Consider the following 57,671-nt stretch of genomic DNA (forward strand, 5'->3'; position numbering starts at 1 on the left):
TTTGGCTGTAGTAAAGAATAAGCTTGAAAACCTTAATGCTAAAAAAGCAGAATTAGAAGAGCAATTGGTAAATACTAATTCTAGACTTAAAGACATTGATGAAAAAATCAAGGCACTTGCTTTATCTCAAAATGGTCAAAGCGAAACTGAAATAGAAGAGCAAGTCGCTGAATTAAGTAAAAAGAAAAAGCAGATGCAACAAGCTTTAGCTGAAATAAACCAAGATTTAGGTAAATTTGATGCTCAGATAAATAATCTTGACCAAGTAGCAACCAGAAATTATAACTTACGTAAAAACACAGCTGCCGAACAGGAAGAATATTCTGCAAAACTTGGAGAATTAAAATCTCAAATTAATCAAAAACTTGGTACTTTGAGTGAGGAATATTCTTTGACTTTTGAAGCTGCGTTGCAATTGTCTAAAGGACAAAATACAGCAGAGTTGCGTAAAAAGTTAGAACGTGAGGTTCATTTGCATAAGATGTCTTTAGCAGATATTGGCGAAGTAAATCTGAATGCGATTGAAGAATACGAAGATGTTAAAACTCGTTATGATTTCTTAAATGGCCAGCAGACTGATTTACTAAAGGCTAGAAAAGATATTGAAGAGTCTATGTCTAAACTTGACGACGAAGTAAAGAACCGCTTTAGTACAACCTTCCATCAAATAGAAAAGAGTTTTGCAAAGATCTTTCCAATTATGTTTGACGGAGGACATGCAAGATTAGAGCTAACTGATCCCAAGAACTTGCTTGAAACGGGAATTGAGATTATTGCCCAGCCGCCTGGCAAAAAGTCTCAAAAATTAACGCTTTTGTCTGGTGGCGAAAGAGCTTTAACTGCAATTACCTTGCTATTCGCAATGCTACAAGTTAATCCCGTACCATTCTGTATTTTAGATGAGGTAGAAGCAGCTTTAGATGAAACTAATGTTGATCGCTTTGCTCAGTTCTTGAATCACTATGACATGAAGACTCAGTTTATTGTAATTACTCACCGTCGCGGTACAATGCAAAAAGCAGATAATTTATATGGAATTGTAATGCAGGAATCTGGTATTTCCAAGGTTTTATCGGTATCGTTAAACGAAATTAAGAAAGAAGTGAATTAGCAGTGGGGTTATTTGATAAGATCAAAAAATCTCTTTTTGGTCATAAAGATGAAGATCAAGAAGAAAAAGAAGAACATAAAGTAGATGAGGAAACGACTGAAGAAGCTCAAGATTCTGAAGTGAATACTGAGGCTGAAGAACCTGAAAACGAGTCAGACCTAGCTTTAAAAGAAACTGACAAACATGATGAAGAAACCGAAGACTCTGACGAAACTCCTGGCTGGAGTGATGCTGGTAGTGCCTTTGAAGAAAGTCAAAACGAAGTAGAAGAAAAGACAACTAAAGCTGAAGATACTTCCTCAGAAGGATCAAAATCTGAGGAATATGAAGATAAGATTTCAGAGCCTGAGTCAGAGATTGAAGTAGCTGAAAATACTGAAGAAGAATCAGCTGAAAAAGAAGATGAACAAGAGCGATATGATAAAGGATTGGAAAAGACAAATCATTCCTTTGGTGCTCGTCTGAATGCATTTTTTGCTAAGTTTAGAACAGTTGATGAAGACTTCTTTGATGACCTTGAAGACTTATTAATTGAATCAGATGTCGGTTTTGAAACTGCTGAAGAATTAACCGATTCTTTAAGGGATGAAGCAAAACTTCAAAATGCCAAAAGTCACGACGACTTAAAACAAGTCATTGTCGAAAAATTAGTTGATATTTATGACAAAGGCGGCGAAGGCAAAGATTCAAAACTAGCTGATGATCCAGAAGCAAAGCCAAATGTATATTTGTTTGTTGGTGTTAATGGAGCTGGTAAAACAACGACGATTGGTAAATTGGCCAAGAGAATCAAAGATTCAGGCAAGTCTGTCATGATGGTAGCAGCTGATACTTTTAGAGCTGGAGCTGTAGAGCAATTAGTTGAATGGGGACGACGTGATGGCGTTGAAGTAGTCACTGGACCTGAAAAAGCTGATCCTGCTTCTGTAGTTTATGATGGTGTTAAAAAAGCTAAGGACAGAGGAATAGATTTCCTATTAGTTGATACGGCTGGTCGTCTTCAAAATAAAGTAAACTTAATGAGTGAGCTGGATAAAATCAAGCGAACAATAAAGAAAATCTTACCTGATCAACCTAATGAAGTTCTTTTAGTTCTTGATGGTTCAACTGGCCAAAACGCATTGCTTCAAGCAAAAGATTTTGATAAGACTACAAAACTTACAGGTTTAGTTTTAACCAAGCTTGATGGCTCATCTAAGGGTGGAGTAGTTTTAGCAATTAGAAATGAAATGGATTTACCAGTTAAATTAGTTGGTTTGGGAGAAAAGGTTGATGATTTAGCAAACTTTGACGCAGAAAAATTTGCAATCGGTCTCTTCCAAGGATTAATCTAATCATAGATGAAGCTATAAGTAATATAAAAGGAGTAAATAATGAAGCATTTAAGTGCATGTACAACTATCTTAGTTGGTAAAAAAGCCTCAATTGATGGCTCAGTGATGATTTCACGTAATGATGATACAGCAGGTGCAATTACACCACAAAAGTTTATTATTGAACCAGCTGCTCATGGTGAAAAGGGACGTAAAATTAAGTCTTGGCTTAATAAATTTGAAATGGATCTTCCAGAAGATGCTCAAAGAGTACCAGCTGTTCCAAACGTTGACTATAAAAAATTAGGTTACTATGACGAAAGCGGTATTAATCAAAAGAATGTTGCAATGTCATGTACTGAATCAACCTATGGTAATGAAAGAACTTTGGCATTTGATCCATTAGTTGAAGATGGCTTAGATGAAGATTGTATGCAAACTGTAGTTTTACCATACATTGACTCCGCTAGAGCTGGTGTTAAGCGTCTGGGTTCATTGATCAAGAAGTATGGATCTCCTGCTGGAAACTCAGTTTTATTTGGTGATAAAGATGAAGTTTGGTACATGGAAATTGTTACTGGTCACCACTGGGTTGCTCAACGTATTCCAGATGATTGTTATGCAGCAACAGGTAACCGTGTAGCTATCCAACAGGTTAATTTTGATGATCCTGATAACTTTATGTGGAGTGAAGGAATTCAAGAATTTGTTGAAAAGAACCATTTAAATCCTGATCACGAAGGTTGGAATTTCCGTCATATTTTTGGAACTTATACTGAACAAGACCGTCACTACAATACTAGTCGTCAATGGTATATTCAAAAACTTTTCAACCCAGAAATTGAACAAGATCCTGAAGATCCAGATATTCCATTCATTAGAAAAGCTTCTAAGAAATTAGCTAAAGAAGATATTGAATTTGCACTAGGTTCTCATTATCAAGATACGCCATTTGATCCATTTGGCCATGGAACGGAAGAGGAAAAACACCGCTACCGTCCAATTGGATTGAACAGAACTCAAAACTCACATATCTTGCAAATTAGAAGTGATGTTCCTGAAGAAATGGCTGGTATTATGTGGTTATGTATTGGTGGTCCAACATTTACTCCATATATTCCATTCTTTGCTAATATGAATGAAACTGATCCATCATTTAACAACACTTCAATGACTTACAACAAAGAAGATGCTTGGTGGTATTACAAGTCCCTTGCTGCTTTGGTTGAAAGTCACTATCCTCAATTTGTTCAACTTGATACTAAGTACCTTGAAGAACTTAACCGCTATTACCGTGGTAGAGTTGAAGAAATTATTGAAAATGCTAAAGATTTGAGTGGCGAAGAATTAACTAACTACTTGACTCGTGAAAATCAAAAGACTGTTACTCATACTAAGAAAGACAGTGAAGAATTGATGGGTCAAATGTTCACGGATGCCATTAAGATGTCTAAGTTAACATTTAAGATGGATCCAAATCTATAATTAAAAGCTTTAATAGAAAGAAGGTTAAGCGTTCAGTTGCTTAACCTTCTTTTTGATAAACTAAAAAGTTGATTTAAAAGTATATGGCTATTATTTTAGAAAAACGTTTTTTTTGCTATACTGGTTCAAGGTGAGACAAATGGATGAACTAGAAAAAAATGAAAGACTAGGTGACTTGTTTGCCTATTATGGTCCACTCTTAACCAAGGGGCAGCAAGATTATTTTGAAGATTATTATTATAATGACCTGTCTTTAGGTGAAATTGCTGATAATCACCACGTATCTCGTCAAGCTGTTTATGATAATTTAAAACGAAGCAGTAAGGCTTTAGAAAAGTATGAAGATAAACTTCATATGAAGCGTGATTATATAAGAATAGAAGAAAAAATAACTGAAGCAGTTTATGCCCTTGAACATGGCAAAATTAATCGTGCTCAGATTGAACTTTTAAAATTATTGAAACAAATGGGAGTAGAATAGCATGGCTTTTGAAAATTTAAGTGAAAGACTTCAAAAAGCATTAAAAAATTTAACAGGTAAAGGAAAAATTTCTGAAGCTGATATTAACGATGCAAGTCGTGAAATTCGGTTAGCTTTACTAGAAGCTGATGTTAACTTTAAAGTTGTAAAAGACTTTATTAAGAAGATTAAGAAAGAAGCCTTAGGTAAAGAAGTTCAAGAGAGCTTAAATCCAGGACAACAAATTATCAAAATCGTTGATGACGAGTTAACTAAGATGATGGGAGAAGAGGCTGTTTCTATTAATAAGTCTCAACATATTCCCACCATTATTATGATGGTCGGTTTGCAAGGTACTGGTAAAACTACTACCGTTGGTAAACTTGCAAATTATCTAATGAAAAATGAAAAAGCACGACCTTTATTAATTGCAGGCGATATTTATCGTCCAGCTGCGATTGATCAGTTAAAGCAAATTGGTCAGCAGTTAAATGTACCAGTTTATAGTGAAGACAATCAAGATGTAGCAGAGATTGTAAAGCATGGTCTTGAAGAAGCAGATAAGAATAAAAATGATTATGTTTTAATCGATACAGCTGGTCGTCTTGAAATTGATGAACAGTTAATGGATGAATTAAAACGTGTAACAGCTGTTGCTCATCCAGACAATACTTTGCTTGTTGTTGATGCAATGACCGGTCAAGCAGCTACTCAAGTTGCTGAAGGATTTAATAATGATTTAGATTTAACGGGTATTATCTTAACTAAGCTTGATGGTGATACTCGTGGTGGTGCAGCTCTTTCAATTCGTGCTGTTACTGGTCTGCCAATTATCTTTACTGGACAAGGTGAAAAATTAACTGATCTTTCAACTTTCCATCCTGATCGAATGGCGTCACGTATCTTAGGTATGGGCGATATGTTGACCTTAATTGAAAAGGCTCAACAAGATTATGACGCTAAAGAAGCCGAAAAAATGGCTGAGAAGATGCGTGAAAATACATTTGATTTTAATGACTTCATTGATCAAATGGATCAAGTACAAAAGATGGGACCGTTGGATCAAATTATAAAAATGATTCCTGGTTTAGGAAATAACCCTGCTTTAAAGAATATCCAAATTCCAGAAAAACAAATTTCTCATATCAAAGCTATCGTTTACTCAATGACACCTGAAGAGCGTGAAAATCCTGATATTCTTAATCCATCAAGAAGACGCAGAATTGCTGCTGGTTCTGGTAGATCAATTGCCGAAGTCAATCGCATGATTAAACAATTTAAGCAATCAAAAGAAATGATGCAAAAGATGACTAAGGGAGATATGGGCGAATTCGCCAATCTGCCAGGTATGAATTCACCAATGGGTAAGATGGCGATGAGATCAATGAATAAGCGCTTCAAGAAAAATAAAAAGAAGCGCATGAAGAAGATTAAACGATATCGCTCAAAATAATTTTTAACTGTTAAGGAAAAGCACTTTACACACATTTAGCTTTATGCTATATTATTTAAGTCAAGAAATTTAGGAGGAATTAATTAATGTCTGTTAAGATTCGTATGCGCCGTATGGGCTCAAAGAGAAAACCTTTTTATCGTATCGTAGTTGCTGACTCACGTATGCCACGTGATGGTCGTTTTATCGAAGAAGTTGGTTACTACAACCCACTTACTAACCCTGATGAAGTTAAGCTTGAAGAAGATAAGATTTTTGAATGGCTTGAAAAGGGTGCTCAACCATCAGATACTGTGAGAAGCTTGCTTTCAAAAGCTGGTTTGATGACTAGATACCACGACGCAAAGTACGGTAAGTAATTTACTATTGCAATTAGAAGTTTGGGAAAGCTTTTCCCAAACTTTTTTTATTAGAAAGAATAAGTATAATGACTGAGTATTTTGAAGTTGGAAAGATATTATCTCCTCATGGTTTGACGGGGGAAGTTAAGGTAAATGCAACTACTGATTTTCCTGAGGAAAGATTAGCTAATGGAAGCAGATTATTCATTAAGAATAGTGATCAGTACCAAGAATTAATTGTAGAAGCTACACGTCGTCATAAACAATTCTACTTGGTTAAATTTGAAGGAATAGATGATATTGATCAAGCTGAAAAAGTTCGTGGTAAAGAATTATATGTAGCAGAAGCAGATCAGCAAGAATTACCTGAGGGCAGCTACTATTTCAAAGATATTTTGAATTGCCCAGTCTATGATGCTAAAACTGGTGAAAAACTTGGAGTTTTGGCAAATATTGAAACTCCTGGTGCTAACGATATTTGGGAGATAAAACCAGAGCATGGCAAAAGTTTCTGGATTCCAAATATTGAATCAGTCGTTAACAACGTTGATCTAGCTAATAAGAGAATAGAAGTAACTTTACTTGAAGGATTACGAGATGAAAATTAATGTTTTAACCCTATTTCCAGATATGTTTACCCCTTTACAAGTATCAATGTTAGGAAGAGGATTAGAAGATAAAAAATGGGAGTTAAATTTAGTTAATTTCCGTGATTTTACTACAGATGTCCACCATCATGTTGATGACACTCCATATGGAGGAGGAGCTGGCATGGTGTTACAAATTATGCCGATAAAAAAAGCTTTGGATTCTTTAACTAATAAAGGAAAGGTAATTATTACAGCCCCTCAAGGAAAGACTTTTAATGAAAAGATGGCGCAAAATTGGGCTAAAGAAGAAAATTTGACCTTTATTTGTGGCCACTATGAGGGATTCGATCAAAGAGTCTATGATTTAGCGGATGAAACAGTTTCAATCGGTGATTATGTCCTTACGGGTGGAGAATTGCCGACGATGAGTATGATTGATGCAACTGTACGTTTATTGCCTGGAATTTTAGGAAATGCTGCTTCTCCAGTTGAGGAAAGTTTTTCTCATGGACTTTTAGAATATCCTCAATATACTCGTCCAGCTGATTTTGAAGGAGAAAAGGTACCTGAAGTATTAACATCTGGAAATCATCAAAAAATTGCCGAATGGCGCCACAAAGAAGCGTTGCGAACAACTTATCTTCATCGCCCAGATATGTTAGCTGAACGAGAACTAACAAATGAAGAAAAGAAGATGCTTGAAGAAATTAAACTTGAAAAAGAAAATTAGTATTTACAAGCTTTTTTCTATTTGGTAAACTAGTCGTTGTGGCATAAGCCACTTATTTATGGGTATTCCGCTGGCACTAAGTGTTGATGAATGCCGTAGAAGGAGAGAAAATAATGGATCCATTAATTCAAGAATTAACTAAAGAACAATTACGTGATGACATGCCTGACTTCCGTGCAGGTGATACTGTTCGTGTTCACGTACGTGTTGTTGAAGGTACTCACGAACGTATCCAGATGTTCGAAGGTGTTGTAATCAAGCGTAAGGGTGCTGGTATTAGCGCAACTTACACTGTACGTAAGATGTCATCTGGTATTGGTGTTGAACGTACTTTCCCAGTAAACGACCCACGTGTTGCTAAGGTTGAAGTTCTTCGTCACGGTCGTGTACGTCGTGCTAAGCTTTACTACTTACGTGACCGTCATGGTAAGGCAGCTAGAATTGCTGAAAAGCGTCGCGGTTAATTCAATTAATCAAGACAATATTAGAAGCTATCTCGAAAGAGATAGCTTTTTTTATACAAAAAATAAGAGTTTCAAAAGCGAAACTCTTAATTATTAATAAAATGTAATATGATTTAATGGCCAGTATCTCATTTTTACCACGCCAACAATTTTACTTCGTGGAATTGTTCCAATGTAACGACTATCCTTTGAAACACTTCTATGATCTCCCATTACAAAGTAGGTATTAGCGGGAACTTTGTTAGTTTTCTGCATTTCTTTTAGTTGCGTAGCAGTGTAGAATTGGCGGTAATTTTGTGTTTTAGCTAAAGAACTTAAAGTAAAGTTTTGAGTATTGGTATATTTAGTACCAGAAACACCATCTTCACCATTGTCAATTAACTTTTGACCAGCCTTCAACCAAGGCTGATTAATTTTTTTACCATTGATATAGATCTGATTATTTTTACTTACAACGGTATCACCTGGTAGCCCAATAACTCTTTTAATATAAAGAGCTCCAGGCTCATCAGGAGCATCAACAATTACAATATCGCCTTGTTTAATCTTTGCATGGCGAAGTGCAATAACACGATCATTATTTTCAAAAGTTGGCTGCATTGAAATTCCAGATACTGTTAAATTAGCAAAAACAAATTTATTTAGTACAAAGAATATACCAAAAAATATCGCTACTAAAATTAGTACTTGGAGAATCCACTGTCCCCAGCTTTCAGTTTGTTCTTGTTTTTTCAATTTCTTCACCTTATTTAATCTATTTCATCATAAAGTGTAACCTTAAATTTGAATTTTGTCGATTAAACTAAAAATAAGAGAGAAAAATAGAAAAGTAACAAATCTCAAAAAGGTTTAAAATGATAATTTAGCTTATAATGAAGTAAACTGTAAATTAAGAGGAGGGCGCATAATGAAGACAGTGCATGAGTATTCAGCGGGCAGTATCATTTATAGAATTAATAAAAATGAAATAGAGTTTTTATTAGTTCAAAATATGCTTAATCGTACATGGGGTTTTCCTAAAGGACATCTTGAAGCTGGAGAAAATAATGTACAAGCGGCAAAAAGAGAAGTTTACGAAGAAGTGGGATTAAGACCAAACTATGATTTTAATTTTAAAGAAAGTCTCACTTATAAAATTACTCGTGATCGTTTGAAGACAGTAACTTTGTTTTTAAGTGAATTCATTCCAACTCAAAAAATTAAATTACAAAAAAGTGAAATTGGCGCTTCTAAATGGGTGAATTTAGAAGAGGCCAGTAAATGCTTGCATTATGAAGAATTGAATGAGCTCTTAAAAAAGGCACAGGACTACATTAAAAATGAGATATCCAGATAAGTTATTAGTTGAAGTTAAGGAAAGATCAAGAGGGATGAAATTAGAAGGGATCAATTTTGGAGCTGGTCCAGTTCATCCTAAACTAATGATTATTGGCGAAGCACCAGGAAGAGAAGAAATAGAGTCGCTGATTCCTTTTCATGGTGCTTCAGGAAAAGAATTGATGAAGTCATTAGCTTCAATTGGCTTAAAGCGAGAAGATGTTTACATTACAAGCGCAGTAAGAAGTCGACCTTATAGTGTTAAGAGGGTATTTAGTAAAAAAGAAAATAAAGAAGTAATAAAATACCCTAACCGAAAACCAACTAAAAAAGAAATTCTAGCGCATGCTCCTTTGTTAGATTTCGAGCTTCAATATGCTCAACCTAAAATTATCGTAACTGTGGGCACGACTGCTTTGAGCCGCTTACTTGATCATAAATATGAGATTAGTAAAGTGCATGGTAAGATTATTAAAAATACCTCGATTTTGGAATTAAATAGTAAAAAAGATGGCTACGTTTGGTCTAAAGAAAAATATACGGTAATACCACAATATCACCCAGCCGCGGTTTTTTATAACCGAAAACTGACAGATACAATTGCTCAAGATTGGTTAAATATAAAACCTTTAATTAAATTAGTGAAAAAATAAAAACTGGTAGGAATTAATTTCCTAACCAGTTTTTTAATCAATGTTATTACGGTATAGACCGACAACTTTGCCTAAAATTTGAACCACAGGTAAAATAATTGGATCCATAGTATCATTCTCAGGTTGTAAACGATAATATCCATCTTCTTTAAAGAATCTCTTAACTGTTGCTTCATTGTCTTCAGTCATTGCAACAACGATCTCGCCATTATTTGCACTAGATTGTTTGCGCACAATCACGTGATCACCGTTTAAAATTCCAGCATTAATCATTGATTCACCATGAACGCGTAACATGAAAAGTTCGCCAGCATCATTTTCAAGATCAGGTGGAAGAGGAAAGTATTCATCGATATCCTGAACCGCTAAAATTGGTTGACCAGCAGTCACTACACCAACAATTGGAATATCTTTAGGCTTAATTCCTAAAGCTTCTCGTCCTTTTTCAGTTACTTCAATTGCTCTTGGCTTAGTGGCATCTTTTAAAATATACCCTTTCTTTTCAAGTCGAGCTAAGTGACCATGAACGGTTGAAGTTGATGAAAGGTCAACTGCACTACAGATTTCTCTAACTGTAGGTGGAAAAGCTCGTTCTTCAACGGTATCGTAAATAAAACGTAAAATTTCTAATTGTTTATTTGCATGTGGTTCAGTCATAATTTTTTCTCCATCTAGTTACTTACTAGTATTTTAACAAAAAAACTTTATCTCAGCAAACAGGCGTTCTTAGTAGATGAGTCTTTTTTTATTGCTATAATTAGGGTAAACTAACATTGTTTAGTGAGGTGTTTACTTATGGATAAAAAAGAAGAAGAAAAGCTAATTAAAAGAATTAATGAGCTAACTAAAATTAGTAGAGAACGCGAATTAACTCCCGATGAAGTTGAAGAACGCAAGAAATTAAGATCCGCTTTTCTAGAAAACTTCCGTGCAGGCTTTAGGCAGCAATTAGAAGATACTGTAGTTATTGATGAAAATGGTAAAGAAGTAACTTCAGAAAAAGCAAAAGAGGCACAACGTCGTAAAGGATTAAGAAAAGATTAATCTTTTACTTTAAAAATAGCTGTTTTTTTGGTATGCTGAAAAAGTACATTAATTTTCGGAGGTTTTTGGGAAATGAATTTAGGTTTAGCAATTTTTCTTATTATTATCGCATTATTAATCGGTCTTGTCGGCGGATTTTACGGTGCTCGTGCATACATGAAGAAGTATTTCCAAGACAATCCTCCTATTAGTGAAGATATGATTGCAGCTATGATGGCGCAAATGGGACAAAAACCATCCGCTAAGAAGCTTAATCAAGTTATGAATATGATGAAGCATCAACAACAAAAGTAGTAGCTTACTTTACTAATATTTGGTAATAGACAGAGGACCGGATTCCTCTGTCTATTTGTATATTGTGAGGTGAAAAAATGAATATTTTCAGCAAATTGGGCTGGTTTTTCAAGCAAGAAAAAAAGAGATATATTATTGGAATTAGTTTTCTGGTTTTAACTTCGATTGCAAATTTAGTACCTCCTAGAATTTTAGGATTGATGGCTGATCAATTAGATAAGGGATCAATTAGTTGGAGTGAATATGCAGCTTTGATTTTAGCGGTTGTTGCTGCTGCGATTGTTTTGTATTTATTACGCTACTTTTGGCGTAAGCAGATTTGGGGTGGTGCGGCTGAATTAGAAAGACAAATGCGGTCACGCTTGTTTAAGCACTTTATGGTAATGGATCGCACTTTTTATCAAAGACACCGGACTGGTGACTTAATGGCGCATGCAACAAACGACATCAATTCTATTCAAAATGTTGCGGGAGACGGCGTTTTAACTTTAGTAGACTCATTAGTCACTGGTGGAACAACGATGATAGCAATGATTATCTTTACAGACTTTCGCTTAACTGTTATTGCACTTTTGCCACTTCCGTTTTTGGCTTTAGGGGCCTGGAAATTAGGAGATAAACTTCATTATAGCTTTGATAAGTCACAAGCGGCATTTTCTCGTTTAAATAATAAAACTCAAGAATCTGTTTCTGGAATTAAAGTATTAAAGGCTTTTGGCGAAAGCAAGCAAGATTCTGCTGCCTTTAATAAAATGGTAGATGAAACTATTCAGATTAATAAGAAGGTTTTTAAGTGGGATTCAATGTTTGATCCACTAGGAACTTTAATTATTGGTGCTACTTATGTAATCACAATTATTTATGGTGGTTTATTAGTAACAAATCATACTTTGTCAGTAGGGCAATTAGTTTCATTTATTGCTTATATTTCTAATATGGTCTGGCCAATGTTTGCGATTGGTTATTTATTTAATATTTTAGAAAGAGGATCAGCTTCTTATGATCGTGTTGAGTGTCTTTTATATGAAAGACCACAAATTACAGATGAGAATGCTGATCAAAGTTTAACAGTTAAAGATATTCAAGGTGATCTGAAATATGATATTGGATCTTTTGCTTACCCTGATGAAAAGGAAATTCCGGTTTTACAAAATATTGAGTTCACGTTAAAGCCAGGACAAACATTAGGTTTAGTTGGAAAAGTTGGAGCTGGAAAAACTACAATTATTGAGCTTTTACTTAGAGAATTTGATCACTATCAAGGCAAAATAACTTTAGGCGGACATGATATTCGAAATATTCCGTTAAAACTACTTTTAAATGAAATTTCCTATGTACCGCAGAATAACTTTTTGTTCTCTACTTCAATTGAGAAGAATATTGCATTTTCTGATCAAGATGCAACTAAGAATAAAATAGAATCTGCAGCTCAAAAGAGTGATTTACATGATGATATTATGCAGATGCCAGCGGGCTATCAAACTTTAGTTGGAGAAAATGGTGTTTCATTGTCTGGTGGACAAAAGCAACGATTATCAATTGCTAGAGCATTATTAAAAGAAAGTCCGATTTTAATTTTAGACGATGCTCTTTCAGCAGTTGATGCAAAGACAGAAACTGCTATTTTGAATTCGCTTCGATCTGAAAGAAAAGGCAAAAAGACGCTGATTGCCGCACACCGTTTAACCTCGGTAATGGATGCTGATTTAATTCTAGTTTTGAAAAATGGAAAGATTGTTGAAAGAGGAAAACATGCTGACTTATTGGCGCAAGATGGTTGGTATGCTGAAATGTGGCGTAAACAAGAACTACAAGCAAAGGTGGGTGAAATAGATGGACAATAATGAAGAAACTAAATCAGTTTGGTCAAAGGCAATCCCGCTTAAAGAACAAATCCATATTTTTAAACGTGTTTTAAAATATGTTAAGCCTTTTAAAGTAGAGATGGGGATCGCCGTTTTTGGAGCTTTCTTAGTAAGTGTAATCAACATGCTTTTGCCGAGAGGACTGCAATTTTTCTTAGATAATTATTTGATTAAACAAAAAGCAACAGTTCAAATTATTATCTGGGCTGGCTTGTTGTATGGGCTGGGAACGATTATTAAGGCAGTTCTTCAGTTTGTTTACCAGTATTTATATGCACTTGGTGCTGAAAAAACGCTTGAGAGTGTCAGAAAGGATTTGTATCGTAAGCTTCATAGTTTGGGGATGCGATATTTTGATCAGACTCCAGCTGGTTCAATTGTTTCAAGAGTTACTAATGATACGATGACTTTGAGCGATTTCTTGGGAGTACTTTGTCAGGTAGTTATTGGAGTTTTCTCATTAGTAACTGCTTTTGTAGCAATGTATGTGACCAATAAAGTTGCTGCTTTAATTGTGCTATTATTTTTGCCAATTTTAGGTTTTGTCTTTTGGATTTATACGCAGAAAAGTTCAAAATTGTATCGTGGTTTTCGTGAACGTCTAAGTAGGATTAATACAAATTTAAATGAGTCAATAGAAGGTGTTTCCTTAATTCAGCAATTTAAGCAAGAAAAGAGAATGACTAATCATTTTGAAAATGAAAATGGCACATTGATGAAGACTCGCTTTAATATGATTAGGGTCAACTCATTGCTTTTATCTCCGATGACTAGTTTGCTTTATTCTTTAGCATTAGCCTTAGTTTTGATGTATTTTGGCTTTCCGCTTCAAAAGACATTTGTTCCAGCAGGGATTGTTTATGCATTTTCTCAATATGTACAGCAGTTCTTTAATCCAATTTCTACTATGATGGATCGAATGACTTTCTTTCAAGATGGAATTGTAGCTGGAAAACGTATCTTTCGAATTATGGATGAAACAGAATATGAGCCTAAGCAAGAAGATGATAAAAATGCAGTAATCTCTAAAGGAAAAATTGAATTTAAGAATGTTAGTTTTTCTTATGATGGCAAACATGAGATTCTTCATAATGTATCTTTTGTAGTCAACCCTGGTGAGACTCTAGGAATTGTTGGTCATACTGGATCAGGAAAAAGCTCAATTATCAACGTGATGATGAGATTTTATGAATTTGGTAGTGGAGAAGTCCTAATTGATGATATTGATATTAGAAAGTTTTCGAAAAAAGAGTTACGTAAGAAATTAGGCTTGGTTTTACAGGAACCATTCATGTTTTATGGTGACATTTCTTCAAATATTCGTTTATATAATAATCAAATTACTGATCAACAAATTAAAAAAGCTGCTCAAGCAGTACAGGCTGATTCTTTTATCGAAAAGATGCCTGGTAAGTATCATGCTAAAGTGATCGAAGGCGGATCAGAACTTAGCCAAGGCCAAAGACAGTTAATTTCTTTTGCTAGAACCTTAGTAACAGATCCTAAAATTTTAGTTTTGGATGAGGCAACAGCGAATGTTGATACTGAAACAGAAAACTTGATTCAAGAAGGGTTGAAGAAGCTTCGTCAAGGTAGAACAACACTAGCAATTGCTCACCGTCTTTCTACAATTGCTGATGCTGATCAAATTATTGTTTTAGATAAAGGACGAATTGTTGAACGAGGAACACATACAGAATTATTAGAAAAGAAAGGTTACTACTACAATCTTTACAAGCTCCAACAAAATAGCGATAAATAAAATGCTCGGTCAGTCGACCGAGCATTTTTACTGCTTAAATTATTTTTAAGTTATTATCTATCGTTTAACATGTACTGACGAGTCATTGGCAAGCTTTTACCTGATGGACCTTTGGTTAATAGATATTGAATAACGTCAATGTTTCCTGATTCAAAAGATGCTGCACAGGCTTGGAGGTACATATCCCACATTCTTGCAAATCGTTCCCCCATCATGCCTTCAACTTCTGAGCGATGGTCATTAAAGTTCTTATCCCAGATTTCAAGAGTTCTTTGATAGTGACGACGAAGCATTTCCATATCAGCGATTTGCAAGTCAGCTTCTTCAATTCTTGAAACAATTTCTACTAAACCAGGAATGTAGCCACCGGGGAAGATATATTTATTAATCCAAGCATTAGTAGCGCCGCCTTGTTGACGAGTAATTCCATGAATTAAAGCAATACCGTGTGGCTTTAAATATTTAGCAACATCCTTGAAATATTCACCTAGATTTTCAGAACCAACGTGTTCGAACATTCCTACGGAAGTTACATAGTCAAAGTCACGATTACCTAATTCGCGATAATCTTCAAGTAAAACCTCTGCTTGATCTTCGAGCCCCATATCTTTAATTTTTTTGTTAACTAAATCAAATTGTTCTTGACTCAAGGTAACACCAGTAACTTTTAATCCATATTCTTTAGCTGCGGTTAACATTAGTGTCCCCCAACCACAGCCAATATCTAACAAGGTTTTACCTGGCTTTGGATCTAGCTTTTGAAGAATATGATGCACTTTTGCAATTTGAGCTGCTTCAAGATCATCTGTATTTCCGTTAGTGAAGTAGGCACATGAATAAGTCATAGTTGGATCAAGCCATAATTTGTAGAAGTCATTTCCGATATCATAGTGACTCTGAATATCTTCTTGACTTTGTTTTTCAGTATGCTTTTGCTTAGGTAAAAATTTTCTGAATTTTGAAGCACGCATGAAAGATTGGCTACTTTCATAAGCTGCTTCGATTAACTGTTGAATACTTCCCTTGATTTCAAGGTCCTTATTCATATATGCTTCACCTAAAGCTAAAGATGCATTACTTGTAATATCTTTAAAAGGAATCTTTTTGTTAAAAATAACCTCCACTTCCGGTGTGCCATTTCCATAAACTTCTGATTTTCCATCCCAGTAGGTAACTTTTACTGGAATATTGAATGAATGACTAAGCATCATTTTATATAAAGGTTTTTCTAACATTACTGATTCTCCTTTTCTACATTAGACTATGTTATTCTAACACTAAAAAACTAAAATACTAAAAAATTATTTTGCAATATAGTGGAGACTAGGGTTCTGTTCCTTATCTAGTTTATCCCATGCCTCTTCTAATTGATGGTACAAGGCGGGCGTAGTTTCTTTGTTGACTTTTTCTTTGCGCGGAATATAAATAGGGTCGCCAAAACAAACCTCTAATGGTTGTCTCTTAAGTAATCCTTTAAAAGTAAGAGGCCCTTGATAGACAACAGGAACTAAAGGCTTATTGGCCATTTTAGCGATTACAAAGGCGCCACTTTTAAGTTCTTCAGAATGACGAGTTCCAGATGGAAAAATAATTAAAGAGAGGTCACTCTTTCGTAATCCTTTAACTGGAATTTTAATTGCAGAAGGTCCAGGATTATCTCTATCTACTGAAAAAGCATGTGCATGCACTAAAATAAAGCGCAGTACAGGGTTTTTAAAAAGTTCTTTTTTTGCCATAAACATAAATTCCATTGGGCTAGCGGCTAAGGCAAAAAGAATTGGCTCCCACCAAGTTCTGTGCGGTGCTACTAAAATATAGTTTCCCTTTGGAATCCGATCTTTGTGATGAACATGCAGATGTCCATTAAGTACCCATACAATAAAACGTGCAATTGGGCGAATAATTTTATAAAACATATTGTTTCCTCCAATTTTATGTATAGTATTATACAATACAGCAAAGAATTTTTAGAAGGGTATAGAAAATGGATCTATTAAAACCTAATGAACGAATTGACTATATGTATAATGATGATTTACGCATTATTCAAGAAAAAGATGCTTTTTCTTTTTCTTTAGATACACTTCTTCTCGGCTACTTTGCACAGATAAAAATACATGATAACTATAAAGTTGTAGATTTATGTAGTGGAAACGCCGCAGCTAGTATTTATATGTCATATTTTAATCGAGCTCATTATGATGCTGTCGAAATCCAAGCAGATATGGCTGATCAAGCAAGACGTAGCATTGAACTAAACAAGTTGGAAAATCGAATCGAAGTACACTGCTTAAATGCTTTAGAGGCACCCAAGAAGTTAGGCAAAGATAAATATGACATGGTTATTGTCAACCCACCTTATTTTAAAGTTCCAAAGGGACATGTTATTAACCCAGATGAAAAAAAGGCTTTAGCAAGACATGAATTAGCAATTAATCTTGAACAAATAATAAAAGTTTCAAGCGATATGTTAAAGATGAAAGGAAAAATGTTTATGGTTCATCGCCCAGAACGTTTGGGCGAGATCATGCATTATTGTTTAGAAAACCATTTAAGTGTGAAATGGGTACAGCCATTTGTTTCAAAGAGAAACGCAGATGCAAATTTAGTGGTGGTTGAGGCAATTAGAAATACAGCTAGCGATGGCTTAACTTTAAGGGATGCAATTGTGGTTCACAACCCAGATGGATCATTTACACCTGAGATAGAGCAAATTATTTCTGAAAATAAAAAGCAAGGGAAAGAATCTAAGAAAGAAAGCTACTACTTTTATTGTTTATTATGTAATGATGGAAGTTTTTATGGCGGTTTTACAAACGATTTAAAACATCGATTAAAAATGCATAATGAAGGAAAGGGAGCTAAGTATACGAAGTCACGGCGACCAGTAAAGATGATCTATCATGAAGAGTTTGATGATAAAAGGCTGGCTTTAAAAAGAGAGTATTGGTTTAAACATCACTCAAGAAAATGGAAAGAAGATTTTCTAAAAGAACATAATGTGAAATTTTAATTGCATTTAAGAACTTTATTCGTTACAATATTTGAGTATGCATTTTGCATATTTAATTTATATCACATCAAGAGCGATTAAATTCCTAGGTGCCAATTTTTGGTCAGAATTTAATACGACCTCTTGAGAGGAATTAACCAGGAGGAATTTTTTATGACAGTTGTTACTATGAAGCAATTGCTTGAAGCAGGTGTCCACTTTGGTCACCAAACTAGAAGATGGGATCCAAAGATGGCTCCTTACATTTTTACTCAAAGAAACGGAATCTACATCATTGATTTACAAAAGACTATCAAGATGTTAGATGATGCTTACAACTATGTTAAGGCAGTTGCTCAAGACGGTGGTGTATTCTTGTTTGTTGGTACTAAGAAACAAGCACAAGACGCCGTTAAAGAAGAAGCTACACGTGCAGGTCAATACTATGTTAACCAACGTTGGTTAGGTGGTACTTTGACTAACTGGACTACTATCCAAAGCCGTGTTAAGAGATTAAAGCAATTAAAAGAAATGTCAGAAGACGGCACTTTCGATGTATTACCAAAGAAGGAAGTTGCACTTTTGACTAAGGAAATGGAAAAACTTGAAAGATTCTTAGGTGGTATCGAAGATATGCCTAGAATTCCAGATGTTATGTTTGTTGTTGATCCTAAGAAAGAAAAGATCGCTGTTCACGAAGCAAACATTTTAGGTATTCCTGTAGTAGCTATGGTTGATACTAACACTGATCCAGATCCAATCGACGTTGTTATTCCAGCAAACGACGATGCAATTCGTGCAATTCGTTTAATTTCAGGTGCTATGGCTGACGCAATTATCGAAGGTAAGCAAGGTCAAGACGATAGCGAAGACGTTGAAAAGGAAATGGCTGATAAAGCTGCAGCTGAAAACGGTGACGAAGAATCTATCGAAGAAGTTGTAGAAAAATCAGAAGACTAATTTGTTTTTACTGTTAGTTCTGTAGGAGGACATATTAATGGCAAAAATTACTGCTCAATTAGTTAAAGAATTACGTGAACGTACTGGTGCTGGCGTTATGGACGCTAAGAAAGCATTAGTAGAAGTTGACGGTGACATGGACAAGGCAGTTCAATATCTTCGTGATAAGGGTATGGCTAAGGCTGCTAAGAAAGCTGATCGTGTTGCAGCTGAAGGTTTAACTGGTGTTTACGTTGATGGTAATGTTGCAGCTATTACTGAGGTTAACTCAGAAACTGACTTCGTTTCTTCAAACGATAAGTTTGTTAAATTGGTAAATGCAGCTACTAAGACTATTGCTGAAGGTAAACCTGCCAACATGGAAGCAGCTGAAGAATTAAAGATGGCTGATGGTACTACCTTAGCTCAATCTTTTGTAGACGCAACTGCTACAATTGGTGAAAAGATTGTTTTGCGTCGTTTCGCTTTGGAAGAAAAGACTGATGACCAAGAATTTGGTGCTTACCAACATAATGGTGGTCAAATTGGAGTTATCACTGTTTTAGAAGGTGCTGACGCTGCTACTGCTAAACATTTAGCAATGCATATTGCGGCTATGAGTCCTAAGGTTATTTCACCTGAAGAATTAGATGACGAATTCATTACTGATCAATTAGCTGTGATGAACCACAAGATTGATCAAGATAATGAAAGTCGTGCTTTGGTAAACAAAAAACCATTGCCACACCTTGTTTATGGTTCAGAAAAGCAATTAAGTGATGAGATTTTAGCTAAGGCTAAGGAAGATATTAAGGCTGAACTTAAAGAAGAAGGTAAGCCTGAAAAGATTTGGGATAAGATTATTCCTGGTAAGATGCAACGCTTTATTGACGATAATACTCAAGTTGATAAGCAATTCGCAGTCTTATCACAAAACTACATTATGGACGACAGCAAGACTGTTGGTGAATTCTTGAAGGAAAAGGGAGCTAAGTTAGTTGCTTTCCAACGTTATGAAGTTGGCGAAGGTATTGAAAAGAAGCAAGAAGACTTTGCTGCTGAAGTACGTGAACAAATGAAGTAATTATTTACTTAAAAGGGAGTAACGCTAAAGCGCTGCTCCCTTTTTTTCTGTATAATATATTACAGTGATTTTATGGTAAAATGATAAAAGCATATGAGGAGGTAAATTTATGAGTCAAATTAAGTACAAACGTATCATTTTAAAAGTTTCAGGAGAAGCTCTTGCTGGTGAAAAAGGTACTGGTATTAATCCAGAAGTTATTAAGCACTTAGCTGAGGAAATAAAGTCTGTACATGATATGGGCGTTGAAATCGGAATTGTTTGTGGCGGTGGAAACATGTGGCGTGGTGAAACTGGTGCAAACTTAGGGATGGAAAGAGCTCAAGCTGACTATATGGGTACGCTAGCTACAATTATGAACGGATTAGCTTTGCAAGATGGTTTAGAAAATTTAGGTGTTCCAACTCGTGTTCAAACATCAATTGAAATGCGCCAAATTGCAGAGCCTTATATTCGTCGTAAAGCTATGCGCCACTTGGAAAAAGGACGTGTAGTTATTTTCGGTGGTGGTACTGGTAATCCTTACTTCTCAACTGATACTACTGCTGCCTTGAGAGCAGCCGAAATTGACGCTGACGTTATTTTAATGGCTAAAAATGGAGTTGACGGAGTTTACTCAGCTGATCCTAAGGTCGATCCAAAAGCTAAAAAGTATTCTGAATTAACTCAACTTGATTTGATTTCAAAGAATTTAAAGGTAATGGATAGTACAGCCAGTTCGCTATCTATGGATAATAATATTCCTTTAGTTGTCTTTAATGTTAATAAGCCTGGTAACATTAAGAAAGTTGTTATGGGCGAAAATATTGGTACTGTAATTAAGGGTGATAAATAATGGCTAATGAAGTAATTGAAAAAGCAAAAGATAATATGAAAAAGTCTATCGCTGTCTTTCAAAAAGAATTAGGCGGTATTCGTGCCGGCGTTGCAAATGCAAGCCTACTAGAAGGAATTAAGGTTGATTACTATGGTGTACCAACACCTCTTACACAAATGTCTAGTGTAAGTATTCCAGAAGCACGTGTATTAATGGTAACTCCTTATGACAAGTCAAGTTTAGATGATATTGAACATGCTATTTTGGCTTCTGATCTTGGTATTACACCAGCTAACGATGGAACTGTAATTAGAATTGTTATTCCACAATTGACTGGTGAACGTCGTCAAGAAATTGCTAAGCAAGTAGGTAAACTTGCTGAAAAAGGAAAGATTGCAGTACGTAATGTTCGTCGTGATGCAATGGATACTTTAAAGCGTCAAGAAAAAAATGGCGACATTACTGAAGACGAACAACGTAATTTAGAAAAACAGGTTCAAAAGGTAACTGATGATGCTACTAAAGAAATTGACAAATTAGCAGATCAAAAGAGTCAAGAAATTACTCAAGGTTAATCTAGGACTTGATAAACTATGTCAGAATCGAAAAAATCACTTAATCATTTAGCCATAATTATGGACGGAAATGGCAGATGGGCAAAAAAAAGACATTTACCTCGTTTTGTTGGTCATCGACATGGAATGGACAATATACGAAATATTGCGCTTGCGGCAAATGAGATGGGGATCAAAGTTTTAACGCTCTATGCCTTTTCAACTGAAAACTGGGCAAGACCTACGGATGAAGTAAATTATTTGATGCGTTTGCCAATTGACTTTTTTGATAAGTTTATGCCTGAATTAATGGAAAATAATGTCCGGGTAAATATCATGGGATTTTTAGATGAATTACCTGAGAAGACTTATTTGGTAACACAAAAGGCAATGTCAGATACGGCTAATAATACCGGAATGATCTTAAATTTTGCCTTTAATTATGGATCTCGCCGAGAGATAACTGCTGGTGTTCAAAAAATTGCTCATCAGGTAAAAGCAGGAGAAATAAATCCTAATGATATTGATGAAAAGATGGTTTCTGATCATTTATTAACTCATTCTTTAACTCCATATGATGATCCCGATTTATTGATTAGAACCTCAGGAGAAGAACGCCTATCAAATTTCTTGTTGTGGCAGATGGCCTATACTGAATTTAGTTTTTCAAATAAATTATGGCCAGATTTTGATAAAAATGATTTAGAAAAATTAGTTAAAGATTACTACGGACGTAATCGTCGATTTGGAAAATTGTAAAATTATTAGAACTGTAGATTTTTAAATGAAACAACGTGTAATAACAGCTATTGTAGCTTTAATTTTATTTATTCCGATTGTTTTAATGGGAGGCATCTGGATTGATGTCCTTGCTTGTGCCTTTGCAGCAGTTGGAATTAGCGAAATTTTTATCATGAAGAAACAGATTATTGTTTCTTGGGATTTTATCTTGGCATTATTGGCCACTTTGACTATGGCAGTGCCTGACTCATTCTTTAAGTTTTTACCAGCTTTTTTGAATAAGTATGATGTTTTTTATATTTTTGTAATGTTAATGCTGGTAAGAACAGTTTTATCTAAGAATAGAGTAACTTTTGATGACGCTGGCGTTTATACTATTGCAGCATTATATATTGGTACTGGATTCCACTTTATGGCAGCTATTAGAAATGCTCATCTTGGATTAGCAATCTTAGGTTATGTTTTTGCTGTAGTTTGGTCCACAGATATTGCGGCTTATATGGTCGGTCGTAAGATCGGAAAACATAAGTTATGGCCAGTAATTAGTCCAAATAAAACTTGGGAAGGCTCTATTGGCGCAGTTATCTGTGCAGTAATTGTTGCAGCAGTTTATGTTGCGTTAGTTCCTACTGGTAGAAATAATGTTTTAATGATTATTTTAGCCTTTTTCTTGTCAATTATTGGACAAATGGGAGATTTAGTTGAGTCTGCTTACAAGCGCTTTTATGGTGTAAAAGACTCAGGAAAAATCTTACCTGGTCATGGCGGAATCTTAGATCGTTTTGATAGCATGCTTTTCGTTTTACCTGTTGTTGCATTTATGGGTATTTTATAGGAGAACTGCTAAATGAAAGGTATTTTAATCTTTCTAGTTGTTTTTGGGATACTTGTTTTTGTTCATGAATTTGGACATTTTATTGTTGCAAAAAAATGCGGTATTCTGGTTCGTGAATTTTCAATTGGTATGGGACCAAAACTATTTCAAAAAATGCGCGCCAAGACCACTTATACGATAAGATGGCTTCCATTAGGAGGTTATGTGCGTTTAGCTGGTCCTGATGATGCTGCTAAGATTGATCCAGGTACTACTGTAGTTTTGCAGTTAGATAAGCAAAATAAGGTAAAGCGAATCGATGCTTCTGGATCTCAAATGCCAATTGAAGGTATTCCTGTGCAGGTTAATTTAGCGGATTTGGTAGATGGTCTAATTATTCAAGGCTATGAAAATGGAAATGAAGATCAGCTTAAAACATATGCCGTTGATCATGATGTAACGATTATCGAACAAAATGGAACTGAATTATTAATTGCGCCACGTGATACACAATTTCAAGAAGCAAGTGTTGGAAAAAAACTAGCAACTAATTTTGCTGGCCCTTTTATGAATATTTTATTGGGTTTTATTGTATTTATTATTTGGTCTTTAGCAGCTCCTGGTGCTCCGACTACAACAGTAGGAAGTACAATTGCTAATCAACCAGCTCAGGTTGCTGGTATTAAAGCTAATGATCAAATTATTGCAATTAATGACAAGAAGATTAGTAATTTCAATCAAATTGCTTCTGAACTTGCAAAAAGCAAGGGAAAGACTGTTGAAGTGACAGTAAAGAGAGAAAACAAAGTTAAAGATTTCTCAGTAAAACCCAAAGCTAGAAAAATAGACGGTCAAAGAATTTATCAATTAGGATTTTATGGCAAACCTGACAATAGCCTTGGAGCTAAGCTAAAACGGGGCTGGGATACAAGTATTAGTACTACTGGTTTAATATTTAATGCAGTCGGAAATTTATTTAGACATTTTAGTTTGAATAAGCTTTCTGGCCCAGTTGGTATTTACTCGCAAACAGTTCAAGTTTCAAATATGGGCTTTACGTATTTGCTAGCTTTTTTAGCAATGATTTCTATCAATTTAGGAATTGTAAACTTAATCCCAATTCCAGGATTAGATGGTGGTAAGTTGTTACTTAACCTAATTCAGCTAATTATTGGAAAGCCAATTCCTGAAGATAAGGAAGCTATTGTAGATGTAATTGGTTTTGTCATTCTATTACTATTAATCGTTGCTGTAACTGGAAACGATATTTATCGATATTTTATTAAGTAAATTTTTGGAGGAATAAATGCGTCAATCAAAATTTTTTATGCCAACATTAAAAGAGGCACCTTCTGATGCTGTAGCAAAAAGTCATCAATTAATGCTTAGAGGTGGTTATATTCGTCAGGTAACCGCTGGAGTATATGCATACTTACCATTAGGTTATCGCGTATTACGTAAGGCAGAAAATATTATTGAAGAAGAAATGAACAATATTAATGTGCCTGAAATGATTATGCCTCATCTATTGCCTGCTACTCTTTGGCAGGAATCTGGTCGTTATAAAAAATATGGCGCAGAAATGTTTAAACTTCAAGATCGTCATGGCCGTGAAAGTTTGCTTGGACCTACACATGAAGAAACTTTTACTGAAATTGTTGCCAAGAATTTGAAGAGCTATAAGCAAATGCCACTTGCTTTGTATCAAATTCAGACAAAATTCCGTGATGAAAATCGTCCTCGCTTTGGTCTTCTTCGCGGCAGAGAATTCGTTATGCTTGATGGATATAGTTTTGCTGCAACTCGTGAACAACTAGATGAACAGTTTGATGATCAAAAGGGTGCATATTTAAAGATCTTTAATCGTGCTGGTGTGACTGTTCACCCAGTTATTGCTGACTCTGGTACAATGGGCGGAAAGAACTCAACTGAGTTTCAAGCTCCAGCTGCAATTGGTGAAGATACAATTGCTACAAATGAAAAGGGAACTTATGCTGCAAACCTTGAAATGGCTAAAAGTATTGATACCTTTAAGCAGGAACCAGAAGACGCAAAGAAATTAACTAAAGTAGCTACTCCAGGTATGGACACAATTGATAAATTGGCTGAGTTTCTTAAAGTACCAGCTACTAGAATTGTTAAAAGTGTTTTATATATTGCCGATGATCAAAAAGTCTTAGTTTTGATTCGTGGTGATAAAGAAATTAACGAAGTTAAATTAGGTCATGTCTTAGATGCTGACGAAGTAAGAACTGCCAATGCTGATGAACTAGTAGAAATTACTGGTTCGGAAAAAGGCGGTGTAGGACCAATTGGTGCCGACTGGGCTGACAAGATTGTTGCTGATGAAACGGTTAAAGACCTTTATAATGTAGTTGTTGGTGCAAATGAAACTGATTATCAATATCAAAACGCTAATCTAAATCGTGACTTTAAAGTTGATGAATTTGCTGATATTCGTACAGCAAATGAAGGCGAACCAGATCCAGTTGATCATTTACCTTTGAAATTTACTACTAGTATTGAAGTAGGTCATATTTTTAAATTAGGTACTTACTATACAAAGACGATGGGTGCTGATTTCTTAGATAACAATGGTAAGGCAAAGCCTGTAATCATGGGCTCTTACGGAATTGGTGTTACAAGAATGCTTTCCGCAGCAGTTGAACAGCATTTAACTAAGAACGGAATTGCTTGGCCAAAAGAAATTGCTCCGTTTGCGATTCATTTAATTCAAATGAAGATGAAAGATGAAACTCAAACAGAATTGGCTGAAAAACTTGAAAAAGAACTTTCAACTAAGTATGATGTTTTATACGATGATAGAAATGAACGTCCAGGTGTTAAGTTTAATGATGCAGATTTAGTCGGTGCACCATTAAGAATTACAATTGGTCGAAAAGCAAAAGATGGAATTGTAGAAGTTAAGCGTCCAACTGATGAAAAGGCTACGGAAATTAGCATTTCTGATTTGGATGCAATGATTACCAAAGAGTTAGGATAATTTTTGTGGCAAATAAAAACGAACTTTTCAAAAAACTATTAGATCAAATCAAGTTTCCTGATAAGTTTGAAGATAACGATATTGTCCAAAATGGTGAAATTGAAAACGTGGATGTATACGCTAATGAAAGAAAGTGGCAAATCCACGTTTTTTTTGATACACCACTAGATTTTGAAACTTATCGTTCTCTTAATGAACTTATTCATCAAACATTTGAACCGTTTGTAAATGTTGAATTATTAGTCCGGACCAAGGATGGAAATAGTAAAAATTTACCTGAATACTGGACATATGCAATTCACAATTCAACTAATTTGAAACCTGCGGTTCGAGAATTTTTACAAGGACAAGCCCCACATTTAGAAAAAGAAAAATGGTTGATTCCAACCCAAAATAATGTTGTAAACGGGCTTCTTTCTGAACAAGTTTTAGCAGAACTTAATAGCGAATTTAGAAGATATGGCTTTTTTAATATTAAGTTTACTACCAAGGTTGATGAAACTAATATTGATGAGAATCTAAAAAGTTTAGAACAAGTGCAGGCTCAACATGAATCTGCAATGCAGGAATTCTATGAAAAGCAACCAGCTGAACCTAAGAAAAAGATGCCCATTAAAAGTACGAGAATGGGCAGTAATAAGGTTGATAAAAAGGCTAAATTTATTCAGATTCAAGATTTGGAAGATGGAAGCGGTAATGTAGCTATCGAAGGTCACATTTTTAATACCGATATTCATGAATTAAAATCTGGAAGCGTAATTTTTACTGGTGAAATAACTGACTATACTGATTCAATTAGTTTTAAGAAATTCGTTTCTGATAAGGATCAAATTGATTATCTAAAAGGAATTAAGCCTGGTGTTTGGGCTCGTATGCAAGGTTATGCAGCTGACGATCAATATCAGCATGATGTTGTTTTCAATATTCGAAACTTGGAATTAATTGAACATAAGGGTCGAGAAGAAAAGTATGAGGGAGAAGAAAAACGAGTTGAACTGCACCTTCATACAAATATGAGTCAGTTAGATGCAACTAGTACTGCTAGCGATTTTATCAAAACTGCCAAAAAGTTTGGTCAAAAAGCAATCGCAATTACTGACCACGCTGACGTTCAAGCATTCCCAGAAGCATATCATACTGGTGCGAGTGAGAAGATGAAGATCCTGTATGGATATGAAGCTAATATGATTGATGACCATGCTTTGCTCGTGCTTAATCCTACTGAAATGGATTATCGTGATCGTGAATATGTGATTTTTGACGTTGAAACAACAGGTCTTTCTTCAGTGTATGATACTATTATCGAAATTGGTGCTGTTAAGATGAAAAATGGTGAGGTGCTTGAAAGATTTGATGAATTTATTAATCCTCATCATCCTTTAAGTGATACTACTATTAATTTGACATCAATTACTGATGAAATGGTTGGAGCAGCTGATGATGAAAAGGATGTAATTAAGAAATTTAAAGATTTCTATGGAGATCGTCCTTTATGTGGACATAATGTTCAGTTTGATGTAGGTTTTGTAAACGCTGCTTTACGTCGTGCGGGCTTAGATGAAATTTCTCAACCTGTTGTTGATACTCTTGAAGTTTCAAGATTGCTGCATCCTGAACAGACTCGACATACTCTTGATTCGCTAGCCAAAAAATATAATGTTGTTTTGGAGCATCACCACCGAGCTAACCAAGATGCTGAAGCTACAGGATATTTAATGTTTAAGCTACTTGATGCTTTTAATGCTCGTTTCCATGAAGCTGATTTAGGTAAGATGAATGACTATGCAAAGTATGGTCAAGTATATAAAAGAGCTAAGCCTAGCCATATGAGTGTTCTTGCTTTAAACCAAGAGGGCTTAAAGAATATGTACAAGCTTGTTTCACTAGCAAGCACTAAATACTTCTATCGGATACCTAGAACGCCTAAGTCCGAACTAAGAAAATATCATAAGGGTTTATTGTTTGGTAGTGGTTGCTGGCAAGGTGATGTGTTCATTTCAATGATGCAAAAGGGATATGATGAGGCGCGCGAAAAGGCTCGCTTTTACGACTATCTTGAGGTACAACCACCTGCATCTTACCAGACGCTAATTGACGATGATTTAATTAAAGATGAAGCTGAATTGCATGAAATTATTCAAAATATCTACAAATTAGGTAAAGAATTGAATAAACCAGTTGTTGCAACTGGTGACTCGCATTATGTTGAGCCCCATGAAGCTATTTATCGCAAAATTTTATTAGCTGCCCAAAAATCAAATCCTAATCGTAATAAGAATTTACCTGATTTACATTTTTATTCTACTCAAGAAATGCTGGATGCTTTTAGCTTTTTAGGAGAAGATGTTGCTAAAGAAATTGTAATTGAGAATACAAATAAGTTAGCAGATCAAATTGAAGAAATTGCTCCTATTAAGAGTGGCTTATATCCGCCACATATTGAAAATGCAGATCAAGAAATGAAAGATCTGACTTACAACAAGGCTTATGAGTTGTATGGAAAACCGTTACCTAAGATTGTAGAGGACAGAATTGAACTTGAATTAAATTCGATTATTTCTAACGGATATGCTGTTATTTATCTTATTTCTCAGCGTCTTGTTGCCAAATCAAATAAAGATGGATATTTGGTAGGCTCTCGTGGATCGGTTGGTTCTAGTTTGGTAGCGACGATGTCTGGAATTACTGAAGTTAATCCTTTAGCTCCACATTATCGTTGTCCTAAATGTAAATATTCTAAATTTTTTGAAAATGGGGAATATGGATCTGGTTACGACTTACCTGATAAAGATTGCCCTAAGTGCGGAACTCCCTTAGTAAAAGATGGACAGGATATCCCATTTGCTACTTTCTTAGGTTTCCACGGAGATAAGGTTCCTGATATCGATTTGAACTTTTCTGGAGACTATCAGCCAGTTGCTCATAATTATATTCGTGTGATGTTTGGTCCAGATAATTCGTTTAGAGCGGGTACTATTGCGACTGTTGCTGATAAGACGGCATATGGATATGTGAAGCATTATGAAGATGAAAATGAATTGCATCTAAGAAATGCTGAGCTTGACCGTTTAGCTGCTGGTGCTTCCGGCGTAAAGAGAACAACTGGGCAGCACCCAGCCGGTATTGTTGTTGTGCCAGATAATATGGATATTTATGACTTTACTCCTGTGCAGTATCCTGCTGATGATTTAAATGCGGCTTGGCTTACAACGCACTTTGACTTCCACTCTATTCACGATAATATTTTGAAATTCGATATTCTAGGGCATGATGACCCAACTATGATCAGAATGCTGCAAGATTTATCAGGAATTGACCCATTAACTATTCCACCTGATGATCCAGGAGTAATGTCCTTATTTTCAAGTCCAGAAATTTTAGGTGTTACCCCTGAGCAAATTCAGTCAAAGACTGGTACTTTGGGCGTGCCAGAATTTGGAACAAAATTTGTTCGCGGAATGCTTGAAGAAACAAAGCCAACAACTTTTTCAGAATTATTGCAGATTTCGGGTTTGTCTCACGGGACTGATGTATGGTTAGGAAATGCAGAAGATTTAATTAATAACGGCACTTGCAAGCTAAAGAACGTAATTGGTTGTCGTGATAACATCATGATGGACTTAATTCACTGGGGAGTAAAACCAGAAGTTGCTTTCTTTACCATGGAATCTGTACGTCACGGTAAGGGAATCAGTGATGAAAACATGGAAATTTTGAAGAAAAATGATAAGATTCCTGACTGGTACATTCCTTCTTGTTTGAAGATTAAGTATATGTTTCCGAAGGCTCATGCTACGGCTTATATTTTAATGGCACTTAGAATTGCCTGGTTTAAGGTATATTATCCAGTGATTTATTATGCTTCTTATTTCTCAGTTCGTGCTGATTTGTTTGATTTAGTCGCAATGAGCCATGGAAAAAATACAGTAAAGGCTGCAATGAAGGAAATCCAAGATAAAGGAATGGATGTTTCTGCTAAGGATAAGTCGTTACTTACTGTTCTTGAAATTGCAAACGAATGTTTAGAACGTGGTATAAAAATTAAGATGGTCGATGTAAATGAATCTGAAGCAATGGACTTTAAGATTATTGATGATCATACTATTCTAGCTCCGTTTAATGCAGTTCCAGGTTTAGGTGATAATGCTGCTAAGCAAATTGTTGCTGCCCGTGCAGAGCAAAAGTTTCTTTCAAAAGAAGATCTTGCAACACGCGGAAAAGTATCACAAACAATTATGGAATATTTTGAGAATAATGGAGTTCTTGAAGGAATGCCAGATCAAAATCAATTGTCACTATTTTAGCGTGTTAATTTACAAATATTAGTAAATATGCTATTCTAAGAACGAAGTTCGAATAGCAAATTCGAGTGAGCAGCAATGCTCACTCTTTTTATTACGGAGGAAGAGATTTGACAAAAGTTACCGAATTGGTGGCAGACGTAGTTACGCCTTTAGCTGAAGCAAGAGGCGATGAACTGGTCGATGTTGAATATGTAAAGGAAAAAAAGCAATATTATCTTCGCATTTATGTTGATCGTCGCCCAGGCGGAATCGATATTGAAGAGATCGCAAATTTGAGTGAATTGGTATCAGAAAAGTTAGATGAATTAGATCCTGATCCTTTTCCTGAGCCGTATATTTTAGAGCTTTCATCTCCTGGTTTAGAGCGTCCAATCAAAAATGAAAAAGATTGGGAGCGCGCCAAAGGATCATACATTCATGTTAGTCTTTATCAAAAAATTGATGGGGAAAAGACTTATGAAGGTACTTTAAAAGATCTCAATCAAGATCAGATCGTCTTAGAAGTAAAGATCAAAACACGACGCAAAGAAATAACAATCCCTCGAAAGACGATTGCCTCTAGTCGCTTTGCAGTTGAATTTTAGAAAGGATGATCAAAAACTTATGTCTAAAGAAATGGTGGAAGCTTTTGCAACCTTAGAAAAAGAAAAAGGCATCAAGCAAGAAATTATTGTTGATGCAATCAAGGCTGCTTTAGTAGCTGCATATAAGAAAAATTATAATCAAGCTCAAAATGTAGAAGTTGTTTTTGATGAAAAGAAAGGCAATTTCAAGGTTAATGCAATTAAGACAGTTGTCGATGAAGTTCAAGATAGTCGTCTTGAAGTGAGTCTTAAAGATGCACTTGAAATTAATCGTGCGTATGAAGTTGGCGATGAAATCCGCTTTGAAGTAACTCCTAAAGATTTCGGCCGTTTAGCTGCACAAACCGCTAAACAAGTTATCATGCAACGTTTACGTGAGGCTGAAAGAGAACATATCATTAGTGAGTATTCTCAATATAAGGATGAAATTGTTACTGGTACAGTTGAAAGACGTGATAATCGCTTTGTTTACGTAAAGATTGGTAACGTTGAAGCTGTAATGCCACATAATGATCAATTACCAGGTGAGAATTATAATCCTCAAGATAAAGTTCGCGTTTTAGTAACTAGAGTAGGGTCCGATTCAAAAGGAGCTCAAATTACTGTTTCAAGAACTGCACCTGATTTAGTAAAACGTCTCTTTGAACAAGAAGTTCCAGAAGTTTATGATGGGACTGTAGAGATTGTATCAATTGCTCGTGAAGCGGGTGACAGGACTAAGATTGCTGTTAAGAGTAATGATCCTGATATTGATCCAGTTGGTACCTTAGTGGGACCAAAAGGAGCTCGGGTTCAAAATATTGTTAACGAATTAGGCGGAGAAAATATCGACGTTGTAAAATACGAAGAAAATCCATCTGATTTTATTGCCAATGCTTTGAATCCTGCAGAAGTAATCGCAGTTCAATTTAGTGGTGATGATGATGACAAGAATGCGCTAGTAATTGTTCCTGATTATCAATTGTCTTTAGCTATCGGAAAGCGTGGACAAAATGTTCGCCTTGCAGCCCGTTTGACAGGTTATAAGATTGACATTAAGCCTGAATCTCAAGTCGAATTTGTCGATTCAGAAGGCGATGACGTTGAAACAGATCAAGATATCGATGATAGTAATGAATCATCAAATGAAGAAACTACAGAATCTACTGCTGAACAACTAGAAGAAGATTCAAGCGATGATTTTCCAAATGGGGAAGATGTTGATTCAGCACTAGATGATGATGCAGATAAAGATGAGGAATAGGTGACTTTCTTTGAAAAAAAGAAAAATTCCAATGCGTAAGGATCTATTGACTAATACTATGCAACCTAAAAAAGAATTAGTTCGCGTAGTTGTTGACAAGGATAAAAATATTTCAGTAGATCCAACTGGAAAGAAGTCAGGTCGAGGAGCCTATGTATCTTTAGAACCTGATAAGATTGCTGAAGCGCAAAAAAATCGGGTTTTAGAAAAAAGCCTTGGTGTTAAAGTTTCAGCTGATTTTTATGATGATCTTTATGCATATGTTGATCATCAAAAAGCAAGAAAAGAATTGTTTGGTGATAAATAATTTTGCAAAACAAACAAAAAACTTTGAATTTACTTGGATTAGCGCAAAAAGCTGGAAAGCTAGCGACAGGATTTGATGCAGTAAAAATATCTTTAAGCAAAAATCAAGCAAAGTTAATTTTTATTGGTAGCGATGTGAGTCAGAATACTAAAGATAAGCTTGCTTTTTTGATGCGTAAAAAAGATGTTAAATTAGTTGATGTATTTTCTAGCGCTGAAATAACACACGCACTTGGAAAAGAAAGAAAATTAGTTTCTGTTACAGATTCAGGTTTCAGCAAAGCAATGATAAAGAATTTAAACGAAGGAGTGTGATTTGATGGCTAAAAAACGTATTTATGAAGTAGCGAAAGAATTAGGCATTGAAAACAAAATTGTTGTAAAAAAGGCACAAGATTTGGGTTTTGATGTAAAGAGCCACATGTCCTCCCTAGATGATAAGCAAGTTTCTAAGTTAGTAGATAGTTTTAAGTCTGCTAATACTACTAAGCCATCTACTGAAAAGGATTCTAAAAATTCAAGTCGTAAAGAAAAAACAAAAATAAAAGTTTCTGTAGGTGCAATTCGTCGTCGTGATAATAGAAATGATCATGATAATCGCCATAGTAATAATAAACGCAGAAACAATAAGATTAAAAAGCAGCAAAATGATCGTCGTGCCGAACGAAATAAACCACAAGCAGAGGCTAAATCGGCAGCACGCGATTTATTGAATAAATTTAAGAAGAAGCAACGAGCTGAAGCTAGTGAATTAAATGCTCAGACTGAAGCTTCCCGCCGTAAATGGCATCAAGAACAAAATCCTCAAAGATCAAAGGTTAAAAAAGTGGAAAATACTCGTAAGCCAAAAGAAGAAAAACTCGAAGGAGCTGCAGCTGTAAAAGCTCGTGTACAAGCATCACAAAAACCAGTTGGTCCAAAGATTATAAAACCATCGCCGGCAAGAAACAAGGCAAAGAGACCTACTGTGAAGAAGGTTGAACCGATTGCTCCAGTTGTACCTGCTCCTCAAAAAGAAGAAGCAAAGCCAACTCGCAAAAAGGACTTTACTCGCAAGAAACGTGAAGTACCAGATTATGAACGTGAAAGAAGCGAACATTCTGATAAGGCACGTCGCCGTAGAAATAAGAAAAATAAGCGTATTAATCAAAGTAAAGAAGTTAAGAAGCAGCCAACCCAAAGAAAGGAACGTCCATTGCCAGAAACATTAGTTTATGAAGAAGGCATGAATGCTCAAGATTTAGGAAAACTTCTCCATAGAGAGCCTGCAGAAATTGTTAAAAAGCTCTTTATGCTTGGTGTCATGACTAACCAAAATCAGTCTTTAGACAAAGACACTATTGAACTCTTAGCAGCTGAATATGGTATTGAAGCACAAGAAAAAGTGCATGAAGATATTTCAGATATCGATACTTTGTATACTAAAGAAATGGAAGAATCCAAAGCTTCTAAGCATCAAGAAAAACGTCCTCCAGTTGTTACAATTATGGGACACGTTGACCATGGTAAGACTACTTTACTTGATAGATTGCGTCATACTAACGTTTCTGAACATGAAGCAGGTGGTATTACCCAAAAGATTGGTGCTTACCAAGTACGAATCGATGATCGTTTGATTACTTTCTTAGATACTCCAGGACACGCAGCCTTTTCTAACATGCGTGCTCGTGGTGCTGAAATTACTGATATTGTTGTTTTAGTAGTTGCAGCTGATGATGGTGTAATGCCACAAACAATTGAAGCCATTGATCATGCTAAAAGTGCCGGTGTACCAATTATCGTTGCTGTTAACAAGATTGATAAGCCAGGTGCAAATCCAGATCACGTCATGGAACAACTTATGAAATATGGTTTAGTTCCTGAAGACTGGGGTGGCGATACAATCTTTGTTAAGATTTCTGCTAAGACAGGTAAAAATGTTGAAGAACTCTTGCAAATGATCTTGCTTCAAGCTGATGTTATGGAACTTAAAGCTGATCCTGATCAAAAGGCGATTGGTACTGTAATTGAAGCTCGTCTTGACAAAGGCCGTGGTTCAGTTGCCGACGTATTAGTTCAACAAGGTACTTTAAAGGTTGGAGATCCAATTGTTGTTGGCGATACGTTTGGTCGTGTTCGTGTTATGACTAACGATAAGGGACGTAGAGTTAAAAAGGCAACTCCATCTGCTCCTGTTGAAATTACCGGTTTAAACGATGTTCCAGAAGCAGCCGATAAGTTAGTGGTCTTTGAAGATGAAAAGACGGCTAGAAGTGTTGGTGAACAACGTGCTAAGAATGCTTTAGAGAAACAACGTGAAAATGTCCAACATATTACTTTGGATAATTTGTTTGACACAATGAAGAAAGAAAATATGAAGGAAGTTGACATCGTTCTAAAGGCCGATGTTCAAGGTTCAGCTGAAGCATTGCAACAATCTCTTGAAAAGATTGAAGTTGAGGGCGTAAGAGTTAACATTATTCACTCTGGTGTTGGTGCAATCAATGAATCTGATGTTACATTAGCTGGTGCTTCAAATGCATTTATCGTTGGATTTAATGTTAGACCAACTAATACCGCTAAGAGTCAAGCAGATGCTGAAGGTGTAGATATTCGTCTTTATAACATTATTTACAAGGTTATGGATGATGTTGAAGCTGCTATGAAGGGTATGCTTGAACCTACATACGAAGAAAAGGTCACTGGAAACTTAACTGTTCGTGAAACTTGGAAGGTATCTAAGATTGGTACAATTGCTGGTGCTTTTGTTGATAATGGATATGTTACTAGAGATTCCGGTATTCGTGTAATTCGTGACGGTATTGTGAAATACGATGGAAAAGTTGCATCTCTTAAGCGTTTCAAGGATGATGTCAAGGAAGTTAAGCAAGGATTCGATTGTGGTATCACAATTGAAAACTTTAACGATATTAAGGTTGACGATCAACTTGAAGCCTACGAAATGCAAGAGGTACCTGTAAAATAGGCATCTTTTTTCACAAAAAGGAGCTTAATTATGAAACATAGAATTGGTCGTGTAGAAGGCGAGATCCTACGTGAACTAACAAAAATTTTACGTAAAGATATTCGTGACCCACGTTTAAGTGATATTACAATTACAGCTGTAGAATGCACAAATGATTTGTCATATGCAACTATTTACTACAGCTTGTTAACAGAAGACCCAGCAAAGGAAAAAGAAGTAGCTGAAGGACTTGATAAAGCAAAAGGAATGATGCGTCACTTGCTTGGTCAAACCTTGACTGTTTATAAAGTTCCTGAGTTGATTTTTAAACGTGATACTTCTGTTGCTTATGGTTCAAAAATTGATAATTTAATTAACCAAGTAAAGAAGCAAGATCAAGAACGTGAAAATAAGAATAAGTAAAAAGGCGCCGAAAGGCGTCTTTTATTTTGGAGATTAAGATATGCTGAATGGAATTGTAGTAGTAAATAAGCCACGTGGGGTAACAAGCAGTGATTGTGTTTATAAGTTAAGAAAGATACTTCAAATTAGAAAAATTGGACATGCTGGCACGCTTGATCCTGAAGTAAATGGCGTATTACCAATTGCTATTGGACAAGCCACGAAATTGATCGAACTGATGCATGAAAAGCCCAAATCTTATATTGGAAGTGGAATGTTTGGACGGTCAACTGATAGCTATGATTTAGATGGTAAAACTATTGCTGAAGAAAAAATAATTACACCATTTACAAAAAGTGAGATTATTGCTGGAATGAAACAGTTAACAGGGAAGCTTGAACAGGTCCCTCCAATTTATTCAGCTGTAAGAGTAAATGGTAAAAGACTTTATGAATATGCTCGAGAAAATATTCCAGTTGAACGTCCCAAGAGAAAAGTCAATGTTTATAGTTATGAATTAACAAAAGATCCTGAGTACGATCCACTGGAAAAAACGGAAAGCTTTGATTTTGCAATTCGTTGCTCTAAAGGAACCTATGTCAGGTCATTAGTAAATGATCTGGGTGAAAAATTAGGTGTTCCTGCTGTAATGACTAGTCTTACCCGAACTAGTAGTTCAGGCTATGACTTAAATCAAGCTGTAGATTTAGAAACAATTGAAGCAGAAGTAGATACTCCTGAAAAATGGCTTCAGCCAATTGATAGTTTTTTTGCTGAATTACCTCAACTTCAACTTTCGCCGGATCAATTTAAGCGGGTCTCAAACGGTGCAAGTATCAATTTAAATACCAGTTATGCTAAGGTCGCTTTGGTTTATAATGGTCATATAAAAGCTATTTATCAGCGACAAGGAAAAATCTATCGCCCTGAGATGATGCTTTTAAAAAATGAATAGCGAGAGTAAAAAATGAAAGTAATAACCTTAGATTATCCGATCTCTGCACCTATTACAAATCAAAAGGTAATCTTAACGTTAGGTTTTTTTGATGGGGTGCATATTGGTCATCAGAAACTTATTAAAGATGCAAAATTAATAGCCGAGGAGAAGAAGTTGCCATTAATGGTGATGACTTTTGATAAGCATCCTAAAGAGATATACAAAAATGATCATAAATTTGTTTATTTAGAAACGGCCCATGAAAAAGAACAAAAAATGGAAAAGCTGGGAGTAGATTATTTAGTGATTATTAAATTTACTAAAGAATTTAGTCAGCTTAAACCGCAGGATTTTGTAGATCAAGTAATTATGAAACTTAAAGCAGATACAGTTGTGGTAGGTTTTGATTATACTTATGGTCCAAAAGATATTGCTAATGTAGAAAATCTTCCCAAGTTTGCGCGAGGTAGGTTTCAAATTGTAGTGGAGCCTAGACAATCTATTGATAAAATTAAAGTTGGTTCCACCTACATTAGAAAGGCAATCCAAGGTGGAAATGTTGAATTAGCGGCTGCCTTACTAGGACAACCATATGAAACTTCAGGTATTATTGTTCATGGGTTTAGAAGAGGACATAAAATAGGCTTCCCGACTGCTAATCTTGATATTTCTGATGCTAAAGTTTTACCAGCTGAGGGAGTTTATGCAACCAGGGCTAAAATAAATGGAAAATGGCATGATGCTATGACTAGTGTTGGTTACAACGAAACTTTTAAAACAAACCACGGTTTAACAATTGAAACGAATATTTTTAATTTCGATGAGGAAGCATATGGTGAACCATTAACTTTAGCGTGGTACAAGTTTATACGTTCAAATAAAAAATTTTCTGGAATTGAAGAATTATCACGTCAACTAGACCAAGATAAACGAAATATAAAGCAATATTTCTATGATTTAGAAAAATAATTATTTAGATCTATCTTTTTATAATTAATGTGATAAAATGTCTTTATCAATTGAAATCTAATATTGAAAGAAGGTTACGCCATTGCGTTTTTAATCTTGCAAAATAGCATAGTTGAATTTTAATAATTATTTTCTCTTTTAGAGGGGACAACTGTGCACTTTTGACAAGATTGAACGTAGATGGAATATCTTCTTTTTTGCTTAATAAGGAGAAAGTCTGCACTTGTCAAAAGTGTAGGCTTTTTTCGTGAGGTGATTATATGAGCAATATTAAGATTTCAAACCTTTCTTTTAAATATTCCGACAGTAGTGAAAATATTTTTAATAATTTAAATTTAGATTTGGATAGTAGTTGGCAATTAGGACTTGTAGGCAGAAATGGTAGAGGAAAGACAACATTCTTGAATCTGTTACGTGGAAAATTGCAAGGAACAGGAGCCATCAAAGCTAACCTTGAATTTAATTACTTTCCTCTTTATGTAGAAAATGAAGAACAATTAACTCTCTATGCTTTAGAAGAACAAGTTCAATTTGACCGGTGGGAACTTGAACGTGAATTGAATTTAATGCAAGTAGACGCTAATCTTATTTGGCAACCTTTTAATACTTTAAGTGGAGGGGAGCAAACTAAGATATTATTAGCTCTATCTTTTATTAATAAGGATGCTTTTCCATTAATTGACGAACCAACGAATCATTTAGATGAAGAGTCGCGAAAACAAGTGGTTAGATATTTGCAAAAACATTCGCAAGGTTATATTGTTGTGAGTCGTGATCGAGATTTTTTAAATCAGGTAACTAATCATGTTCTTGCAATTGAAAATACAGAGATTCATTTATATCAGGGAAATTATGCAAGCTATGAAGATACTAAAGAGAAGCGTGATAAGTTTAACCAGGAGAAAAATGAAAAACTCCGTGGTCAAATTAAAACTTTAAATGCAAGTAGACAACGTATTAAAGGATATTCACTTCAATCAGAAAATAATAAAAAAGCTAGTGCACATAAGAATGAAATTCATGCAGATATTAATAAGGGATTTTTTGGTCATAAGGCTGCTAAGATAATGAAAAGATCAAAAAATATTGAAAGAAGGATGAATAAAGATATCCAAGATAGAAAAGGTTTAATAAGGAATGTTGAATCTGTGCCAGAATTAGAGATGAATTTTCAACCAAACTATCACTCGACTTTATTAGAAACTCGGCATTTAGATTTGAAAGTTCAAGATAAAAAGTTATTTAAAGACCTAAATTTAATTGTTAAAAAACGAGGAATTGTTTCCCTTGAAGGAAAAAATGGATCGGGAAAATCTACTTTTTTGAAAAGTGTTTTAAATAAAAATATAGATGTAACTTATCAAGGAATTTTAAGTTTAACTAATGGTTTAAAAATTTCCTATTTACCACAAAATTTTGTAGAATATTCAGGCACTTTGGCAGAATTTGTTCAAAAGGAACATTTGTCTTATGAGAAAATGCTTAATATGCTTAGAAAAATGGGTTTTCCTAGAACAAGTTTTGAGACGAGAATTGAAGAAATGAGCATGGGGCAGCAAAAAAGAGTGGCCATTGCTAAGTCATTAGTTGAAGAGGCTGACCTTTATCTGTGGGATGAGCCAGCAAATTACCTAGATGTGTTTAACCAAGATCAATTAATTGATGTTTTAAAGAAGGTCAAACCAGCGATGCTTTTAGTTGAGCATGATGAGTATTTTATTAGTCAAGTAGCAAGTAAACGGATAAAATTAAAGGTAGATGACTAGCAGATTGTATAGAAAGAATAAAAATGGCATTTGATTATAAAAAAGAATATAAAAATTTGTATCATCCAAAAAAGCAACCTGAAATTATTAAGATTCCTAAAATGAATTACATCGCAGTTTCAGGAAGTGGAGATCCTAATCAGGAAGATGGGACTTATCACAAGGCGTTAGAATTACTTTATGGGCTTGCCTATACTATCAAGATGAGCAAAAAAAATGAGCATAAAATTCCAGGATATTTTGATTATGTAGTGCCACCACTTGAAGGACTATGGTGGTCAAAAGATAAGCAAAAAATTGATTATGCTCACAAGGAGAACTTCGCCTGGATATCGATGATTCGACTGCCTGATTTTGTTACAGAAAAAGAATTTAATTGGGCAGTTAAGACAGCTACTGAGAAGAAAAAGCAAGATTTTTCTCAAGTTAAATTCTTTACTTATGATGAAGGACTTTGCGCTCAGGTAATGCACATTGGTAGTTATGATGATGAGCCAGCGACAATTGAAGAGATACATCGATTTGTAAAAAAAGAAAATTATCAGATAGATATTCAAAATCCACGCTATCATCATGAAATATATTTAAGTGATCCAAGGAGAACTAAGACTGAAAGGCGTAAAACTGTAATTAGACTACCAATTAAATGATTAAGGTAAGCACTTGTTGCTTACCTTTTTTTATAAAAAACAAATTTAATTAGCACTCTGCTTGCACAATTGCTAAGTTATGGTATCATATTAATTGTTAGCACAAGAGGAAGAAGAGTGCTAATGATGGGGGCGAGAAAATGTTGACTGAACGGCAAGAACTTATTTTAAAGACTATTATTATGGACTTTACTCAGTCTCATGAGCCAGTAGGTTCTAAGACCGTGATGAATCAACTGCCTGTCAAGGTTTCAAGTGCTACAGTTCGAAATGAAATGGCGGCACTCGAAGAAAAGGGACTACTTGAGAAGACTCATTCTTCAAGTGGTAGAATTCCTTCAACTGCTGGTTATCGGTATTACTTAGATCATTTGATTAATCCCGTAAAAATACCAGCATCCGTCTATAATCGAATTATTTATCAATTAGACCAACCCTTTCAACAAGTTAATGAAATCGTACAAGAAGCTGCAAAAATTCTGTCTGATTTAACTAACTACACTGCTTTTGCAGCGGGTCCTGAAACTCGCTCGGTTAAAGTAACTGGTTTTAGGATCGTTCCCCTTTCAAGCCATCAAGTGATGGCAATATTAGTTACGGATGACGGTAATGTAAAGAATCAAATCTACACGTTACCTCATCATACAAATGGGGAAGAGATTGAAAAAGCAGTTCGACTAATTAATGATCAATTAGTTGGAAAGCCACTTAGTTCAGTTAATGAAGTGTTACTTAAGAGAATTGCAGACCATCTAGTTGCTGGTGGATCAGCAACTGAAATTTTGGATTTGCTTCAAGATGTTATTAAGGATGCTGCTAGTGAGCAAATGTATGTGGATGGTCAGATTAATCTTTTGAGTAATTATGAAAGTGATGATTTAGCTAAAGTTAAATCTCTCTACAAATTAATTGATCAAAATGATGCTATTTCAAGCTTGATTGGTTTTAATCCTAAAGATGAAATTAAGAATGATTCAAAGTCGAAAGTTCAAGTTAAGTTAGGTTCTGAATTACAATCAGATCTACTTGAAGATTATAGTTTGTTGACTGCACAATATAGCGTTGGTAAATATGGTAAAGGAACAATAGCATTACTTGGACCAACTAACATGCCATACTCGCAGATGATCGGATTACTCGAGTATTTTAGGAATGAACTAGCAAAGAAATTGTTAGATTATTATGGTAGATTTAAGTAAGGAGGTTAGCTGTGAGTAAAGAAGAGTTTCCGCATGAAAAAGATTTAAAAGACGAGGTGACCCCAGATAAGGCACCAAAGAAAGATCCAAAAGTAACTCCGAAAGAGGAAGTTAAGGAAAATCCAGCAAAAGATTATGAAAAAGAAATCGCTGAATTGAGAGCTAAGAATAAGGATCTTGAAGATAAATATCTACGTAGTGAAGCTGAGATTCAGAATATGCAAGCACGTTATGCAAAAGAGCGTGCGCAATTGATTAAATATGAATCTCAAAGCCTCGCTAAAGAAGTTTTGCCAGCAATGGATAACTTAGAACGCGCGTTAGCTGTTAAAGCAGATGATGAGGCAGCTAAGCAACTCCAAAAGGGTGTTCAGATGACACTTGACTCATTAGTTAAATCAATGAAAGATCAAGGAATCACTGAAATCAAAGCCGAAGGTGAAACTTTTGACCCTGCACTACATCAAGCTGTTCAAACTGTTGCAGCAGAAAATGATGATCAAAAGGATCACGTAGTTAAAGTTTTACAAAAAGGATATCAATATAAAGATAGAACATTAAGACCAGCAATGGTTGTAGTGGCTCAATAAGAAAGGAAGTTACATATATGTCAAAAGTTATTGGTATTGACTTAGGTACGACTAACTCAGCTGTTGCCGTACTTGAAGGAAAAGAACCTAAGATTATTACTAACCCAGAAGGTAACCGTACGACTCCTTCTGTAGTTGCCTTTAAGAATGGTGAAATTCAAGTTGGGGAAGTTGCTAAGCGTCAAGCTATTACTAACCCTAACACTATTGTTTCAATTAAGAGCCATATGGGTGAAGAAGGTTACAAGGTTAAGGTTGGCGACAAGGAATATACTCCACAAGAAATTTCAGCCTTTATTTTGCAATACATTAAAAAGTTTTCTGAAGATTACTTAGGTGAAAAGGTAACTGATGCAGTTATCACTGTTCCTGCTTATTTCAATGACGCACAACGTCAAGCTACTAAAGATGCCGGAAAGATTGCTGGTTTAAATGTTCAAAGAATTATCAACGAACCAACAGCTTCTGCTTTAGCATATGGTCTTGATAAAGATGAAAATGATGAAAAAGTTTTAGTATATGACCTTGGTGGTGGGACTTTTGATGTTTCCATCTTGCAACTAGGTGATGGTGTCTTCCAAGTATTATCAACTAATGGTGATACTCACCTTGGTGGTGATGACTTCGATAAGAGAATTATGGATTGGTTAATCCAAAACTTTAAGGAAGAAAATGGTGTTGACTTATCTAATGATAAGATGGCATTACAACGTTTAAAGGATGCTGCTGAAAAGGCTAAGAAAGACTTATCTGGCGTTTCATCAACTCACATTTCACTTCCATTCATTTCTGCTGGAGAAGCTGGTCCTCTTCACCTTGAAGCTGATTTAACTCGTGCTAAGTTTGATGAATTAACTGATGACTTAGTTCAAAAGACTAAGATTGCTTTTGACAATGCATTAAGTGATGCTGGCTTGAGCGTAAGTGATATTGACAAAGTTATTTTGAATGGTGGTTCAACTCGTATTCCTGCAGTTCAAAAAGCTGTTAAGGAATGGGCTGGAAAAGAACCTGATCACTCAATTAACCCTGATGAAGCTGTTGCTTTAGGTGCAGCAATTCAAGGTGGTGTTATTTCTGGTGATGTTAAGGATATCGTTTTACTTGATGTCACTCCATTATCACTTGGTATTGAAACTATGGGTGGTGTCTTCACTAAGTTAATTGATAGAAACACTACTATCCCAACTTCAAAGAGCCAAATCTTCTCAACTGCAGCAGATAATCAACCAGCTGTTGATGTTCACGTTCTTCAAGGTGAACGTCCAATGGCAGCAGATGATAAGACTTTAGGACGTTTTGAATTAACTGATATTCCACCAGCACCACGTGGTGTTCCACAAATTCAAGTTACTTTCGATATCGACAAGAATGGTATTGTAAATGTTTCTGCTAAGGATATGGGTACTGGTAAGGAACAAAAGATTACCATTAAGAGTTCTTCTGGTCTATCAGACGAAGAAATTAAGAAGATGCAAAAAGATGCTGAAGAGCATGCTGAAGAAGATAAGAAGCGTAAGGAAGAAGTTGATTTACGTAATGAAGTAGATCAATTAATCTTTACTACTGAAAAGACTTTGAAAGAAACTAAGGGTAAAGTTCCTGAAGCTGAAACCAAGAATGTTCAAGATGCTTTGGATGCTTTGAAGAAAGCTCAAAAAGATAACAACTTGGATGAAATGAAAGAAAAGAAGGAAGCTTTATCAAAGGCTGCTCAAGATTTAGCTGTTAAACTTTACCAACAAAACGGTGGTGCTCAAGGTGCTGCTGGTCAAGCTGGACCTCAAGGAGCGCAAGGTGGTCAACCAAATAATGATAATGGCTCAAGCAACGGTCAAGGTGGTTCAACTGTTGATGGAGACTTTCACAAGGTAGACCCTGACAAGTAAAAAGATTTATAATTAAATCAAACAAGAAAAGAACTGCGTGATTGTAGTTCTTTTCTTTTATGAATGAAGGAGTTTTCAGATGGCACAACGTGATTATTATGATGTGCTGGGTGTTGATAAGAATGCTAGTGAAAGCGACATTAACAAGGCTTACCGCAGGCTGGCAAAAAAATATCACCCAGACTTAAACCATGAACCTGGCGCTGAAGAAAAATACAAAGAAGTAAATGAAGCATACGAGGTTCTGCATGATAAGCAAAAAAGGGCTCAATATGATCAATTTGGTCAAGCCGGTGTAAACGGTCAAGCTGGTTTTGGCGGTCAAGGTTATGGTGGCTTTGGTGGCCAAGGTGGTTATTCATCTCAAGGCTTTGGTGATTTTGGTGATATTTTTGGTGATATCTTTGGTTCAGCTTTTGGTGGTGGACGAAGTCGAGTAGATCCAACTGCTCCTCAAAAGGGTCAAGACTTGGATTATACAATGACAATTGACTTCATGGATGCGATCAAAGGCAAGAAGACAGATATTACTTACACAAGAAGTGAAGTTTGCCCAACTTGTGATGGTTCAGGTGCTGAAAAGGGAACTCACCCAATTACCTGTGACAAGTGTCACGGAACTGGTGTCATGACTGTAACTCGTCAAACGCCACTTGGAGTTATCCAGCAGCAAACTACATGTGATAAATGTGGTGGACGTGGTACGATCATTAAACATCCATGTCAAACTTGCCATGGTAAAGGAACTGTTGATAAAAAGCAAACACTTGAAGTTAAAGTCCCAGCTGGTATTGACAATGGTCAACAAATTCGCTTAAGTGGTCAAGGCGAAGCAGGTAAGAATGGTGGCCCTTACGGAGATTTATACATTGTCTTTAGAGTTAAACCAAGTAAAGAGTTTAGAAGAAATGGTACAACTATTTATAGTGAAGCACCGATTTCTTTTGCTCAAGCAGCTCTAGGTGATAAAATTCGCGTAAACACTGTTCATGGACCAGTTGATTTGACTATTCCAGCCGGGACTCAACCTAACACTAACTTCAAGTTACGTGGTCAAGGCGTTCCTAAGATTAACGGTACTGGCAATGGAGATCAAGAAGTAACGGTTAAGGTTGTTATTCCAAAGAAAATTAACGATAAACAAAAAGAAGCTTTAGTTGATTATGTTAAAGCTGGTGGAGGAAATATTTCACCTCAAGAAAAGAACTTTTTTGAACGTTTAAAAGATAAATTAAACGGAGAATAAAAGTTAAAAGCGTATATCTCTATGAAGAATGAGATATACGCTTTATTTTTAGTAAAAATTATCTTTGAAAATATTACATTAAGAATTTTATCTAAGTATCAGCCTTTGATATAATTAATAGAGCCGTAAATTGCAATAATAAATTGAACACTTTTGGTTAAGCTGCTTGATAGATTCGATCTAATTCTCTTTCAAAGATTTCATCTGGTGTATGATAAGCTAAGATCTTTCTTGGCAATGAGTTGCACCAGGTTTCAATGTCAATGATATTTTGTAAAGAATAGTTAGCTATTGCTTCTCCTTTAGGAATGAATCTGCGAATAAGACCATTGTGTCTTTCAACTGTTCCCTTATCACAAGAAGTGTAAGGATGGGCATAGTAAACCAGTGTATTGGATGCTTCTTCTAGGTTGGAAAGATCCGCAAATTCTGAACCATTATCAGTGGTAATAGTTTTAAAAATATCATTCCAGTGTTCACTGTATTGTCTTTGGAGTTCTTTAAAGGCCTGCATGACACTGATAGAAGTCTTGTCGGGAATACGAATAATTAAGAATTCACGACTCATGCGCTCAGATAAGGTTAACAGCACTTCATCATCTTTAGTCTTATGTCCAAGGACCAAATCGCATTCCCAATGACCGAATTCATTACGTTCACTAATTTCTTTTGGACGTTCTTCAATACTTCTGCCAAGCTTTTTCTTGTTTTTGCGAACACGATGAAGCTTGGTATTGCGTTTAAGCTTCTCAGGCAAGTCGTAATTATAAATGCCTAATAAGCCCTTATCAACGTAATTATAAAGAGTTTTGGTGCAGACAACATCGCTGCTAGAGAATTCGCCAGCAGCAGTGGCACGATTACTGCAAACATCAAGCGACCAACCGTCTTTAAAGAAATGTTTGTGGACATAGTGAATAAATTGAGTTTTTTTGAGAAAGTCTGATTTGCGCCCACAATTTTTACGATGAGCTTGATATACATCATGTCCTTGAGTAGCCTTGTATCTTTTGACTTTACCATGATACAGTTTTACAGTGCCACGTTTAATCTCATAACTGATAGTAGAAGGAGAACAGTTGAGTTCACGAGCAATTGCACGCAAAGAGCAGCCATCTTTCAAACGCAATTGAATAATAACTCGCTCTTCAAATGATAAATGCTTTCCTTTAACGTGCTGGTTCATGGTAGAATGTAAAGAGTCCATTTTGACCTCCAATAGAAAGTTTTTGTGGTTATTAACATTCTATCAAACAGGTCCGAATGGACTTTTTATTTTTCTAAAGTGTTCAATTTGATTTTACAATCAACGTAATTAATAGAGCGAAAAAGGTGAGAACATGGATATTAAAAAATTACAAGACTATCAAAAACATATTCGGAATTTTTCGATCGTTGCTCATATTGATCATGGTAAGTCAACGATTGCAGATCGTATTTTAGAATTAACCGATACTGTATCTGAACGTCAAATGAAAAATCAATTACTTGATGATATGCCATTAGAGCGTCAACGCGGTATTACCATTAAACTTAATTCGGTAGAAGTAAAATATCATGCTAAAGATGGAGAAACATATATTTTTCACTTAATTGATACTCCGGGACATGTAGACTTTTCTTATGAAGTTTCGCGTTCTTTGGCAGCCTGTGAAGGAGCACTTTTAGTAGTAGATGCAACCCAAGGTGTTCAAGCGCAAACTTTAGCTAATACTTATCTAGCAATTGACGATGATTTGGAAATTTTGCCAGTCATTAATAAGATTGATTTGCCTTCAGCTGATCCTGAAATGTGCAAAAACGAAATTGAAGAGATGATTGGACTCGATGCCTCTGATGCTGTTGAAGTGTCCGGTAAGACAGGTCAAGGAATTCCCGAACTACTTGAGGAAATTGTTAAAAAGGTACCAGCACCAACTGGTGATTTGAATGCTCCTTTGAAGGCCTTAATTTTTGATTCAAAATATGATGATTATCGCGGGGTCGTTTTATCGGTTCGAATTGAAGAAGGAACTGTAAAACCTGGTGATAAGATTCGAATTATGAATACTGGGAAAGAATTTGAAGTGACAGAGGTTGATGTTTCAAGTCCTCATCCTGTTAAAAAAGATATGCTTATTGCAGGGGACGTAGGATACTTGACTGCGAATATCAAGTCTGTTCGTGAAACTCGTGTAGGTGATACGATTACTAGCGCTGAAAATCCAACTGAGAAACCACTTCCCGGTTATCGCCAAATTCCACCAATGGTTTACTCTGGTATGTATCCAGTTGATAATCAAAAATATGATGATTTAAAAGAAGCACTGCAAAAATTGCAGTTAAATGATGCTGCCTTAGAGTTTGAACCTGAAACTTCTCAAGCATTAGGTTTTGGCTTCCGTTGTGGCTTTTTGGGATTGCTTCATATGGATGTGGTACAAGAAAGACTTGAGCAAGAATTTGGTATGGATTTAATTATGACTGCACCAAGTGTAGACTACCATGCAATTATGAATGATGGTTCAACTAAATTAATTGATAATCCTGCTGATTTACCAGATGATGGTGAATATAAAGAAGTTCAAGAACCTTATGTTAAGGCAGAAGTGATGGTGCCAAATGACTTTGTAGGTCCAGTAATGGAGCTATGTCAGCGAAAACGCGGAGAATTTGTAACTATGGATTATTTAGACAAATACCGTGTTAATGTTATTTACAATATGCCCCTAGCTGAAATTATTTATGATTTCTTTGACGAACTAAAGTCTTCAACTAAAGGTTATGCTTCTCTTGATTACGAAATAACAGGTTATCGTGCAACAGACTTAGTTAAGATTGATATGTTGCTTAATAAAGAGCCAATTGATGCTCTTAGTTTCATTGCACACCGTGAAGAGGCTCAAAATCGTGCTCGTCAAATGACAACAATGCTTAAGAAGTTAATTCCACGTCAAAACTTTGAAGTTGATATTCAAGGTGCAATTGGTGCTAAAATTATTTCTCGTGCGACAATTAAACCATATCGTAAGGATGTTACTTGGAAAATTCATACTGGTGACCCAGATAGACGTGCTAAATTACTTGAAAAGCAGCGTCGTGGTAAGAAGAGAATGAAGGCAGTCGGAAAGGTAGAAGTACCCCAAGACGCATTTATGGCTGTTCTAAAAATGAATGATGACGATATTAAAGGTAAATAATTGTAACTTTCTTGACGTACTAAGCTTTTTGGTACGTCTTTTTTGATTTTTAAAAATATATAATAGTCTTTCAGCAAGTTATAGCTAACTTGATTTAGTATGTTTTTTTGAAAAATGTGTTAGAATTTATAACAGCATTAATAAAATTGAGGATAAAAAACGTATGGCAAAAAAAACAAGAAATACTTCTAAAAAAGCTTGGATAGTTAGAATTGCTGCGATTATTTTATTAATCATCGGTTTAGGGATGATTTTTAATAGTCAAATCCGAGATTTCATGGTTCGACAAAATCAGACTACTGCTTTGAAGAAATTAAACAAAGATACTGTTAAAAAAAATCAAGCAAAACAAGGAATGTTCGATTTCTCAAAAGTTGAAGAAATTGATTTTGGAAAGGTGACTAAATCAAGGGTTAATAATACTGCTGATGCAATTGGCGCGATCGCAATCCCAAGTGTAAAAATGTATCTTCCAATTATGAAGGGGTTAAGTAATGATGCCATGTCGACTGGTGGTGGAACAATGCGTCCAGACCAAGTTATGGGGAAGGGAAACTATCCTTTAGCAGGTCACTATATGACAGCCAAGGGTGTTTTATTTTCACCACTTGAAGACACTAAATTGGGCGAAAAAGTATACTTAACTAATCTTGATAAAATTTATATTTATCGAATTTATATGAAAAAGGTTGTAGACCCAACTGCTGTTTGGTTAGTCGATAATACTAAGCAAAATATTGTTACTTTAATTACATGTGCTGATGGTGGTGTTAATCGCTGGGCGATTAGGGGAAAATTAATTGCTGAAAAGCCAGCGACAGATAAGAATTTACAAGTTTTCAAACTTAAATAAAGAGGATTTGCTTTTGTTGGAGAAGTAAATCCTCTTTAACTTTTGTTATAATAGAAACTTAGATGTTATAAATGATTTAGGTGAACTAAAAATAATGAAATGGCAACAAAGACAAGCAAGTAGTTTAGATCAAGAATTAATTGAAGATTATGGATTAACAGATATTCAAGCTAAGCTTTTCGCATTAAGAGGTATTAATACCGCGGAAAAGTTGGATTTTTGGCTAAATGCAGATGAAAATGATTTGGCCGATCCGTTTTTAATGCACGATATGGAAAAGTCTATTAACCGCATTAATCAGGCAATTGATAATGGTGAAAAAATAACTATCTATGGTGATTATGATGCTGATGGAATCACGGCAACTAGCATCATGATGGATACCTTAGAAATTTTAGGTGCCGATGTTCACTTTTTTATTCCGGATCGTTTTAAAGATGGATACGGTCCAAGTATGAGCCGTTACAAAGAGATAGTAGAGGATGGGACTAAATTAATCATTACGGTTGATAATGGGGTAACCGGTGTTGAAGAAGTTAAATATGCCCAGGAACATGGCGTTGACGTAATATTAACTGACCACCACACCTTTCAGGATCAAAAACCAGCTGCTTTTAGTACAGTTCACTGTAACTATCCTGGTCAAAAATATCCATTTGATGATTATTGCGGAGCCGGTGTTGCTTATACAATGTGCCGAGCACTAATGCAGGATACAATGCCAGAACTATTAGATTTAGCCATGATTGGAACTATAGGCGATATGGTTAAAGTAACAGGTGAAGGACATATTATCGTTAAGCGTGGCTTAGATATTTTGAACCAAACAGAGCGTCCAGGATTACGAGCTTTAATTAAGCAAGCTGGTTTAACTATGGGACAGATTACAGCCACTGATGTTGGCTTTAATATCGCTCCTAGATTAAATGCTGTGGGTCGTCTGGCAGACGCGAGTTTAGCGGTTGAACTACTTTTGAGTGATGATGAAGAACAGGCTGAAGAAATAGCAGCGAAAATAGAAGAATTAAATAATGAAAGAAAAGAGCTTACAGCTGAAGTTTATGAAAAATGTTTGGCTCAAGTTGAAGAAAAAGGGTGGCAACATCGAAATACATTAGTATTATATGATCCTGACTTTCATGAGGGCGTGTTAGGCTTAGTAGCCAATAAAGTTGTCGAGAAGCTTCATAAACCCACGCTTGTTCTTACCAAGGATGAAAATGGTGAATTAAAAGGCTCAGGTCGGTCAAGCGAAGGCTTTAATTTATTTGATGCTTTAGAACCAATGAAAGATGATTTTTTAGATAAATTTGGCGGACATGATTTTGCCTGTGGCTTATCTTTAAAGGTTGATAAACTTGAAGAGTTGCGTTCACGTTTTGAAAAAAGTTTTAAGCCAAGTACGGATCTTGAAGTAAAAGATTTTGATTTTGAATTAAATTTGAGAGAAGTTACACCAGATACATTAACAGAAATTAATTTGGTTGGTCCCTTTGGAACTGGAAATCCTGAGCCCGTATTTAGTATCAGCGAACCGCACATCAAGAGCCTATTTAAGATGGGAAAAGATAAGAACCATGTTAAGTTTACTGCAGAAAAAAATAATGGCAAGCTAACAATTGTTGGCTTTAATAAAGGATTTTTGAATCAGAACTTGCTTCCTTTTATCAAAGAATTATATGTAACTTTAGCGCTCAATAGCTGGAAGAATATTTCGACTGTTCAAGGAATGTTAGCCGGCATTGAATATGGAGCACCCAAACTAGCTGTTTTTGATCAAGTGATAGACATGAGGCAAGAAGATTATGTGATGGGATTTGCGGATAAGTATTTGATTTTTGATAAAAATACTATTTCTTGGGCTAGAAATGGTTTAGGAATTCCAGAAGAAAAGCTTAGTCTTGCTAGAGATTATCATGGAAATTCTGAAGTTGTAGCTTTATTAGATACTCCGCGTAATCAGATTGAATTAAATACCGCTTTAGAAAATAAATATCATCAGCTCTATCTGCGTTTTTTATTTGATAGATTGCCAATTACTAATTTGCCTAGTAGGGATGCTTTTGGCAAAACATTAAAATATATTTATGCTCACCCCAATTTAACTATTGAAGATTATCAGGTGGTATCTGCTTATCTCGGCTTAGATTATCAAGCTGTTTTGTTTATTTTAAGAGTGTTCTTTGAATTGCGCTTTGTTTCATTTATTGATGGAAAAATTATTGGCAATAAACGTCCTGAAAGTAAAAAACTAACTGCTTCAAAGTATTTTACCAGTGTAGCATCACAGATTAAATTTAAAAATCAGCTAAAGACAATGCCTAGTGATCAACTAATTAGTTACGTTAAACAATATTTAAAGTGATCATTACTAGTTATAAATCAATAAAAAGTTCGATATAAAACTGATTTTAATCTAAAAATTTGGTAAAATATACAGGTCAAAGGCCGTTAGGTCTGATTTTTCAATGAAAGTCTAAAATGGAGGTTTCTCTTTAAATGGCAATTGATTTTAAAGAACACATTGCAAGTGTAAAAGATTTCCCAAATAAGGGAATTATCTTTCGCGATATTACCCCAATTTTGCAAGATGGGAAGCTATATCGAGCTGCTACTCATGAATTAGCTGAATACGCTAAGAGTCGTGGAGCAGAAGTAATTGTTGGTCCTGAAGCTCGTGGATTTATTGTCGGCTGCTCTGTTGCAACAGAATTAGGAATTGGTTTTGTACCGGCTCGTAAGCCTCATAAGTTGCCACGCGAAGTAGAAAGTGCTTCTTATGATTTAGAATATGGTTCAAATGTCTTAGAAATGCATAAAGATGCAATTAAGCCAGGGCAAAAAGTTGTTATTTGCGATGATTTGATGGCTACCGCAGGCACCTTGCACGCAACTAAGGAATTAGTTGAAAACTTGGGCGGAGAAGTAGTTGGTGCAGCATTTTATATTGAATTAACTGACTTGAAGGGAAGAGAACAATTCCCTGATTTAGATATTTATTCTCTTGTTAAGTACCACGGTGCTTAACAAGAGAATAAAACCCTAGAGCGAGAAAGCTTTAGGTTTTTTACATGCAATATTTAAATACAAAAAGGGACAGAAAAGGGACAAATTTATTTAAAATCTTGTATAGCTTTATCAAACTTCAAATGTTGTTTGTGTGTGATATGAAGATATATTTTTCTAGTAATATCTGAATCACCATGACCAACTCTGTCAGTAATTAGGCTTAATGGATATCCTTCTTCTGCAAGTTTAGAAACATGAGTGTGGCGAAAAATATGCGAAGTGATCTGTTTTTTCCATTTTTGACTAGTAACAAATTTTCTTAAGAATCTGCTTACGGTTAATATGCTTATCGGCCCATGGCTATATTTATTGTGAAATAGAAAATCATCGGCATTTTGGTCTTTAGCAAGCTTTCGATAAATTGAAACTGCTTCTTTAGGTAGGACAATTGTACGATGACTTGCTGTAGTTTTAGTAAACTCTTGTCTTTCATTTCTATGACCATCTGTATTGATTAAAGTTCCTGAAATATTAACGTACCACATATGTGTTTCTGGATCTTGAAAAATGTTTTTTACTAGCAATGCACACCCTTCACCCACACGCATTCCTGTTAAGTAAAGTATTTTAAATAGAGCATATAAATCAGTTCTGTTTTTATCCAAGCAATAATCAAGAACTTCTTTTAGCTCTTTATCAGTTAGATACCAGTTTTCAATTCTTTCTTGTTTTTTAGCACGATCATTTTTAAAGTTAATTTTAACTTTAAGAGCAGGATTTTCTTTTGCGTAGCCAAATTGTATTGCAAAATCAAATAACTTTAAAAATATCACATGATAATGGTGTGCTGATCCATTTGATAGTTTATTTTTATAAAGAATATCATTTATATACGCATTAAGCTCAGTAGTGGTAATAGAGGTAACTGATCTATCTTTAAATTGCTTAGATAGTTTATTAAGATAAGCAAAATAGGTGTCTAAGGTTTTAGGGGCTAATCCTTGCTGGTCTAAGTTATCCTTGAGTTTATCTATTAATTTATCCATTGTGATTTGTTTAACAGATCGAATGCTTAGCTTTTCTTTAATAGCATTTTTAACCTTAATTTCAGCCAAATTTCGGGCGTGTGCGGTGTTTTTAGTAATTGTGGTAGAACTCTTATGCACACCCACAAAAGAGGGATCGGTATATCTAATTGAATATTTAAACTTACCATTCTTTAATGGCTCAACTTGAGGAGTATAATATTTGACCATTTTAAAATTACCTCTATTTCTGATAGAATAGGGTAGACAAAAGGCGTTGAGTTACCAGCTCAACCTTTCATCTATCATATATATGTGATTCATGTAGAATTTGCCTAGTTTGAGGCTACGGACCCGTGAAGTGTTACCAGCGCTTTGCGGGTCTTTTTTGTTTAAGATTTATACTTAAACGTTTTACCACAATCCATACAAATCATATCGATTTTTTTACTATTTTTGCCTGCAAATCCAGCTAAGCTACCAACTCCACCGACTAAAACTGTTCCAGTAACAGCTTTACCTACAGAAAAGGCTTTTTTCTTGCGACCAATTGGCTCTACATTAGTTGATTTGCATTTAGGGCATCGTGGTGCTTTATGAAATAATCCCATTTTAATCCTCCACATATATGCCTCAGGTTTTTCGTCTCTGGCAGTGTGGACGATAAATTATTTAGTCAATAAATTAGAAATAATTGTTGTAATTACGGAAATAACAATGCCGCCAACAGCAGTATACAGTAACCAATTAATCTTTTCTTTATTATTATTTGCTGTATTTTTAACATCATTAACTTTTAATTCAATATCGTTAAAATGTTTATCTACTTCGTTTAATCTTTTATCCATTTGATTTTGCATTTCTGCAAAGTGATTATCCATTTTATGAAGTAACTTTTCTGTAGAAAGATCTATTTTACTACTTATATTATCAATAGCATGATCTAGTTCTTCATGAGTTACATACTTATCTTTATCCATAGGTGGTTCACCTCCACCACTATTATCTCTTCTTTTATTAGATACTTATACAAGTTGACCCTGAGCACCAGTGGTTTTAGCATCTTCAAGTAAATGTAATTGTTGTTTGTTATCCATTTTTTGGCTCCTGGAAATATACTGATGTAGTAAAGAATGTACCTTCATCAATAGATGAGTTTGCTTCAGGATATTTTGGCTCTTGGAACGTCATAGAAAGTTTGAAATTTAATTGTTTAAATGAATACAGTTTACCTTCAATTACTACATCTGATTGCACATTGGTGTTAAATTTAACTTGTGTAAGAATGTTAGATCCCTTTCTAACAAAATCAGTTAAAGGAACTTTTATATATTGTTGTGAAATATACGAAGCTGGGACCGGTTCAATATCTTGAGCACCCTCAATAAAATCTGGCGTTTCAACGGTAAGAACGATATATGAATTAAAATGAGAAGGATGAGTATACGTACTAATTACTTCTAAGGAAAAGAAATAACCATGTTCATAGAAATTGTTCCTTTATTTTCTTCATTTAGCTTTATTTCATAAATTTTGTTGTTATTACTATCTGTAAAATCGAGGGATAGTAAATTAGGTAAAAACTTTCTCATGATTATCATGCTTTCTAATTAAAATTATTCAGACTCATTCTTAAACTCTTGTGCTCTCTGATCTTTTGCTTTTTGGGTAAGGGTGCCATCAGGATTTGTTAACCCATTTTGTCTAAGCCATTCACTTTGACCTTTAACCCACGAATCAGCTGAACCGTCAGGATTAGAACCAGGAGCGTGATCTTGACCTGGCATTACAGGATTGCCCTTAGGATCATAACCGCGCTCTTTGTTGATTTCGCCTTGTGTCTTTTGTGGCTGTTGTTGAGTAGCAGTATTTTGCGTTTGATTTTGGCTATTAGCAGTAGAAGATGATTGTTTAGATTGTTGAACATCCACATTAGTTGTTTGTTTAGGTTGTGATTGTGAATTTTCCTTTGGTTTAGTAGCATTTACAGATTTCTTACTACTTTTCTTGCGTGGTTTATTTTTATTGACTTTAGTTGTTGCTTCATCTGCTTGCTTTGCATTACTTGAGTGATGATTAGAAAAACCTAATGCACCAATTGTTACTCCAACTAAAGCAATAACACAGAGGGAAATAATTTCTCTTTTCATTTTAATTCTCCATGACCGTCCGAGAGGGCGGTTTTTATTTTGCAGCTAAATACGTAAAGCAATGGTTAACACTTCACGGGGGCCGGTTTGTGTCTTATAGATTTAATAATTGCTTTTTCTTAGCATCAAATTCCTCTTGAGTAAGAATACCGTCATCGAGTAAAGATTTTAATTTTCTTAATTCTTCGTCTATATCATTTGTTGACATAGGCTGACTAATTTTAGAAGCATTTTTATGATACTCTTCAATTTTTTCTTGAATTAAGTTTTTTAATTGTTCCACTTCTTTATTTTTATTAGGTCTAAAAGGAATTGCAGTATTTCGACCATACGCTGAAAAGGCAAAAGTTGGATCTAAGCCACCTAATCCACCATTATGCTGAGAGCCAGCTATAGTATTAAGTTCAAATTTACCACCAAGAAAAAGGGTAGCTTTTCTAAATGAAACTGAGGCAATTGCCCAATAAGGAATTTCAGTTTCACCTAATGTTCCTCTATTAGCTAAATTTCTAAGTCCCTTTCGAGAGATAATGACACCTGTATCATTTGCTGTAATTATAGTATGTTCTGGAATTTTTATTTCAACAATCATAATATTCTCCTTTATTTAACAGCTAAGTATGTATCTATAAGGTAGTAATGCTTTTTAGGGATGCAGAAAGCATTGGCAAACTGATAATAAGTATCGAAGTGCATATCGGTTTCTCGAGCACACTGTAGAAGTAATTTAATTGCTCCTAGGTTTGCATCACTCTCACCAGATTCCACACCTCTACGAGCCAAATGAAAATATTCGGCAGATCCATATAACACATGACAAATTTCATGCGCTGTAATGAATGGTAATTCGTTTTTGTTATGCCAATTAGTGTTGATTATAGCCATTGGAGGAAACTCCCACGAATCGGAAGGAGCATCCGGTGGTAAATTCTTATCGAAAATTATGCCTATGCCATGATCCATTGCATAATTACTTAGCCATGCCAATACATTATCCATTAATTATCATCTCGTTTTTTTAAAATTTCTGGGTGTTGCTTAATGTATTGTTCGGCTAACGCTTTATAGTAGTCCTTCAATTCATCTGGCACAGATCCACCATACGGCATATCCAAGTCTAACCAGGTAAGGGTGTCATCAGATAAGGTAGAAGAATCTGGAATTGATGGATTATTAGTGCGACCTAGCAGATAGTCTGTGGTTGTATGAAGAATATTTGCAACTTTTGCTAAGTCTGTTCCTTTAGGATCGTAGTTTTTCCATTTATAAATAGTATTGATCCCAATTTCAGCCTTTTCTGCTACATCTTGAAGACTTAAATTGAGTTTTTTAGATAATTTTTTTATCCGCTCAAATGTTGTCATATCAGGGTTCTCCAAAAAACGGCAAAAATAATTTACCCAATTCTACTAAAAATATATTGCATAAATTACCGAATCGGGTTATTATAATTGCGTAAGTTAAATCAATAGAAAAAAACGTGTATCTAATAAATGCAATTTAATTGAATGGGGATTCGCTTAATCGCTTTATTTAGTACGCCTATAGTTTACCCTATTTGGTAAAATATGCAACACTTTTTCTATGTTTTTTACTTACATGAATAAATAAGCAGGAAGTGAGTAGAGATGAAAAATGATCCGAATATTGGAGAGGGTTGTGAAATTAAGCAGACACCACAAGGTGTATACGTTGATGGAGTTAAGCAAAAGGGTGCAATTGATGTGCAAATAAAAAAGAACTCCCGTCAATGGACAGAAGTTCAAATAACCTATCGAGCACATTCGTTTTTTAAAGAAAGATTTTAGCGATTGTTCGCGTGATTGAAGGGACAGTTATAGGGATTCCTTCCTCTTTTAAAACTTTTTTGACTTTATTCCAATAAGTGTCTTCAAGGATTGAGTCAATAAATTGGTGCCCGGCAGGTGTTATGTCATGAAGATCAAAGTAATAAGTATTTGAAAAATCTGCTTCAACCGACCCATCAATCAGTCCACCATCAATAGCTTGTTTTAGCGAATAAATTGCATCTGACCGTGAAAAGCCTTTTTTAACTACATTATTCACAATAGTTGATTGTTTAGGACGGAGAGGTTGATTTTGCATTTCAATCATTACTTGTCTTAGGGCTTCGTAATTTAATTTCATAAAATTCACCTCCTCTCATAAGGTGATAGAAAAATTATAGCAAAGGAAAGATTGAAAAGAATAAGGAGGTAAAAAACAATGAAAGATCCATTTAAAGGGATGACTTTCAGTGAGCCAATATCATTTAAAGAGTTTGTAAAATCCTATGATAACTATTTAGATCATTGTTCAGGCGTGTCTAGGAACATTGATAATACAATCCAAAAAATCAGTTCTCAAAGATTACTTCAAGAACTGATTAATAGAAAAGTCTTAACTGAAATTCCAGTAGGTCCATATAAAGAGTTCGAGCTTAGACGAAAATATCAAAATCGAGATAAGCCTATTACTTACGATAGTGTGTATCTGCTAAATAGTTCTGAAAAAGATTTTTAATTACCTGATAATCTCAGTTTACAGAAGACGAGGTGAGAATAATTGCCGAGCAAAGTAAGGCACATCAAGTTTTATA

General features: G+C 35.2%; 59 protein-coding genes (2 of these 59 cut by a window edge). 46 read left to right on the plus strand and 13 right to left on the minus strand.

Features of this window, described 5'->3' with window-relative positions; all coding sequences use genetic code 11:
• From smc to rplS, 9 genes are all read left to right on the plus strand, one after another.
• Positions 1 to 1,111 carry the end of a chromosome segregation protein SMC gene (gene smc / locus F3I00_RS03815; protein ID WP_159310986.1) on the plus strand. 2,450 nt of this gene lie to the left of the window's left edge, so 1,111 of the gene's 3,561 nt are visible here — the last part of the coding sequence; the start codon falls outside the window, past its left edge; it ends in the stop codon at positions 1,109 to 1,111.
• A 2-nt stretch (positions 1,112 to 1,113) separates the two neighbouring features.
• Entirely contained in the window at positions 1,114 to 2,445 is a 1,332-nt protein-coding gene (gene ftsY / locus F3I00_RS03820) for a signal recognition particle-docking protein FtsY (protein WP_020806931.1), read from the plus strand.
• A 39-nt stretch (positions 2,446 to 2,484) separates the two neighbouring features.
• The gene (locus tag F3I00_RS03825; RefSeq protein ID WP_020806930.1) at positions 2,485 to 3,909 is read left to right on the plus strand and encodes a C69 family dipeptidase; all 1,425 of its coding nucleotides are present in this window, start codon (positions 2,485 to 2,487) and stop codon (positions 3,907 to 3,909) included.
• Between the two features lie 139 nt (positions 3,910 to 4,048).
• The gene (ylxM, locus tag F3I00_RS03830) at positions 4,049 to 4,390 is read left to right on the plus strand and encodes a YlxM family DNA-binding protein (protein WP_003649054.1); all 342 of its coding nucleotides are present in this window, start codon (positions 4,049 to 4,051) and stop codon (positions 4,388 to 4,390) included.
• A 1-nt stretch (position 4,391) separates the two neighbouring features.
• On the plus strand, positions 4,392 to 5,822 hold the full coding sequence (gene ffh / locus F3I00_RS03835) for a signal recognition particle protein (RefSeq protein WP_020806929.1): 1,431 nt from the start codon (positions 4,392 to 4,394) through the stop codon (positions 5,820 to 5,822).
• Positions 5,823 to 5,908: 86 nt separating this feature from the next.
• The gene (gene rpsP, locus F3I00_RS03840; protein WP_003647505.1) at positions 5,909 to 6,181 is read left to right on the plus strand and encodes a 30S ribosomal protein S16; all 273 of its coding nucleotides are present in this window, start codon (positions 5,909 to 5,911) and stop codon (positions 6,179 to 6,181) included.
• Positions 6,182 to 6,249: 68 nt separating this feature from the next.
• Complete coding sequence (gene rimM, locus F3I00_RS03845) at positions 6,250 to 6,771, plus strand: ribosome maturation factor RimM (protein ID WP_020806928.1); 522 nt, start codon at positions 6,250 to 6,252, stop codon at positions 6,769 to 6,771.
• Positions 6,761 to 7,483: a tRNA (guanosine(37)-N1)-methyltransferase TrmD gene (gene trmD, locus F3I00_RS03850; RefSeq protein ID WP_020806927.1), complete on the plus strand. Its 723-nt coding sequence runs from the start codon at positions 6,761 to 6,763 to the stop codon at positions 7,481 to 7,483. The genes rimM and trmD overlap by 11 nt, the downstream gene beginning before the upstream one ends.
• A gap of 113 nt (positions 7,484 to 7,596) precedes the next feature.
• On the plus strand, positions 7,597 to 7,947 hold the full coding sequence (gene rplS, locus F3I00_RS03855; RefSeq protein ID WP_020806926.1) for a 50S ribosomal protein L19: 351 nt from the start codon (positions 7,597 to 7,599) through the stop codon (positions 7,945 to 7,947).
• A 93-nt stretch (positions 7,948 to 8,040) separates the two neighbouring features.
• On the opposite strand, the gene lepB is transcribed toward rplS, so the two are convergent.
• The gene (gene lepB / locus F3I00_RS03860; RefSeq protein ID WP_020806925.1) at positions 8,041 to 8,682 is read right to left on the minus strand and encodes a signal peptidase I; all 642 of its coding nucleotides are present in this window, start codon (positions 8,680 to 8,682) and stop codon (positions 8,041 to 8,043) included.
• A gap of 172 nt (positions 8,683 to 8,854) precedes the next feature.
• Here lepB and F3I00_RS03865 point away from each other — a divergent pair, with 172 nt between their 5' ends.
• Both F3I00_RS03865 and F3I00_RS03870 read left to right on the plus strand, forming a co-directional pair.
• Positions 8,855 to 9,283, plus strand: a complete 429-nt coding sequence (locus tag F3I00_RS03865) for a bis(5'-nucleosyl)-tetraphosphatase (RefSeq protein ID WP_020806924.1) — start codon at positions 8,855 to 8,857, stop codon at positions 9,281 to 9,283.
• Positions 9,267 to 9,917: a uracil-DNA glycosylase gene (locus F3I00_RS03870; protein ID WP_020806923.1), complete on the plus strand. Its 651-nt coding sequence runs from the start codon at positions 9,267 to 9,269 to the stop codon at positions 9,915 to 9,917. The genes F3I00_RS03865 and F3I00_RS03870 overlap by 17 nt, the downstream gene beginning before the upstream one ends.
• A gap of 33 nt (positions 9,918 to 9,950) precedes the next feature.
• Here F3I00_RS03870 and lexA read toward each other — a convergent pair whose 3' ends face one another.
• Positions 9,951 to 10,574 carry a transcriptional repressor LexA gene (gene lexA / locus F3I00_RS03875; protein ID WP_003647498.1) on the minus strand — a complete coding sequence of 208 codons (624 nt, stop codon included), beginning with the start codon at positions 10,572 to 10,574 and terminating at the stop codon, positions 9,951 to 9,953.
• Positions 10,575 to 10,712: 138 nt separating this feature from the next.
• Here lexA and F3I00_RS03880 point away from each other — a divergent pair, with 138 nt between their 5' ends.
• The 4 genes from F3I00_RS03880 to F3I00_RS03895 all read left to right on the plus strand — a co-directional run bounded on the left by F3I00_RS03880 (position 10,713) and on the right by F3I00_RS03895 (position 14,882).
• Positions 10,713 to 10,961 (plus strand): DUF896 domain-containing protein, encoded by a 249-nt coding sequence (locus F3I00_RS03880; protein WP_003649045.1) that lies wholly within the window; start codon positions 10,713 to 10,715, stop codon positions 10,959 to 10,961.
• Between the two features lie 72 nt (positions 10,962 to 11,033).
• Positions 11,034 to 11,255: a YneF family protein gene (locus tag F3I00_RS03885; RefSeq protein WP_003649044.1), complete on the plus strand. Its 222-nt coding sequence runs from the start codon at positions 11,034 to 11,036 to the stop codon at positions 11,253 to 11,255.
• A gap of 77 nt (positions 11,256 to 11,332) precedes the next feature.
• Positions 11,333 to 13,099 (plus strand): ABC transporter ATP-binding protein, encoded by a 1,767-nt coding sequence (locus F3I00_RS03890; protein WP_159310987.1) that lies wholly within the window; start codon positions 11,333 to 11,335, stop codon positions 13,097 to 13,099.
• Positions 13,089 to 14,882, plus strand: coding sequence for an ABC transporter ATP-binding protein (locus F3I00_RS03895; protein WP_020806921.1), 1,794 nt, complete (start codon positions 13,089 to 13,091; stop codon positions 14,880 to 14,882). The genes F3I00_RS03890 and F3I00_RS03895 overlap by 11 nt, the downstream gene beginning before the upstream one ends.
• Before the next feature lie 53 nt (positions 14,883 to 14,935).
• Here F3I00_RS03895 and F3I00_RS03900 read toward each other — a convergent pair whose 3' ends face one another.
• Together F3I00_RS03900 and F3I00_RS03905 are read right to left on the minus strand one after the other, a co-directional pair.
• Complete coding sequence (locus F3I00_RS03900) at positions 14,936 to 16,117, minus strand: cyclopropane-fatty-acyl-phospholipid synthase family protein (protein WP_020806920.1); 1,182 nt, start codon at positions 16,115 to 16,117, stop codon at positions 14,936 to 14,938.
• A gap of 66 nt (positions 16,118 to 16,183) precedes the next feature.
• A complete protein-coding gene (locus tag F3I00_RS03905) occupies positions 16,184 to 16,798 on the minus strand; it encodes a 1-acyl-sn-glycerol-3-phosphate acyltransferase (RefSeq protein WP_159310988.1) in 615 nt (204 codons plus the stop codon).
• A 68-nt stretch (positions 16,799 to 16,866) separates the two neighbouring features.
• On the opposite strand from F3I00_RS03905, the gene F3I00_RS03910 reads away from it, so the two are divergent.
• From F3I00_RS03910 to dnaJ, 24 genes are all read left to right on the plus strand, one after another.
• Positions 16,867 to 17,895: a GIY-YIG nuclease family protein gene (locus tag F3I00_RS03910; protein WP_020806919.1), complete on the plus strand. Its 1,029-nt coding sequence runs from the start codon at positions 16,867 to 16,869 to the stop codon at positions 17,893 to 17,895.
• Between the two features lie 153 nt (positions 17,896 to 18,048).
• Positions 18,049 to 18,834 (plus strand): 30S ribosomal protein S2, encoded by a 786-nt coding sequence (gene rpsB / locus F3I00_RS03915; RefSeq protein WP_003649038.1) that lies wholly within the window; start codon positions 18,049 to 18,051, stop codon positions 18,832 to 18,834.
• Positions 18,835 to 18,871: 37 nt separating this feature from the next.
• Entirely contained in the window at positions 18,872 to 19,897 is a 1,026-nt protein-coding gene (tsf, locus tag F3I00_RS03920; protein ID WP_003649037.1) for a translation elongation factor Ts, read from the plus strand.
• A gap of 109 nt (positions 19,898 to 20,006) precedes the next feature.
• Positions 20,007 to 20,732 (plus strand): UMP kinase, encoded by a 726-nt coding sequence (gene pyrH / locus F3I00_RS03925; protein WP_159310989.1) that lies wholly within the window; start codon positions 20,007 to 20,009, stop codon positions 20,730 to 20,732.
• Complete coding sequence (frr, locus tag F3I00_RS03930) at positions 20,732 to 21,289, plus strand: ribosome recycling factor (protein ID WP_020806917.1); 558 nt, start codon at positions 20,732 to 20,734, stop codon at positions 21,287 to 21,289. The genes pyrH and frr overlap by 1 nt, the downstream gene beginning before the upstream one ends.
• An 18-nt stretch (positions 21,290 to 21,307) precedes the next feature.
• Entirely contained in the window at positions 21,308 to 22,027 is a 720-nt protein-coding gene (locus F3I00_RS03935; RefSeq protein ID WP_003649035.1) for an isoprenyl transferase, read from the plus strand.
• Positions 22,028 to 22,052: 25 nt separating this feature from the next.
• Entirely contained in the window at positions 22,053 to 22,844 is a 792-nt protein-coding gene (locus F3I00_RS03940; RefSeq protein WP_003649034.1) for a phosphatidate cytidylyltransferase, read from the plus strand.
• A 12-nt stretch (positions 22,845 to 22,856) separates the two neighbouring features.
• On the plus strand, positions 22,857 to 24,113 hold the full coding sequence (gene rseP, locus F3I00_RS03945) for an RIP metalloprotease RseP (protein ID WP_020806916.1): 1,257 nt from the start codon (positions 22,857 to 22,859) through the stop codon (positions 24,111 to 24,113).
• Between the two features lie 16 nt (positions 24,114 to 24,129).
• On the plus strand, positions 24,130 to 25,827 hold the full coding sequence (locus F3I00_RS03950; RefSeq protein ID WP_020806915.1) for a proline--tRNA ligase: 1,698 nt from the start codon (positions 24,130 to 24,132) through the stop codon (positions 25,825 to 25,827).
• Positions 25,828 to 25,832: 5 nt separating this feature from the next.
• Positions 25,833 to 30,131 carry a PolC-type DNA polymerase III gene (locus tag F3I00_RS03955; RefSeq protein WP_020806914.1) on the plus strand — a complete coding sequence of 1,433 codons (4,299 nt, stop codon included), beginning with the start codon at positions 25,833 to 25,835 and terminating at the stop codon, positions 30,129 to 30,131.
• Between the two features lie 107 nt (positions 30,132 to 30,238).
• On the plus strand, positions 30,239 to 30,715 hold the full coding sequence (rimP, locus tag F3I00_RS03960) for a ribosome maturation factor RimP (RefSeq protein WP_020806913.1): 477 nt from the start codon (positions 30,239 to 30,241) through the stop codon (positions 30,713 to 30,715).
• Positions 30,716 to 30,734: 19 nt separating this feature from the next.
• The gene (gene nusA, locus F3I00_RS03965; protein ID WP_020806912.1) at positions 30,735 to 31,958 is read left to right on the plus strand and encodes a transcription termination factor NusA; all 1,224 of its coding nucleotides are present in this window, start codon (positions 30,735 to 30,737) and stop codon (positions 31,956 to 31,958) included.
• A 10-nt stretch (positions 31,959 to 31,968) separates the two neighbouring features.
• On the plus strand, positions 31,969 to 32,265 hold the full coding sequence (rnpM, locus tag F3I00_RS03970) for an RNase P modulator RnpM (protein ID WP_020806911.1): 297 nt from the start codon (positions 31,969 to 31,971) through the stop codon (positions 32,263 to 32,265).
• Between the two features lie 2 nt (positions 32,266 to 32,267).
• Positions 32,268 to 32,579, plus strand: a complete 312-nt coding sequence (locus tag F3I00_RS03975; protein WP_020806910.1) for a ribosomal L7Ae/L30e/S12e/Gadd45 family protein — start codon at positions 32,268 to 32,270, stop codon at positions 32,577 to 32,579.
• Between the two features lie 4 nt (positions 32,580 to 32,583).
• Positions 32,584 to 35,229, plus strand: coding sequence for a translation initiation factor IF-2 (infB, locus tag F3I00_RS03980; RefSeq protein WP_020806909.1), 2,646 nt, complete (start codon positions 32,584 to 32,586; stop codon positions 35,227 to 35,229).
• Positions 35,230 to 35,259: 30 nt separating this feature from the next.
• A complete protein-coding gene (locus F3I00_RS03985) occupies positions 35,260 to 35,631 on the plus strand; it encodes a ribosome-binding factor A (protein ID WP_003647478.1) in 372 nt (123 codons plus the stop codon).
• A gap of 40 nt (positions 35,632 to 35,671) precedes the next feature.
• Positions 35,672 to 36,565: a tRNA pseudouridine(55) synthase TruB gene (truB, locus tag F3I00_RS03990; protein ID WP_020806908.1), complete on the plus strand. Its 894-nt coding sequence runs from the start codon at positions 35,672 to 35,674 to the stop codon at positions 36,563 to 36,565.
• Positions 36,566 to 36,577: 12 nt separating this feature from the next.
• Positions 36,578 to 37,516, plus strand: a complete 939-nt coding sequence (gene ribF, locus F3I00_RS03995; RefSeq protein ID WP_020806907.1) for a riboflavin biosynthesis protein RibF — start codon at positions 36,578 to 36,580, stop codon at positions 37,514 to 37,516.
• Between the two features lie 260 nt (positions 37,517 to 37,776).
• Complete coding sequence (abc-f, locus tag F3I00_RS04000; protein WP_159310990.1) at positions 37,777 to 39,282, plus strand: ribosomal protection-like ABC-F family protein; 1,506 nt, start codon at positions 37,777 to 37,779, stop codon at positions 39,280 to 39,282.
• A gap of 23 nt (positions 39,283 to 39,305) precedes the next feature.
• The gene (locus F3I00_RS04005; RefSeq protein ID WP_020806905.1) at positions 39,306 to 39,932 is read left to right on the plus strand and encodes a GyrI-like domain-containing protein; all 627 of its coding nucleotides are present in this window, start codon (positions 39,306 to 39,308) and stop codon (positions 39,930 to 39,932) included.
• Between the two features lie 140 nt (positions 39,933 to 40,072).
• Entirely contained in the window at positions 40,073 to 41,131 is a 1,059-nt protein-coding gene (gene hrcA, locus F3I00_RS04010; RefSeq protein WP_020806904.1) for a heat-inducible transcriptional repressor HrcA, read from the plus strand.
• An 11-nt stretch (positions 41,132 to 41,142) separates the two neighbouring features.
• Complete coding sequence (gene grpE, locus F3I00_RS04015) at positions 41,143 to 41,721, plus strand: nucleotide exchange factor GrpE (RefSeq protein ID WP_020806903.1); 579 nt, start codon at positions 41,143 to 41,145, stop codon at positions 41,719 to 41,721.
• A 17-nt stretch (positions 41,722 to 41,738) separates the two neighbouring features.
• On the plus strand, positions 41,739 to 43,610 hold the full coding sequence (gene dnaK / locus F3I00_RS04020; protein ID WP_159310991.1) for a molecular chaperone DnaK: 1,872 nt from the start codon (positions 41,739 to 41,741) through the stop codon (positions 43,608 to 43,610).
• A 79-nt stretch (positions 43,611 to 43,689) separates the two neighbouring features.
• Positions 43,690 to 44,856 (plus strand): molecular chaperone DnaJ, encoded by a 1,167-nt coding sequence (gene dnaJ / locus F3I00_RS04025; RefSeq protein ID WP_020806902.1) that lies wholly within the window; start codon positions 43,690 to 43,692, stop codon positions 44,854 to 44,856.
• 157 nt (positions 44,857 to 45,013) lie between these two features.
• Here dnaJ and F3I00_RS04030 read toward each other — a convergent pair whose 3' ends face one another.
• A complete protein-coding gene (locus F3I00_RS04030; protein ID WP_024273054.1) occupies positions 45,014 to 46,063 on the minus strand; it encodes an IS30-like element ISLga1 family transposase in 1,050 nt (349 codons plus the stop codon).
• 133 nt (positions 46,064 to 46,196) lie between these two features.
• Here F3I00_RS04030 and lepA point away from each other — a divergent pair, with 133 nt between their 5' ends.
• From lepA to F3I00_RS04050, 4 genes are all read left to right on the plus strand, one after another.
• A complete protein-coding gene (gene lepA / locus F3I00_RS04035) occupies positions 46,197 to 48,035 on the plus strand; it encodes a translation elongation factor 4 (protein ID WP_020806901.1) in 1,839 nt (612 codons plus the stop codon).
• A 163-nt stretch (positions 48,036 to 48,198) separates the two neighbouring features.
• A complete protein-coding gene (locus F3I00_RS04040; protein WP_020806900.1) occupies positions 48,199 to 48,888 on the plus strand; it encodes a class A sortase in 690 nt (229 codons plus the stop codon).
• Positions 48,889 to 48,982: 94 nt separating this feature from the next.
• A complete protein-coding gene (recJ, locus tag F3I00_RS04045) occupies positions 48,983 to 51,253 on the plus strand; it encodes a single-stranded-DNA-specific exonuclease RecJ (RefSeq protein WP_159310992.1) in 2,271 nt (756 codons plus the stop codon).
• A 134-nt stretch (positions 51,254 to 51,387) separates the two neighbouring features.
• On the plus strand, positions 51,388 to 51,915 hold the full coding sequence (locus F3I00_RS04050) for an adenine phosphoribosyltransferase (RefSeq protein WP_020806898.1): 528 nt from the start codon (positions 51,388 to 51,390) through the stop codon (positions 51,913 to 51,915).
• A gap of 86 nt (positions 51,916 to 52,001) precedes the next feature.
• Here the strand turns inward: F3I00_RS04050 and F3I00_RS04055 are convergent, their stop codons facing one another.
• The 7 genes from F3I00_RS04055 to F3I00_RS04085 all read right to left on the minus strand — a co-directional run bounded on the left by F3I00_RS04055 (position 52,002) and on the right by F3I00_RS04085 (position 56,436).
• Positions 52,002 to 53,153, minus strand: coding sequence for a site-specific integrase (locus F3I00_RS04055; protein WP_159310993.1), 1,152 nt, complete (start codon positions 53,151 to 53,153; stop codon positions 52,002 to 52,004).
• A gap of 161 nt (positions 53,154 to 53,314) precedes the next feature.
• Positions 53,315 to 53,533 (minus strand): hypothetical protein, encoded by a 219-nt coding sequence (locus tag F3I00_RS04060; RefSeq protein ID WP_065169458.1) that lies wholly within the window; start codon positions 53,531 to 53,533, stop codon positions 53,315 to 53,317.
• Positions 53,534 to 53,590: 57 nt separating this feature from the next.
• Positions 53,591 to 53,902, minus strand: coding sequence for a hypothetical protein (locus F3I00_RS04065; protein WP_231110756.1), 312 nt, complete (start codon positions 53,900 to 53,902; stop codon positions 53,591 to 53,593).
• 636 nt (positions 53,903 to 54,538) lie between these two features.
• Positions 54,539 to 55,072, minus strand: coding sequence for a hypothetical protein (locus F3I00_RS04070; protein ID WP_159310994.1), 534 nt, complete (start codon positions 55,070 to 55,072; stop codon positions 54,539 to 54,541).
• Positions 55,073 to 55,166: 94 nt separating this feature from the next.
• On the minus strand, positions 55,167 to 55,664 hold the full coding sequence (locus tag F3I00_RS04075; RefSeq protein ID WP_159310995.1) for an SHOCT domain-containing protein: 498 nt from the start codon (positions 55,662 to 55,664) through the stop codon (positions 55,167 to 55,169).
• An 11-nt stretch (positions 55,665 to 55,675) separates the two neighbouring features.
• Positions 55,676 to 55,957, minus strand: a complete 282-nt coding sequence (locus tag F3I00_RS04080) for an ImmA/IrrE family metallo-endopeptidase (RefSeq protein ID WP_231110755.1) — start codon at positions 55,955 to 55,957, stop codon at positions 55,676 to 55,678.
• A 113-nt stretch (positions 55,958 to 56,070) separates the two neighbouring features.
• A complete protein-coding gene (locus F3I00_RS04085; protein WP_065169454.1) occupies positions 56,071 to 56,436 on the minus strand; it encodes a helix-turn-helix domain-containing protein in 366 nt (121 codons plus the stop codon).
• Between the two features lie 264 nt (positions 56,437 to 56,700).
• Here F3I00_RS04085 and F3I00_RS04090 point away from each other — a divergent pair, with 264 nt between their 5' ends.
• Positions 56,701 to 56,880 carry a hypothetical protein gene (locus F3I00_RS04090; protein ID WP_065169453.1) on the plus strand — a complete coding sequence of 60 codons (180 nt, stop codon included), beginning with the start codon at positions 56,701 to 56,703 and terminating at the stop codon, positions 56,878 to 56,880.
• Here F3I00_RS04090 and F3I00_RS04095 read toward each other — a convergent pair.
• Positions 56,864 to 57,220: a DUF2513 domain-containing protein gene (locus tag F3I00_RS04095; RefSeq protein WP_065169452.1), complete on the minus strand. Its 357-nt coding sequence runs from the start codon at positions 57,218 to 57,220 to the stop codon at positions 56,864 to 56,866. The genes F3I00_RS04090 and F3I00_RS04095 overlap by 17 nt on opposite strands.
• A gap of 78 nt (positions 57,221 to 57,298) precedes the next feature.
• Between F3I00_RS04095 and F3I00_RS04100 the strand changes: the two genes are divergently transcribed.
• Both F3I00_RS04100 and F3I00_RS04105 read left to right on the plus strand, forming a co-directional pair.
• The gene (locus F3I00_RS04100) at positions 57,299 to 57,595 is read left to right on the plus strand and encodes a hypothetical protein (RefSeq protein ID WP_065169451.1); all 297 of its coding nucleotides are present in this window, start codon (positions 57,299 to 57,301) and stop codon (positions 57,593 to 57,595) included.
• A gap of 42 nt (positions 57,596 to 57,637) precedes the next feature.
• Positions 57,638 to 57,671, plus strand: partial view of a site-specific integrase gene (locus F3I00_RS04105; protein WP_065169450.1) — the beginning only. The gene runs 914 nt beyond the window's last position; the window shows 34 of its 948 coding nt (coding positions 1–34); it begins with the start codon at positions 57,638 to 57,640; its stop codon lies beyond the right edge, outside the window.

The organism is Lactobacillus sp. JM1, assembly GCF_009834385.1.
Lineage (GTDB): Bacteria > Bacillota > Bacilli > Lactobacillales > Lactobacillaceae > Lactobacillus > Lactobacillus paragasseri.

Coding starts and splice junctions, on each gene's coding strand:
- F3I00_RS03825 (WP_020806930.1), top strand. CDS start 2,485: ATGAAGCATTTAAGTGCATGTACAACTATCTTAGTTGGTAAAAAAGCC.
- ylxM (WP_003649054.1), top strand. CDS start 4,049: ATGGATGAACTAGAAAAAAATGAAAGACTAGGTGACTTGTTTGCCTAT.
- ffh (WP_020806929.1), top strand. CDS start 4,392: ATGGCTTTTGAAAATTTAAGTGAAAGACTTCAAAAAGCATTAAAAAAT.
- rpsP (WP_003647505.1), top strand. CDS start 5,909: ATGTCTGTTAAGATTCGTATGCGCCGTATGGGCTCAAAGAGAAAACCT.
- rimM (WP_020806928.1), top strand. CDS start 6,250: ATGACTGAGTATTTTGAAGTTGGAAAGATATTATCTCCTCATGGTTTG.
- trmD (WP_020806927.1), top strand. CDS start 6,761: ATGAAAATTAATGTTTTAACCCTATTTCCAGATATGTTTACCCCTTTA.
- rplS (WP_020806926.1), top strand. CDS start 7,597: ATGGATCCATTAATTCAAGAATTAACTAAAGAACAATTACGTGATGAC.
- F3I00_RS03865 (WP_020806924.1), top strand. CDS start 8,855: ATGAAGACAGTGCATGAGTATTCAGCGGGCAGTATCATTTATAGAATT.
- F3I00_RS03870 (WP_020806923.1), top strand. CDS start 9,267: ATGAGATATCCAGATAAGTTATTAGTTGAAGTTAAGGAAAGATCAAGA.
- lexA (WP_003647498.1), bottom strand. CDS start 10,574: ATGACTGAACCACATGCAAATAAACAATTAGAAATTTTACGTTTTATT.
- F3I00_RS03880 (WP_003649045.1), top strand. CDS start 10,713: ATGGATAAAAAAGAAGAAGAAAAGCTAATTAAAAGAATTAATGAGCTA.
- F3I00_RS03885 (WP_003649044.1), top strand. CDS start 11,034: ATGAATTTAGGTTTAGCAATTTTTCTTATTATTATCGCATTATTAATC.
- F3I00_RS03890 (WP_159310987.1), top strand. CDS start 11,333: ATGAATATTTTCAGCAAATTGGGCTGGTTTTTCAAGCAAGAAAAAAAG.
- F3I00_RS03895 (WP_020806921.1), top strand. CDS start 13,089: ATGGACAATAATGAAGAAACTAAATCAGTTTGGTCAAAGGCAATCCCG.
- F3I00_RS03900 (WP_020806920.1), bottom strand. CDS start 16,117: ATGTTAGAAAAACCTTTATATAAAATGATGCTTAGTCATTCATTCAAT.
- F3I00_RS03905 (WP_159310988.1), bottom strand. CDS start 16,798: ATGTTTTATAAAATTATTCGCCCAATTGCACGTTTTATTGTATGGGTA.
- F3I00_RS03910 (WP_020806919.1), top strand. CDS start 16,867: ATGGATCTATTAAAACCTAATGAACGAATTGACTATATGTATAATGAT.
- rpsB (WP_003649038.1), top strand. CDS start 18,049: ATGACAGTTGTTACTATGAAGCAATTGCTTGAAGCAGGTGTCCACTTT.
- tsf (WP_003649037.1), top strand. CDS start 18,872: ATGGCAAAAATTACTGCTCAATTAGTTAAAGAATTACGTGAACGTACT.
- pyrH (WP_159310989.1), top strand. CDS start 20,007: ATGAGTCAAATTAAGTACAAACGTATCATTTTAAAAGTTTCAGGAGAA.
- frr (WP_020806917.1), top strand. CDS start 20,732: ATGGCTAATGAAGTAATTGAAAAAGCAAAAGATAATATGAAAAAGTCT.
- F3I00_RS03935 (WP_003649035.1), top strand. CDS start 21,308: ATGTCAGAATCGAAAAAATCACTTAATCATTTAGCCATAATTATGGAC.
- F3I00_RS03940 (WP_003649034.1), top strand. CDS start 22,053: ATGAAACAACGTGTAATAACAGCTATTGTAGCTTTAATTTTATTTATT.
- rseP (WP_020806916.1), top strand. CDS start 22,857: ATGAAAGGTATTTTAATCTTTCTAGTTGTTTTTGGGATACTTGTTTTT.
- F3I00_RS03950 (WP_020806915.1), top strand. CDS start 24,130: ATGCGTCAATCAAAATTTTTTATGCCAACATTAAAAGAGGCACCTTCT.
- nusA (WP_020806912.1), top strand. CDS start 30,735: ATGTCTAAAGAAATGGTGGAAGCTTTTGCAACCTTAGAAAAAGAAAAA.
- infB (WP_020806909.1), top strand. CDS start 32,584: ATGGCTAAAAAACGTATTTATGAAGTAGCGAAAGAATTAGGCATTGAA.
- F3I00_RS03985 (WP_003647478.1), top strand. CDS start 35,260: ATGAAACATAGAATTGGTCGTGTAGAAGGCGAGATCCTACGTGAACTA.
- truB (WP_020806908.1), top strand. CDS start 35,672: ATGCTGAATGGAATTGTAGTAGTAAATAAGCCACGTGGGGTAACAAGC.
- ribF (WP_020806907.1), top strand. CDS start 36,578: ATGAAAGTAATAACCTTAGATTATCCGATCTCTGCACCTATTACAAAT.
- abc-f (WP_159310990.1), top strand. CDS start 37,777: ATGAGCAATATTAAGATTTCAAACCTTTCTTTTAAATATTCCGACAGT.
- F3I00_RS04005 (WP_020806905.1), top strand. CDS start 39,306: ATGGCATTTGATTATAAAAAAGAATATAAAAATTTGTATCATCCAAAA.
- hrcA (WP_020806904.1), top strand. CDS start 40,073: ATGTTGACTGAACGGCAAGAACTTATTTTAAAGACTATTATTATGGAC.
- dnaK (WP_159310991.1), top strand. CDS start 41,739: ATGTCAAAAGTTATTGGTATTGACTTAGGTACGACTAACTCAGCTGTT.
- dnaJ (WP_020806902.1), top strand. CDS start 43,690: ATGGCACAACGTGATTATTATGATGTGCTGGGTGTTGATAAGAATGCT.
- F3I00_RS04030 (WP_024273054.1), bottom strand. CDS start 46,063: ATGGACTCTTTACATTCTACCATGAACCAGCACGTTAAAGGAAAGCAT.
- lepA (WP_020806901.1), top strand. CDS start 46,197: ATGGATATTAAAAAATTACAAGACTATCAAAAACATATTCGGAATTTT.
- F3I00_RS04040 (WP_020806900.1), top strand. CDS start 48,199: ATGGCAAAAAAAACAAGAAATACTTCTAAAAAAGCTTGGATAGTTAGA.
- recJ (WP_159310992.1), top strand. CDS start 48,983: ATGAAATGGCAACAAAGACAAGCAAGTAGTTTAGATCAAGAATTAATT.
- F3I00_RS04050 (WP_020806898.1), top strand. CDS start 51,388: ATGGCAATTGATTTTAAAGAACACATTGCAAGTGTAAAAGATTTCCCA.
- F3I00_RS04055 (WP_159310993.1), bottom strand. CDS start 53,153: ATGGTCAAATATTATACTCCTCAAGTTGAGCCATTAAAGAATGGTAAG.
- F3I00_RS04060 (WP_065169458.1), bottom strand. CDS start 53,533: ATGGGATTATTTCATAAAGCACCACGATGCCCTAAATGCAAATCAACT.
- F3I00_RS04065 (WP_231110756.1), bottom strand. CDS start 53,902: ATGGATAAAGATAAGTATGTAACTCATGAAGAACTAGATCATGCTATT.
- F3I00_RS04070 (WP_159310994.1), bottom strand. CDS start 55,072: ATGAAAAGAGAAATTATTTCCCTCTGTGTTATTGCTTTAGTTGGAGTA.
- F3I00_RS04075 (WP_159310995.1), bottom strand. CDS start 55,664: ATGATTGTTGAAATAAAAATTCCAGAACATACTATAATTACAGCAAAT.
- F3I00_RS04080 (WP_231110755.1), bottom strand. CDS start 55,957: ATGGCTATAATCAACACTAATTGGCATAACAAAAACGAATTACCATTC.
- F3I00_RS04085 (WP_065169454.1), bottom strand. CDS start 56,436: ATGACAACATTTGAGCGGATAAAAAAATTATCTAAAAAACTCAATTTA.
- F3I00_RS04090 (WP_065169453.1), top strand. CDS start 56,701: ATGAAAAATGATCCGAATATTGGAGAGGGTTGTGAAATTAAGCAGACA.
- F3I00_RS04095 (WP_065169452.1), bottom strand. CDS start 57,220: ATGAAATTAAATTACGAAGCCCTAAGACAAGTAATGATTGAAATGCAA.
- F3I00_RS04100 (WP_065169451.1), top strand. CDS start 57,299: ATGAAAGATCCATTTAAAGGGATGACTTTCAGTGAGCCAATATCATTT.